This window comes from Bacillus sp. Root920, assembly GCF_001429445.1.
GTDB lineage: Bacteria > Bacillota > Bacilli > Bacillales > Bacillaceae > Bacillus > Bacillus safensis.
On record NZ_LMJV01000001.1, the window covers coordinates 1,137,501 to 1,195,171 of the forward strand.

Here is a 57,671-nt window from a genome sequence, read left to right on the forward strand (position 1 = left end):
GCCACAATTTACATAATAAAGGGCCCGTTGGTCAAGCGGTTAAGACACCGCCCTTTCACGGCGGTAACACGGGTTCGAATCCCGTACGGGTCACCATTTTTATAGAATATACACCAGCATTTTTTATTCGGAGGATTAGCTCAGCTGGGAGAGCATCTGCCTTACAAGCAGAGGGTCGGCGGTTCGAGCCCGTCATCCTCCACCATATCTTTTATATCGTCGCGGGGTGGAGCAGTTCGGTAGCTCGTCGGGCTCATAACCCGAAGGTCGCAGGTTCAAATCCTGCCCCCGCAACCAAAATGGTCCGGTAGTTCAGTTCGGTAGCTCAGTTGGTAGAGCAACGGACTGAAAATCCGTGTGTCGGCGGTTCGATTCCGTCCCGAGCCACCACTATTTGCCGGTGTAGCTCAATTGGTAGAGCAACTGACTTGTAATCAGTAGGTTGGGGGTTCAAGTCCTCTTGCCGGCACTGTTTTTCAAAAGTGGAGGGGTAGCGAAGTGGCTAAACGCGGCGGACTGTAAATCCGCTCCCTCCGGGTTCGGCGGTTCGAATCCGCCCCCCTCCACCATTTTTTGTTTTCATAGGGGCATAGTTTAACGGTAGAACAGAGGTCTCCAAAACCTCCGGTGTGGGTTCGATTCCTACTGCCCCTGCCAATTATATTTTATCATTCATTACATCTATGGCGGTTGTGGCGAAGTGGTTAACGCACCAGATTGTGGCTCTGGCACTCGTGGGTTCGATTCCCATCAATCGCCCCATTTTATTATTGGGCTATAGCCAAGCGGTAAGGCAACGGACTTTGACTCCGTCATGCGTTGGTTCGAATCCAGCTAGCCCAGTTGATGTGCGGAAGTAGTTCAGTGGTAGAACACCACCTTGCCAAGGTGGGGGTCGCGGGTTCGAATCCCGTCTTCCGCTCCAATAATGGCGGCATAGCCAAGTGGTAAGGCAGAGGTCTGCAAAACCTTTATCCCCGGTTCAAATCCGGGTGTCGCCTTTTTTGAAAAGACTGCCGGGGTGGTGGAATTGGCAGACACACAGGACTTAAAATCCTGCGGTAGGTGACTACCGTGCCGGTTCAAGTCCGGCCCTCGGCACCATTGTTTTTTAATATAAGATGCGCTCTTTTATAATCATGCCGGTGTGGCGGAATTGGCAGACGCGCACGACTCAAAATCGTGTTCCTCACGGAGTGCCGGTTCGACCCCGGCCACCGGTATCTAGTTTTAGATATTCTTTATTATCGTCAATCACAGAAGAATTAAAGAATATCAACGTTTAAAACGTCTTTCTACAAATTGTGGGAGGGCGTTTTTTATTTGTTTTTTAGCTGATTTTTCACACGATAAAATTACTTCAAATCGTTTCACTGCTGAAAGGGGACCTAGCTAAATGGCAAGACGTAAAAATATTTTAGACCAAGGTGAATTGGCAATTTTAGAAAAGGAAACTAAGTCTTATGAGGAACATATTAAGGAGATTACTTTTACTTTATTGATGGTTACCTTATGATTAAACTAAAGAGGCAGGATAATTGAAGAAGGATTGGATATAAATTGTACATAAGAGGTGTTGTAATGATTACGGTTAAAAATGCTGAAAGTTATCTTAAAGATAGCATTGGTGAAGATACCGATGATATAAAAAAGGTTTGGGAAACATTTAAGGCTTTTTCAAAGGAGACAGTTGAGGGCGAAGAAGATAAAGAAATTTTATTTCAGTGTGGTGTCTATGATTTTACAGGAGAGGAAGTATTTCATTTTGACTTTGTACGTCAGTTTACAGTTTATGAAGAAGATGATTATTCTCACATGGAACAACTACACTGTGAATTTTTATTTAAACCAACAAGCGAGTTAAAAAAGTTAAAGGTGGTAGAAGAATGGTCAATGGATTATGACGATATCGATCATTTTTTTAATCATATTGAAAGTATTCATGAGTTTAAAATACCTTTGAGTTTAAAGCCGATAAAATCAGAAATATATCAGGAAGAGCTTTAATTCTTCATTCATTAACGGGTGCTTTACTATAAGAGGGTATACCTTGCCTTTTTGGAATAATTTATCATCTGGTTCGACCCCGGCCACCGGTATCTATTAAAAATTTCATGATTGGTTTTTCCATGAACCTAACGTTTCACCCTCGTGGTAAAACGTTTTTTTGTGGTTTAATGAGTTATTTAGATAAAAAATAGGAGCCTATTAGAAAATAATGAGTATGTACTTCTTTTAGCAGAATAATCTTTAGATGATTTGCAACATTTGATAAGATACATTTAACCATGTAAGGAAACAAAATGGAGCAGCACATTCACATAAAGCTGTTGTACTACCTTTGAGTAACTAAATGAATATTTGTGGGTACATACACATCTTTAACTGACATCAACATGGTGACCCAGTTTGAGGGGAGAATTGATGAAAAAACAAAATGCTCATGAAGAGTTATTGACAGGTGGAAATGTCTCGAACGTATATCGTTCGGGAGATACGGTTCGTCGAGAAGTAAAGTCAGACAATATCAATATACGAAAGCTGCTAAAGCATTTAGAAAAAAAGAATTTCTCCTATGCTCCAAAGTTTTTAGGGGTTGATGAACAAGGTAGAGAGATATTGTCCTTCATTGAAGGCGTAGCCGGTCATGAGCCTTTAAAAGAATATATGTGCTCTCACCATGCCTTAAAAGAAATAGCGAGAATGCTTAGACTGTATCATGATGCTGTTCATGATTTTCCCATTTCAGACGATTGGGAACGAATGGACAATACGCCTGTCGAAATAGAGGTTGTGTGTCATAATGATTTTGCAATGTACAACATCATTTTCAATAATGAAAAACCAGTAGGTATCATTGATTTTGATGTAGCTGCTCCTGGTCCAAGACTTTGGGATATCGCATATACTCTGTATACATGTGTACCTATCAGTAGGTTTTTTCGCACCAAAACAGGAGACATCGTGAACTATCATTCATCAGACCATGCAGACCAGATAAAGCATAGAGTGAAACTGTTTTTTGAAGCTTATGGTGAGGAAATAGCAGAAGATTATTTGGATATGGTGCTGCTGCGTTTAGAAGAATTATGTCAGTATATGAAACGAAAAGCGAGTGAGGGGGATATCGCTTTTCAAAACATGATTCAAGAAGGACATCTTGAACATTATCAAAAAGACATTCAATTTATTCATGAACATGGAAAAGAATGGATGTAAAGAGGCGGCGTTGTGATTATGCAAACGAAGACGATATTACAGGCTATCATTCAAGACGAGGGAGTAAATGATTATCCTCTTTTTAGACAGTACTGTGTGAGAAAAGAACAGGGCCTGCGTAAAGATGCGCTAAACGTTCTTCAGGCCTTTATTGAAGAGATGAAAGAGAACGATTTTGAAGTACAGCGGGAATTTGCTGCTTGGCTGTTTGAGTGGATTGAACGGTTTGAGGATGGTCATCATCTGCTTGTGTATCCGCTGGTAAATGGGGTAATCCAGCCTGTTTTTCAAACGTGGGAGAATGTTGATCCATTGGATGTGAGACCGTATCGCTGGCAAGGTTTGTTTGTGCATCAGGGAGAAGGGCTGCCTCATTTATTGAAGGCACTAGAGCTTGGGGGCAGCAAGGAACAGCGTGTGATTGTTCAAATTTGCGAAACCTATTTATCGGCCTTGTGGTATTCGTTTCATCATATACATGAAGATCTTTATTTAAGCACCTATGAGAAGGATCAAGAGAGAATTCAAGGGATTGAACGTGTTATGATGCTGATTCAAGATAAAAGAATTCGAACCAATGTTCAAAAACAAGCCGTCTATTATGGCCAACTTTTAACGGACTGGATGACGTTTCAGCAGACGGAGACAAGAGGCTTTATGAAATGGTGTGCGGAGCGTAAGAAACCGTATGAGTGGGTAGAGTCCTTTTATTATCAGCAATAGATGAGAAAACGGCAGAATGAACTCTGCCGTTTTTTATTGCCATATTCGCTTTGCTTCTATATGATCTGGACTAAAATATTTCAGGATATAGACATCTGGATTGCTTAGTTTCTTCCACTCTTCGAATCCAATCGTTGAATCGGCGTGTTTAAGAAGCAGGCTCATGATATTGCCATGTGTGACCAATAGGGTATGATCTTTTTCTAATTTAATTTGTTCGTGGAGTGCTTCTACAATACGATTCATGGCTTCTTGGCTCGATTCTCCGCCTTCACAGGTCATATGTAAGTCTGTAAAACTGAGCTTTAGTTTCTCATACCAATCGTCTATTGGTTTGCTGCTTAATACACGTTCAGAGAGGCGCTGATCGATTTTTATCTCGAGCTGTTTTGCATGAGCAAGAGGCTCAGTAGTTTGGATCGCTCGTTTATAAGGACTTGAGATAATTTGATTGAGATGAATGCTGGAAAAAAACTGTGCCAGTTCATGAGATTGAGTGATGCCTTGTGGTGTTAAAGCTGCATCTTTAGATTGTCCATCTGCTTGGCAGTGTCTGACGATATAAAATGTTTTCATTGGATACACCTTTCATTGAGTATAAAAAAATCATCCAGTATTGGATGAGGATTTACGAAGGTCTAGGTAAGCTTATTCGTATCTGTTTCTTTATAGGGATCTGTGAGCTTGGAGGTCAGGTCTAGATTGAACAAAAAATCATCGACGGTGTCTGTGCCAAAGGGAAGTGTGGAGAAATTGATTGGGATGCTGTCTTCTTGCTTTTCTGAAGTGATTTGCTGTACAGGCTGCTTTTTTCTCCAGTTCTTAAACAAGCGCATGTGAGGCCCCCTTTTCTTTGAAAAAGATGGATTTATACATAATATACGGGGAGAGTTGTCCAGGCGTCAAATGTTTTCTTTAAAAAGAACGATTCAATTGATAAACAAGAGCCACAGGAAAGTGCGGCTCTTGTTGTCAGTTTACATTGCACATTGTAATGCTTGCAGTAATTTACGTTTGCATCTTAAGTTGTAGCGCTTCTTATGGAGTTTCTCCGTTTTAAACCTGCCTATGACACGTCGAACATCGGGATCATAAATGATGAGCTCTCTGCAAGTTTGATCATGTAATAGTGTTTGAAATCAGTAATATTTTTTGAGATGTGCTGCGTTCCTCGAGATATCCTCTTCATCCACTTGTAGAAAAGGGATATACACAGCAAGTGAAAAGATGTCTAAAATGAATCCCATTTTGCTTCCTCCTTTCATATTATTCATTACGCTTAGGAGAAGGTGAGGTTTCATTCAATAAACGTTAAAAACAATCCCAGTGCATAAACCATTCTTTTGATTCTTTGTCATAATAGAAATACATCGTGCCGTTATCACCAATCATGAAACGAGGTTTTTCTTCTGAGGCGATTTGCAGCATGAATTCGCCTTGTTGTTGATGGGGCGGGGATTGAATATACGCCCCATACCCACCGATTTTTGTGAACGAATAATTTGTGTATTGATTAAAGAAGTGGTTTGTCGCTTCTTCACTTTCGTTGACTTCTGATAAATCGACGTAAGACCATGCTTCTTCCCAGCAAGGGAAGTCCCTTTGCTCACTTTCGTTCCATTGGATTTGAAAGGCTTTGAGCCCTCTCACTTCTTCAGGAGTTTCAGATACTTCTAAACCTTCGATTGATGAATATTCAATGAGCTTCCAGCCTTCACCGTTTTTGGTGATATCAATCGGAAGTGTTTTCTGATTAAGAAAAATTTGAATCAGCTTACATTCATTGAAGCCGTTCATTCCTCCTGGCACTTCTGGTAAATAAATTTGTAAAATCGGAATCATGGCTCCATCTTGATCTGTCGGCCAGCCTTGATGAGGATCGATGAAAAAATGACCTGCAAACCAGCTGTGTACAGCTGGATCAGGACGGAAGCCGCCAATTTTGGCGATGGCTGGCGTTTTCCCGATTAGATTTAATTCTTGAAAAGCTTTGATTTCCATGGGTTATTCCTCCAGCCTTTAGCCTGCAATGTGTGCATCATGAAATGTGGCATTTATATTTCCTGTGACAATAATGACATGACCCCAAAATAAATCACCGTCATGATAGTAGACTTCAAACTCTCCCTCAGGGTAAACATGCAAGCTTTCAAGTGAAATGCGGCTCATAAATTGATTAAGTGTGAGTTCTTCTTGCTTTTCAGCTGATTCGTCTTGTTCCTGCCAATCCTTTGCTAGATCTATCAGCTGATTCGCGGCAAATGATTTAATAGAAGAATCCCATTTGGCTTGCTCTTGCATAAGTTGGTTTGCTGTTCGAAGAGAGTCCTTTATTTTTTCATCTTCTTCGAGGTTGAAGTAGAGAAGGCACTCTTCATTGCTCCATTGGATCGTCTTTTCAAATAAGTCTAGTCCTTTTACTAACTCAAAGGTGCCAAGTATGTCATCATGATAATACACAGGCTTTTGGGCTTCTTCTAAAATTTCTTGAAGCGCTTGATCCTGTGTATCTGTATTGATCAAAGATACAAGCATGAATTCACCTTCGCCTTTTCGAACCTGAAGTGTAACGATTGATTCTTTATGTAATTGTGCCTGTTTTTCCCTTAATCCCTCGTCATCTGTTAACCAGCAAAGTCTTACATTTTCGGTTATGATATGACCGTTTTCTTTCCAAGCAATTAGTGGAATAGAAGCGGTCCAAAGAGGTTCCTGTCCTGCTTTTCCTGCCCCTACGCCAGAAGGTCCTGTAACAGCAATGATAGTGACTACATCTTCTGAAAATCTCTCTTCAAAAGTGTTGATTTGTTTGTTAATCTTCATGTGATGTCCTCCAGCCTGATTTTTTTGTCATGAACATATAAGTGTTGTGATCAAGTTCTACCTCTTTATCACACCGCACATCAGTAGGGGAAATCAAGCTTTTTTTGTTTAAAACTGTTTTTTAGGGAGGTACATGGATTAATGGAGGTTGAGTCACAATAAAAGAAGCAAGGATCGAATTTTGTATAAATTTGGGTAAATGAGTCGAAAAGCCTAGGTGATTCTTCATTTTCTTTATAATTACTTTGACACGAATTGATGAAAAAAGTAAAGTAATACTGAGTGATTTACAAAACCTTCTTCATCCACTAAAACATGAAGTGTGCGTAAATTTAATGTAAATGGATATTTTTCCTTTTATTTACTCGTATTTTTTTTGAAACTTATGATGCCTCTCATTCGTTATATTAAAGGAGCGCATGTATCCGGCGGAGACAGAGCATCGGCATGCTTGGCGAAGAAGATTTACATTTGCAAAATGAATGTAAATTTTTTATGATTTCATTTATATCAGAACGATGATAAGAAAGAAGAGGTTTTATGAAAAAAATATTTGCAAACAAATATAGCTTTTTTGTTTTGGCTGTCCTTTTATTCTGGGCTAAATCGTACACAGCCTACAAAATGGACTTTAATTTAGGAGTAAAAGGTTCTTTTCAAGAGGGGCTTCTCTTATTGAATCCATTTAGTTCAGCCATCGTGTTTTTTGGACTTGCTCTCTTTTTGAAGGGGCGTAAATCTGCCATTGTTTTAATTGTTATTGATTTTATTATGACCGCACTTTTATATGCAAATGTAGCGTATTACCGTTTCTTTGATGACTTTTTGACTTTCTCAACAATGAAGCAGGCAGGAAATCTTGGGGGAGGCATGACTGGCGGTGTGCTAGCAAGCATTAAGCCGCATGACCTTTTATACTTCCTTGATATTATCATTTTGATTGCGATTGTCATTTGGAGACCAGAAGTGAAGAAGTTCCAAATGAAAAAGACGTTTGCACTGCTGATTGTAGCTGCAGGTATTGGACTGTTCTTTGTAAACCTTCACTTGGCTGAAAAGGATCGTCCAGAATTATTAACGAGAACCTTTGATCATAAGTATGTTGTCAAATACTTAGGTGTTTATAACTATACGATTTATGATGGGGTACAAGCAGCACAAAACGCAACACAGGTAGCCAATGCAAGCAGTGAAGATTTAACGGATGTTGTGAACTATACGTCCTCTCACTATGCGAAGCCAAATGCAGAGTATTTTGGTAAAGCAAAAGGAAAAAACATTATTAAAATTCATTTAGAAAGCTTCCAGTCTTTCTTAATTGACTACAAATTAAATGGAGAAGAAGTGACTCCATTCTTAAACAAACTGGCTCATGGGAAAGACGACTTTACGTATTTCGATAACTTCTTCCATCAGACTGGTCAAGGGAAGACATCAGATGCTGAGCTGATGATGGATAATAGTATGTTTGGCTTGCCAGAGGGAGCAGCATTTGTGACAAAGGGTGAAAATACCTTCCAATCACTACCTGCCATCCTAGATCAAAAAGCAGGCTATACGAGTGCAGTACTTCATGGGGACTATAAATCTTTCTGGAACCGTGACACGATTTATAAACATATGGGAATTGATCAATTCTTTGATGCTTCCTATTACAACATGGATGAAGAAAACCTTGTGAATATGGGTCTGAAGGATAAACCGTTCTTCAAAGAATCAATTCCAATGCTAGAATCAATGAAAAAGCCATTTTATGCACATTTAATGACACTGACAAATCACTATCCATTTAATTTAGATGAAAAAGATGCGACAATCGCTAAGGCAACAACTGGCGATAAAACAGTCGATAACTATTTCCAAACAGCAAGATATTTAGATGAGTCATTAGAGCAATTCTTCAAAGACTTGAAAAAATCAGGTATGTATAAAGACTCAGTCATTTTATTATATGGTGACCATAACGGTATTTCTGAGAACCATAACCGTGCAATGAGTGAAATTCAAGGGAAAGAAATCACTCCTTATCAAAATGCACAAAACCAGCGTGTTCCGCTCATGATTCGTATTCCTGGTAAGAAGGGCGGCGTGAACCATACGTATGGTGGTGAAGTCGACGTTATGCCAACACTTCTTCACTTACAAGGTATTGATTCAAATGAATTCGTGAATTTTGGAACAGACCTATTCTCTAAAAAGCATGATGAGACTGTTGCCTTCCGTAATGGAAACTATGTGACACCGAAATACACACTTGTTGATAATACCGTTTATGATACGAAAACGGGTAAAGTGGTGAAACAAAATAAAAAGACAGAGGCGATTAAAGCCCGTGTTGATAATCAGTTAAGTCTTTCAGATAAAGTGCTCTATAGGGATCTTCTTCGATTCCATAAGTTATCTGATTTCAAACCAGTGAATCCATCGGATTATTTCTATGGTAAAGCAAACAAAGAAAAAGAAGCGGATTCTTCTGCTAACTAACTGAGTTTTGGGCAAGCACAGAAAGGTGCTTGCCTTTTTCTCTCTCTTCGCTTGATTTGTTGGCAAAATATGTTTATATTTAGGGAGAAACAAGCGTGACGCCGGCTGGCAGCTGGTGACACACATTTCGTCCTTGGGGAATTCAGGAGGAGCTTATGACAACAAATACAAAAACACAAAAAAAGAAATCAGAATTATGGGGCTGGATCAAAGCCATCTTAATCGCATTTATTGCTGTTTTTATCATTCGGAACTTTTTATTCGCGCCATACATTGTCAAAGGATCTTCCATGTATCCGACATTGCATGATACAGAGCGGGTGTTTGTGAATAAAACGGTTGATTATTTCGGTGATTATAAACGGGGACAGATCATTGTTCTTGATGGGGAAGACCGCAGCACGCATTATGTCAAACGCTTGATTGGTTTACCTGGTGATAAAATTGAAATGAAAAATGATCAGCTATATGTTAATGGAAAAAAAGTGGCGGAGCCTTACTTAGCATCAAACAAAAAGAAAGCAGCGGCAGATGGCACTTTGCTGACACCTGATTTTGGCCCTCTGACTGTTCCAAAAGGAAAGTACTTTGTCATGGGGGACAATCGCCAAAATTCAATGGACAGCCGCAACGGCTTAGGTCTTTTTACAAAGCGTGATATTCAAGGAACTACCTCATTTGTATTTTATCCTTTCCAAGACATTCGATTACTCAATCATTAATAAACAATAAAAAAGCACACAGCCGTGTGCTTTTTTCTATGTCATTCAGACTGACTTTTTGTAATCGCCTGTTCAAGATCTGCAAGAATATCTTCAATCGCTTCTGTTCCAACAGATAAACGAATGAGCTCTGGTGTGACACCTGTCGCTTTTTGTTCTGCTTCGCTTAATTGCTGATGCGTTGTGCTGGCAGGGTGAATAATGAGGGATTTTGAATCACCCACGTTTGCGAGATGGGAGAAAAGCTGCACAGAATCAATGAGCCTTTTACCTGCTTCGCGTCCACCTTTAATACCGAATGTGAGGATTGCGCCTTGTCCTTTTGGTAAATAGGTTTGAGCAAGCTCATATGATTCGTGACTTTCAAGACCCGGATAGCTTACCCAATCGACAAGAGGGTGATCCTGTAAGAATTGTGCTGTTTTCAAGGCATTTTCACTATGCCGCTCAAGACGAAGATGTAATGTTTCTAAGCCCTGCAGAAGTAAAAATGAGTTGAATGGCGACAGAGCTGCCCCTAAATCACGTAATAGCTGTACTCGTGCTTTTGTGATATAAGCCGCTTCTCCAATCGCTTCTGTATATGTCAGACCGTGATAGCTTGGATCTGGTTCAGTCAGTCCTTTGAACTTCTCGCTGTCCACCCAAGGGAATCGGCCGCTATCAACGATGACACCGCCAATTGATGTACCATGACCGCCAATAAATTTCGTCGCTGAGTGGACGACAATGTCTGCCCCAAACTCGATAGGTCTTAATAAATAAGGGCTGGCGAGTGTATTGTCCACAATAAGCGGGATATGATGCTTGTGTGCAATGGCTGAGATGGCTTCAATATGTAAAATGTCGCCTTTTGGATTCCCAATGCTCTCTGCATACACTGCCTTTGTTTTGTCTGTAATCGCTGCTTCGAGTTCTTCAAGGTTGGATGAATCGACGAATTTTACTGTAATTCCAAGTTTTTTGAGTGTATGAGCAAATAAATTGTAGGTGCCGCCATAAAGGCTGCTTGAGGAAACGATTTCATCTCCGGCTCCTGCAATGTTTAAAATAGAATAAGTCGTCGCTGCTTGTCCAGAAGAAACAGCAAGTGCACCAATTCCACCTTCAAGCTCAGCGATACGCTTTTCAAATACGTCATTTGTAGGATTCATAATACGTGAATAAATATTTCCCGGTTCCTGAAGACCGAATAAATTCGCTGCATGCTCACTATCTCTAAAACCAAAGGAGCTTGTTTGGTAAATAGGCACGGCTCTTGAATAGGTCGCTGAATCAAGTTCCTGACCTGCGTGAATGGCTTTTGTTTCTAAACGAAATGGACGTTCTTCTGACATGTGTATATCCTCCTTTTGTTAGATAAAACCAACTGTTTTGATAAGAAATATTTAATAAGACTATAAATCTTGTTCCTTGCTTGGTCAATCATTTTTTAGATAAATCTGAAAAAACAATAAATATAGTTGACAGGTAGGAATAGTGTGTATTAACATGAGCATACTGAAAACACAAACAAGAATGGCTGATCGGTCAACCGAAGGCTCTATCACTCAAATATGAGTGAAGAGCCTTTTTTTTATTTGAATTGAGAAAGGATGATGAAGATGGAAAAAAAGAAAAAACGAAAAAAATACAGAAAACACATGGATCTCACACTAGACATCTTGATTGAGCGGAACAAATATGAGATTTACAGCAGCAAGGAACGAATAGAAGCGATTTACGATCGGATCGATGAAAAACATACAAGGACAAAATAACCATTTTATAAATTTGAGTTGATTTATAGGATTGATATGATTTAGGATGGTGCTAACAAATCAATATGATTAGCTGATCGGACAACACGAAGGCTCTTATCTCTTTTTTGGGGATAAGGGCCTTTCTGTGTATTTTTCTGATCGCAAGAGGAGTGGAGGTTTCAATGACGATTTCAATTGATATTGTGGATAAATCCTTTTGGAAAGACAAACAGACCATTCGGGTACTTGAAGACTTAAGATTGAACATCATTCCCGGGGAATTTGTAACAGTGATAGGTCCAAGTGGATGCGGGAAAAGTACGTTGCTAAAAATCATAGGCGGGCTCGACACAGCGTATGATGGGCAAATTTTGATAGGAGACAGACAGGTCAAAGAACCAGGAATGAAACAGGGCTTTATCTTTCAGGAACACCGCCTGTTTCCATGGCTGACGGTCGAAGAAAACATAGCGGCCAATTTCAATTTAAAACAACAGGATGTACGCCGCAAAGTGGATGAATTGATTGAAATTGTTCGATTAAAAGGATTTGAACATGCTTATCCACATGAGCTTTCAGGAGGAATGTCACAACGGGTTGCCATTGCGAGAGCACTCCTTCGTGATCCGGAGATCTTATTGCTTGATGAACCATTTGGTGCGCTGGATGCATTCACACGAAAACACTTGCAGGATGTGCTGCTGGACATTTGGCAGGAGAAAAAAACAACAATGATGCTCGTTACTCATGATATTGATGAATCGATTTATTTAGGAAATGAAATTGTGCTAATGCAAGCGAGACCTGGCCGAATCCATAAGATTCTTCCTGTAAATCTACCGTTTCCGCGTGATAGAACGTCAACCGCTTTTCAACATTTAAGACAAAAGGTGCTTTCAGAATTTGAGAAAACAGATGAATTGTTACTAACCGATGGATCAGGGATTTAGGGAGGGGAAATTGCATGAAAAAGAACCAAATGATCGTTATCTTTTTGAGTCTTCTACTTGTTTTAGCAGGGTGTGATCAAGCAGCAGACGGATCGGAAAACAAGGTGAAAGAAATTCGGATTGGGATTCAGCAAAGTTTGAGTCCGCTGCTTTTAGCAAAGGAAAAAGGTTGGTTTGAACAATCATTTGAAAAAGAAGGAGTGAAGGTAAAGTGGGTGGAGTTTCAAAGTGGTCCTCCCCAATTTGAAGGACTTGCTGCAAATCAATTAGATTTCTCGCAAGTTGGAAACTCACCTGTCATAGCAGGTCAGGCAGCCGGTATTGATTTTAAGGAAATTGGTTTATCTCAGGATGGGCTGAAAGCGAACGGTATTTTAGTGAATAAGAACAGTGAGATTCAAAAAGTAGAAGACTTAAAAGGGAAAAAAATCGCTGTCGCTAAAGGGAGCAGTGGCTTTGACTTTTTATACAAAGTATTAGATCAGGCAGGTTTATCTGCGAAGGATGTTCAGATTATTCAGCTTCAGCCAGATGAAGCGATATCAGCATTTGAAAATGGGTCCGTTGATGCTTGGTCGATCTGGGAGCCGTTCTTATCACTTGAAACGATAAAGAAAGGAGCAAAGCTGCTGGTGAATGGGGAAGCGACCGATTTATATTCTCCAGGTTTCACACTTGTTCGAACTCAGTTTGCTGATCAGCATCCTGAACTAGTAGTGAAATTCTTAAAGGTTTTTGACCATGCGGTGAAGTGGCAGAAAGCACATCCAGAAGAGGCTGTTACTCTATATGCGCGTTTAAAAAATTTAGATAAGAAGGTCGTTACACAAGTATTAAACAATACGGAACCACTCAATAAGCCCATTTCGAAGAAGATCATCAATGCTCAGCAGCATACCGCTGATTTTCAATATCAAACAAAAGCGATCCAGCGGAAAATTGATGTCAATCAGGTTGTAGATAATTCGTTTATTGAAAAAATGCTAAAAGAGGAGATGAATAAATGAAAGCTATTTCGAACCCGGCTTTAGCATCTAAAATTGAGCGGTCAAAGAAAAAAAGGAGAAAAGCTTCTTCTTTATATAAGTTAAAGGGACTGGTATTACCTGTTCTACTTATTGCGGTTTGGCAGATCATAGCTGGTTCTCAAATCGTTTCTTCCACTGTACTTCCTGCGCCTGTCTTGATTGCAGAATCTTTTCGAGATTTATTTCGTTCTGGTGAACTGTTTGGTCATCTTTACATCAGTCTTTATCGAGCGATATGTGGATTTTTACTTGGGGGAGGTTTAGGTCTTTTGCTGGGCGTATGCGTAGGGTTTTCTAAAAAAACAGAGCAGTATGTAGATCCGACGTTGCAAATGCTGAGAACCGTTCCACATTTAGCGGTCACTCCTTTATTTATCCTCTGGTTTGGCTTTGATGAAACGGCGAAAATTTTATTGATTGCACTTGGGGCTTTTTTTCCGATTTATATTAATACTTTTCTAGGTATTCGCAGTGTAGATAATAAGCTGTTTGATGTGGCTCGCGCTTTAGAGTTTAATGTGTATCAAAGCATCACAAAGCTGATTTTACCGGCTGCTCTTCCTCATATTCTTCTGGGCGTGAGGCTGTCATTAGGAATTGCTTGGCTTGGTTTAGTGGTAGCTGAGTTGATGGGTTCAAGCAGCGGGGTAGGCTATATGATTATGGATGCAAGGCAATTCTCTCAAACGGATAAAGTGTTTGTAGGAATTATCATCTTTGCAGTAGTTGGTAAGCTGACAGATTCATTTGTACGTCTGTTAGAAAAGCGTCTGCTCAAGTGGCGCACTAGTTATCAAGGTGAATAATAACAGGGGGCGATGTGATGAATATTTTATGGTTTATTCCAACGCATGGAGACGGCCGTTATTTAGGATCAGCAAAAGGGGCAAGACAGGCAGACTATCCATATTTTAAACAAATTGCTCAAGCAGCTGATCAGCTTGGTTATACAGGGGTCTTACTGCCTACTGGGAGATCATGTGAAGATCCATGGCTGACGGCAGCTGCTTTAGCTGCAGAAACCACTCATTTAAAGTTCCTCGTGGCTCTTAGACCAGGGCTGATGCAGCCGTCTGTTGCTGCTAGAATGACTTCTACATTAGATCGTCTTTCAGGCGGGAGACTGCTGATTAATGTGGTAGCAGGGGGAAGTAAAGAGGAGCTTGAAGGGGATGGGCTGTTCATTTCTCATGATGAACGCTATGAGGCAACAGAAGAATTTTTGACAATTTGGAAGCGGTTATTGAAAGGAGAAAATGTACAATTTCATGGCAAACATCTACAAGCGGAGAATGGCCGTCTGTTATTCCCACCAGCTCAAACACCCCATCCACCAGTCTTTTTTGGCGGATCATCAGCAGCAGGAATTCAAGCAGCCGCTAAGCATACAGATGTCTATTTAACTTGGGGCGAACCGCCTGCACAAGTAAAAGAGAAAATTGCACAAGTGAAGAAACAGGCTGAAAAGGAAGGAAGAACGGTGAAGTTTGGCATTCGTCTTCATGTGATTGTGAGAGATACCGAAGATGAGGCATGGCAGGCAGCGGAACATCTGATTCGTCATTTGGATCAAAAAACAATTGATGAGGCGCAAAAAGTGTTACAGAGGATGGACTCAGTAGGTCAAAGACGAATGGTGGAATTGCACCAAGGGAGGAAAGACCAACTTGAAATCAGCCCAAATCTTTGGGCTGGCATTGGTTTAGTGCGCGGCGGTGCAGGAACAGCACTCGTCGGAGACCCGCAAACAGTAGCAGAACGTATCCTAGAATATGAGTCTCTAGGCATTGATACATTTATATTTTCTGGCTACCCGCATCTAGAAGAAGCTTATTATTTAGCAGAGCTTGTTTTCCCACTCCTTCCATTCAAGAGATCAGGGGCTACAGGACTCTCTGTGCCAGCTGGTGAAATCATTGGGAACAATCATTTCCCAGATGCAGCCTCTGCTGCTAGTTCCTCTTAAATATGAAAAAGCAAAGCAGTCTGCGATGGCTGCTTTGCTTTTTTTCATAGAAAGGGAGCGAGTCATATGTTGTGTGTAGCTGAAAAAGGTAAGGGCTTTTTTCCCAATCGATTTTCTTGTATATACATATTTTTAGAGTGAAGAGAAGAAGGAAAATATGCTCACTCTTTTATCAGAATGATCAGTAAATATTTCATAATTGGCATTATTACGACATAAAATTAGGACTTTTTTATCTGATATATCGGGGGAATTCTTTCTATCTCACAAAAAAGAAAGAATAAATATGATAGATGATAAATATGGACTATTTGAAAAAAAGAAGAAAAAAGATGGTGCAAATGACATTAAATGGGTTTTGTGGTTCTTATGGGGTGTCAAAATCTAGTAAATAAGAGAGGGTTTAAACAGATGAAAGGGAATAATTGAATAAAAAGTCACATTTTAATCAAATGTATGTTCGGTCAAAAATGGGATGTTCTGTAGATGTTTGGAGTGTGACGCCTATGATACGATCATCATAAGCTGGGAGGTGAAAAGTATGACTTATGCAGCGCCGCAAGTTGACTATTCCACTATGGAACCTGCTATTATGGACCAAGCTTGGTTCTTAGTATTTGTTGCTGTCCTTCTTGGATTGGGAGCAACAGTTGTTCTAGGAGCAGCAGTTTGGTGTATCGCAAACGGCAAGGGTAGCTTTACAGGAGCCGTTCAGTGGGAAAGTGGCTTAAAAGTCCAAATTGAATGTAAGTAGCTATACTTAGGATTCATCTTTTTACTTCTTAGATAAGACACCAGGGCTAAACCGTCTGTGGCGGGCGGTTTAGCCTGATCTGTTTTTAAAGAATATGCAGACACTTGGAGGTTATATGTTTACGATCGAGAATTTAACCAAGACGTATAAAAATAACGTGACTGCTGTCAATGATTTTCATTTAAAGATCGACCCTCATCAAATCGTTGCTGTTGCTGGACCGAATGGTTCGGGTAAAACAACGATGATTAACTGTATACTCGGCATTATTAAGCATACAGAAGGAAGGATTCATTTGCAGGACGTCACTAATGATGAACCATCCTTTAAAAAACAAGTAGCCTATGTTCCAGATGACCTGCTGCTCCCTGAAGCATTGACTGGTGCTGAATATTTAGAGTTTGTTTCTTCTATGTATGAATGTAAAACAATTCACAGAAGAAATCAACTAATTGAACTGTTTGATATGGACACGGCTTTATCAAGACCGATTGAAACCTATTCACATGGGATGAAAAAAAAGACACAGCTGATTGCTGCCTTTATGCTTGATAGTCAATTGGTGATCATGGATGAGCCCTTTAGAGGACTTGATATTGAAGCGGTTATAAACACAAAGAAACTGATGAAGCGGTATGCCGAGCACCATGGTGCGATCTTGCTTTCAACGCATGATATGCTTTCAGCGGAAGAGCTGTGCCACAAAATCGCCATTATTTCTAAAGGAAATAAAATGGATGAAGGGACGGTCTCAGCCTTAAAGGAGAAGTATCAATCAAGCACACTGGAACAGGTGTTTCTGAAAGCTTCAATGTTAAGTGATAGGGGTGCACATTTTGATGAAATCATTAATCATTTCTAAAATGATGCTTAAAATGTGGCAGCAGGAGATGTATAAGCTCTTTGATACTCAAACGAAGCGGATCATTGTGGTCTTATTCTTTTTGTTTGCCGTCACAATGGGAGCCATTATCGGATACAGCTTTACAGGTGTCTTTATGAAGGCTTTCTTAAATGGTGATGAACGTTCACTTGGATTACTTGTCGTGTCAATGGCGATCAATGCCTCTATTTTTACAAGCTTGTTATTCGTTTTGATCAAGGTCAGAACACCTGAACAAGACCGGTTTTCTATGCAGCTCAGCTGGTTCCCGCTCTCTACCTTTCAGAAAAGTTTTGGATACTTCATTCCGATGGTGACAGTGGTGGCAGGGCTTGTTTTATTTTTTATCGGCATCCTGCTTTTACCTAATTTTATTGCCCAGGGAATAGGTATTTCCTTTATCTTCACTTTCTTTTTGATGGTGCTTTTGCAGTCGCTTTTTGTCTTAATGCTGCTGCAGTTTATTTACAATATCACTTATTTGCTCGTTTTGAAATTAAGATTACCGTTGCAAAAATTTGCAGCGATATTTGTTTTATTGGCACTGGTTGTCACGTATGGATTGACGCACTTTGATATTAGCCAAATTCAGCAATCATATATTCAGTTTGATTATCATTTGATGTATTTGACAGCTCCGTTTTTCCTAGCGGCACAAGGAATGCCTCCTGAAGAGGTGAATTATGCCATCTTGATTCTGATCATCCTCTTATCGGCAGGCGGCGCATTTGTTTCTCTGGCGATGATGCCGATTATGGCAGAGAAAAAAGCGTTAACCTTTTTACACAAGCTGCCATTCTCTTCTTCAAAAAAGTGGTCACTTATTGTGAAGGAAATGAAATCACAGGTACGGAATGAAGAAAACATTTTAAACTTTCTTATTCTTCTTATTGTGATCTTATTCGTTCGTTATCAATTTGGATTCCGCTTTGAAGAAGAAGCATTTTTTGTACTATGCGCTCTTGCTGGATTAACAGCCTTCAATTCGTTTGGTAATGATAAACGAATGCTGGGCATGTATAAAACATTTGGTCTGAGATCGTGGGAAGTGGCTTTGTATAAGTTTATCGGCCTTCTGCTCGTAGGTGTACTGCAAATTGTTTTATTCATGCTGACAACGCTGACGCTTCCTGATCAGATTTGGCACGCATTGATTGGTGCCGCTGTGTTATGCAATGCGACTGCGCTCTTTTATATGGTAGGTATTTTACTTCCTCTTGATCGAAACAATCCCTATACAGGCATTTTTTCATTTGGAGCGCTTATTTTACTCATGATTCCGATTGTTTTTATTGGAAACTATGTCGTAGGGGCGTCGAGTCAAACGCTTCAATGGCTGCTTGTGGCTGTATTTGAGGGTCTGCTCATCTTTGCCATATACAAAGGTTTTTCATGGAGGTATTCACATGATTCAACTTCTTAACAATAAGCTAAAGATTGAGCGGGTACCGGCACTAGCGCCGTATGTGACCTTACAAAAAAGGCATCTCACGGATACGCAGTATGGAAGCACACTCCCGATCAATGAAAGTGCCTATCATATGTTAACGAAAGTGGACGGTAAAAGAACTGAAGCGAGTATTACCGCAGAGCTCGCCGATTTGTTTCAGGTCGATGAGTCGGTGATTGCTCGTGATTTTTATCAGCTGATGATGGGATTGAATCAGCATCACTTGCTGTCTATTCATTATCATTCACCATATCGGATTGTGACAGCGTGCTGCCAATTTTTCAAGCAGTATCAAGTCAAAATGAAGGAACGATTTGATTGTACTGGTCACTCGTTCCTTCACATTTTTGGGACGGCTTTGCTCATGGTGACACGTAAAATCATCTTTTTCTGGATGCTTTTCATGGTCATGGCAGGGATCGCTTTTTTATTCATTCCTGATCCGTCGATTGCAGCCATTGCGATTTATTTTACGATTATTTACTTCGGGTTAATTACTGGAACCGCCTTACATGAGGCGGCACATGGCTATGCGCATCGAAAATTTGCAGGACGGGATGGTCCTCAAGGCTTTTTTGCGAGTGACATGATGTCAGTGAAGTTTGTAAGGCCCGTATTAGATCCATTTCAGAAAAAGCAGGTATGGATTACGCTGCTTGGACCGCTTGTTCCCGGTGTGATTGGCGCAGCAGGCATTATTGTCACCATTTTATTTCTAAAAGAAAACCCGGTTTCGACAGCTTTTTTCATCTTTTCAATCACGTATTTTATTCAATTACTCTATCTTCTTCCGTTTATGGGGGATGGTAAGTCCATTATGAAGCAGCTATTGCTTGGGGGAATGGGAGGACAACGATCATGAACGTACAGGCGATAAAACAAGGCGCGATAGTTGGTAGTTTTCTAGGATTCTTAGGCTTTCCGATGCTGACAATCGGTGTACTGTTCTATCATTTATTTCAATCAAAAACGAATGATGCTTTATTATTTAACAGTCTCGCTTTTGAGATGGAAGGCTCTTCCGCATTTACTTTTCAGATCAAGCCAAACTTTTTTATTTATATGATGGTGATTTTTGCTGTGAGTTTTCTCATTGTGGCATTCCTATCAGCCATGAAACAGAAAAAAGCAAAAGGTTAGGAGGATTCTCCTAACCTTTTTTTTGTGTTACGACCAAATTTTAGTATAATAAGAAATAAAAAACATCAAAGGGGATCACAATGGTTAAAAAATGGAGCATTCTTTTATTCACAGTTTTTCTATTAGCAGGATGCGGCGAGAAGGCCGAAGAAACCACGACAACCGAAAAGACGGTTTCGACAATAAAAACAGAGCCTGCCACTAAAAACCAGGTAACCATCGAACAAATGAAACTCTCAAAAAAAGAAAAAAACTTACTAGAAGCATCAACAACTAATGAAAAGGTGGCTCTGACACTGAAAGGATTAACGAAGAAGAATAAGAGTATTACGTTTATGGGGAGTTATTACAAAAATGGACGATTAGTGAATAAGGAAGCATCATCTGCTACCTTTACTTTACACCAGGATGGAACTGACCAAACGGTGAATGTACTTCTTCAATTACATCATGAGAAAGATACATATGAATCACAATTTAGTATTTGGTCAAATAAAAAGAATGATGGAATGACGAAAGCGACATCAAGCTTTCCGTTCAAAGTAAGTGACTACGTATTTTCTGCACAATCTGAAACTGTCAAAGTTGCTTCTGGAGGAAAGGCACTGATTGCGTATACAGCGGCAATGGGGAAGGATGGAAATTCACCAATGCTTGAGGAAATTCAGAAGAATCCAAAGCAAGCGCTGAAAAATAAGTCACAGGCATACTTATTTTATATCCAGCTAGATAAATAACTATCGTAATATATACGGAGAATATGAAGTTTTTTGACGAAAAATCTTCATATTCTCTTGACGAATTGTTAAGAAAGTTGTAACATAATAAAAGTCAACGCGATGACGTTGCTTTTAAAAGATTGATGCGGGTGTAGTTTAGTGGTAAAACCTCAGCCTTCCAAGCTGATGTCGTGAGTTCGATTCTCATCACCCGCTCCAATACATAATTTTGTTTATAACGCAGTATTTCGTTTCTTAGATAAACGAAGTGTTGCGTTTTTTATTATGTCAGTATAATGTGAAAAAGCACTGTCAAGCTACAGTGCTTTTTCAATGAGTTCATATTTGCTTTCTCCGCCATGTATTTGTACAAACATCTTCGTCAAGGATTGAATAAGAGCTTCACTCTTTTCCCGGGAAATAGATGGCGGGAAAAGGATGATTTGAAGAATGTTCTTTGTGTCTTGAGAAATTTGTGCTTTACTTGCTTGAGAAAATAATCCATTCAGTCCTGCGCTGTCCTGCCATTCGATGTGACCAGCCTCATGTTTTGCCAGTGAAAGCGGTCCTTTGATGCGATCGGCATCTAAAGTCAGGATAGGTAAGAAATATTTTAGTGAGAAAAATATCGACAAATCCTGTACGGAATTGGTCGAGTCAATAAATTGTTCCTTTTGGATGTTGGAAAGAAGTGGAAGGAAAGGAACGTCTTTTAAAATATCCGTCCATTCTTTGATGGCTGTTACTTCTTCTAAAACTTTATCTTCGTATTCAAAAAATAAAGATTCTTGAAACAGGCGTAATCGGCCTTTTAACATTTGAGGTGATGTACCCACTTCAATATGCGAATATTCAATCTGTCCAACATGGATAGACGGGTTTTGAGGATGAGAAATTTCCATATGTATCTTCACAGTGACTCACTCCAATCGGTCATGATACACTCGTATTATACTGAAAACAACAGAAGAAACAAAGAAAGGAGGTTTGCAAGGTGATTCATGTTGGAGAATTAAAAGAAGAATTGATTCAATATGCGAAAGAAATTGGTGTCGATAAAATTCGATTTGCAAGTGCCGACACATTTGATTCATTAAAGGACCGCCTCATCTTACATGAATCGTTAGGGTATTTGTCAGGCTTTGAAGAGCCTGATATTGAAAAAAGGACAAACCCTTCTTTGCTGCTTCCGAAGGCCAAATCAATTGTTGCGATAGCGCTCGCGTATCCTTCCAAAATGAAAGATGCTCCTCGAAGTACAAAGGATGCGAGACGGGGGATTTTTTGCCGGGCTTCATGGGGAACGGATTATCATGTTGTGCTGAAAAAAAAGCTTGATATGCTCGAAGAATTTTTGCGAAGCAAACATGTTGATATACGGACAAAATCAATGGTGGATACAGGAGAATTGTCTGATCGTGCTGTAGCGGAACGTGCTGGCATTGGTTTTAGTGCAAAAAACTGTATGATTATCACGCCAGAGTTTGGATCTTATGTGTATTTGGCTGAAATGATCACAAATGTCCCATTTGAACCGGATGAGAAAATTGAAGACCAGTGCGGAACTTGCAATAAATGTGTGGATTCGTGTCCAACGGGTGCGCTGGTGAATCCAGGACAGCTGAATTCTCAGCGGTGTATTTCATTTTTAACGCAGACAAAAGGCTTTTTACCTGATGAGTTTCGTTCGAAAATAGGGAATCGATTGTACGGGTGTGATACATGTCAAACTGTCTGCCCGATCAATAAAGGAAAAGACTTTCATCTGCATCCTGAAATGGAGCCAGACCCTGAAATTGCGAAGCCGCTGTTAAAGCCGCTTCTGACGATCAGCAATCGTGAGTTTAAGGAAAAATACGGTCATGTTTCAGGTTCATGGCGGGGGAAAAAGCCCATTCAGCGGAATGCAATTTTGGCACTCGCTCATTTTAAAGATACATCTGCCTTACCAGTATTAATTGAGCTGATGCACAAGGATCCAAGACCGGTCATTCGAGGAACGGCTGCATGGGCAATTGGCAAAATTGGCGATGATCAGCAGCTCCCAGAGCTGGAAAAGGCCCTTGAGCGGGAAAGTGATGAAGAAGCGAAAGAGGAGATTGTGAAAGGGATTGAGCTTTTACAGACACCTTTAAATACTAAATAACATCCCTGTGAACATAGAATGAACCAAACAAAGATTTTAAAAAATGTTTGGTGGTGTCTGTGTGAAACAATTATTAGAGAAAACTTTAGAAGACAGGCTGGCGTATTTAATCAATGACCGTGCAATCAAACAGCCGCAGCTTATGTCTGATGTGGAAGCAGTAGAGCGGAAAAAAGAGCTTTTTGCTAGAAGACAGGTTGAGATTGTGAAGGCGAAAGCAAAAACAAAACTTCTCGATTCAGCCCTTCAAGATGATGGGGCTCAGCATGTGCAGTACCTTGCTCATCTCACATATGTATGCAAGGATGTAGACGATTCTTTTTATTTAGAGGAACAGGTGGAAAAAAGAGAAGCATTTCTTTATAACAACATGCTTGTTAAAGATCGGATGATGTTAGAAGAAAGGCAAAGGGAAGAGCATTTGGATGAGCGATTTCAGACCGAAGAACAATTTGGGAGAGCCTTTCATTATGACCGGCGGGCTGCCGTGAAGTATGCGGAGACATATTGGAATAAACGGAATCCAGCCTATAAAAACTTTGAAGATAACTGTACAAATTTTATTTCACAATGTTTGAAAGCAGGGAATGCGCCAACGAGAGGGTATCCGAACCGCGGGTCTGGCTGGTGGGTGCGTCCGCATACGTGGAGCTATAGCTGGACGGTGGCTCATTCGATGAAAAATTATTTAGCGAATTCAAAAGCGGGTTTGAGAGCAAAGAAACTCAAAGAAGCGCACGAGCTTCAAATTGGTGATGTCATTTGCTACGATTTTGAAGGTGATGGAAGGTATAATCATACAACCATTGTCGTTGATCATGACAAAGGTGGAATGCCTCTTGTGAATGCACAGACGTATGACTCCCGCATGCGTTATTGGTCATACGAGGATTCGACTGCCTATACACCTGCTATTCGATATATGTTTTTTCACATTTTGGACGATGCCGCGAAGGATAGTTAGTGGTATAATGTTGAGCGGAAAAGAAAATTAGAGGTGAACTTTTTTGGGACTTCATGTCGTTTTATATCAACCAGAGATTCCAGCTAATACTGGAAATATTGCGCGTACATGTGCAGCAACAAATACAACCCTTCATCTGATTCGTCCGCTTGGTTTTTCGACAGATGACAAAATGCTGAAGCGTGCAGGACTCGATTATTGGAAATATGCCAATGTGGTCTATCATGATTCACTTGATGAATTGTTTGAGGCACATCCGAAGGGGCAATTTTTCTATATCACTAAATTTGGCCAAAAGCCGCATACAACATTTGATTACTCTCAGCTGGATGAAGACTATTTCTTTGTGTTTGGAAGAGAGACAAGTGGATTGCCAAAAGATTTGATTGAACAAAATATGGACCGTTGTCTTCGTTTACCGATGACAGAGCATGTTCGTTCTCTGAATCTGTCGAATACGGCAGCCATTCTTGTATATGAGGCACTTCGCCAGCAGCAATATCGCGATCTCATATAAGATCATGATAAAAGCCGAGATACTGATCTCGGCTTTTTTATGTGAAATAACTTTTTTTGACATGTTGAAAATGAAAAGGATGTTCCGCAAATGGAACATCCTTTTTTTCATTTACCAGGCTTGCCTTCGTAACCAGCAGTGAAAATGGATACTAAAAACGTAATGATGACGCCCATCATAATGACCGTTCTCATATAAGCTCCCCCTTATCCCTTTGTTCCGTTCGCTGCCTGTTTCATATGATGTGAAGTTCACCTTGAAAAGCAGGAGAAGAAAATCATTTTTCTCCTATTTTTCCTTTATTATGAAGGGTCTTGCGGATGGTTGTCAATTCAGTTTGCCAATTCGTCATTTTGAAGAACAAAAGCATGTAATAGGACGCCTCCGCATAGATTGTAAAACAGTATCTGATTTCTAGCTTCAATCTTGAAAGAGGAGGTTCATATGGATATTTTAAAGAAAATCGAACAGCACAGAGAAGAAGAGCAGCGTCTCAAATGGGAAGGCACATTCAGCGATTATTTAGACATTATTAAGGAAAATCCACTTGTCGCTCAATCTGCTCATTCTCGCGTTTATCATATGATTAAAGACAGCGGGATTGAAGAGGAGAATGGGGTCAGAACCTACAAATTTTTTGATCAGGAGCTGTTTGGGTTAGAGGAATCACTCGAAAGATTAGTGGAGGAATATTTTCACCCTGCTGCCAAGCGGCTAGATGTCAGGAAGCGTATTTTATTACTGATGGGACCAGTAAGCGGGGGGAAATCGACGCTTGTCACTAGATTGAAAAGAGGACTTGAAGAATATTCATTGACAGATCATGGCGCAGTTTATGCGATCAAAGGCTGCCCTATGCATGAAGATCCGCTTCATCTCATTCCGCAAAATCTGCGGGAGGATTTCTATAGAGAATATGGGATTCGTGTGCAGGGGAATTTGTCGCCTCTGAACATGATGAGACTGGAAGAGGAATATGGCGGCAGAATTGAAGATGTAAGGGTCGAGCGGATCTTTTTCTCTGAAGATAAACGGACCGGTATTGGTACTTTTAGTCCGTCTGATCCGAAATCTCAGGACATTGCCGATTTAACAGGAAGCATCGATTTTTCAACCATTGCTGAATTTGGATCAGAGTCAGATCCCCGCGCCTACCGCTTTGATGGAGAACTCAATAAAGCAAACCGAGGGATGATGGAGTTTCAGGAGATGTTAAAGTGTGATGAGAAATTTCTCTGGCACCTCCTGTCATTAACGCAGGAAGGAAATTTTAAGGCAGGAAGATTCGCCTTAATTAGTGCAGATGAATTGATCGTCGCCCATACGAATGAAACCGAGTACCGGTCGTTTATTTCAAATAAAAAGAACGAGGCGCTCCATTCAAGAATTATTGTGATGCCAATTCCTTATAACTTAAAGGTCACAGAAGAAGAACGCATTTATCATAAAATGATTTCAGAGAGTGATGTCTCAGATGTGCATATTGCCCCGCATACGCTGAAGGTAGCAGCAATGTTCTCCATTTTGACGAGATTGAAAGAGCCGAAGCGTTCTGATATTGATTTGGTGAAAAAAATGCGTTTGTATGACGGAGAAAGTGTCGAAGGCTTCCAATCAGTCGACATTGATGAGATGAAAAAGGAATTTCATGACGAAGGGATGAGCGGAATTGATCCGCGGTATGTGATTAACCGAATTTCATCTACCATCATTCGAAAGAATATGGAATCGATCAATGCACTGGATGTCCTTCGCTCCTTAAAAGAAGGGCTCGATCAGCATCCGTCTATCTCCAGCGAGGACCGGGAGCGTTATTTGAATTTCATTTCAGTCGCGCGAAAAGAGTATGATGATATTGCGAAGAAGGAAGTGCAAAAGGCATTTGTGTATTCCTATGAGGAGTCTGCGAAAACGCTGATGGATAATTACTTAGATAATGTCGAGGCATACTGCAATAAAAACAAGCTGCGTGATCCGTTAACGGGTGAAGAAATGAATCCTGATGAAAAGCTCATGCGTTCAATTGAAGAGCAGATCGGTATTTCTGAAAACGCCAAAAAGGCATTTAGAGAAGAAATTCTAATTCGTATTTCGGCTTATGCGAGAAAGGGAAAACGCTTTGATTATAATTCGCATGAGAGATTGCGGGAGGCCATTCAGAAGAAGCTGTTTGCTGATCTAAAAGATGTGGTGAAAATCACGACATCGACGAAGACACCGGATGAACAGCAGCTGAAGAAGGTCAATGAAGTAGTGGCTAGATTAATTGATGAGCATGGCTATAATTCAACAAGTGCAAATGAACTTTTAAAATATGTAGGCAGTCTTCTGAATCGTTAATATATGAAGGAGGCATTATTGGCGCATCAGCACCGGTAATGTCTTTTTTAGAAATGATCGTCAACTTGGATGACGAGCAGCATAGGATAAAGGAATCGATGGTTAGAAGAATTGTGCAAATAGGTGAGGAGGGGGATGGATGTCCCGGCAAGAAAAAAGTCAGTTTATTGTGTCTCAGGAAGACTGGTCCCTCCATCGAAAAGGCTATGACGACCAGCAGCGTCATCAGAAAAAAGTCAAAGAGGCGATTAAAAACAATTTGCCGGATCTTGTCACAGAAGAAAGCATCATCATGTCGAATGGAAAAGATGTTGTGAAAATTCCGATCCGTTCATTAGATGAATATAAAATTCGGTATAACTACGACAAAAATAAACATGTGGGTCAAGGCGATGGAGACAGCGAGGTTGGCGATGTTGTTGCGCGTGACGGCTCAGACAGCAAGCAGGGTCAAGGAAAGGGGCAGGGTGCTGGAGATCAAGCTGGTGAGGATTATTACGAAGCAGAAGTCTCATTAATGGATCTCGAGGAAGCACTGTTTCGTGAACTAGAGCTGCCAAACCTCAAGCAAAAGGAGCTTGACGACATCATTGTTGAACAAATTGAGTTTAACGATATTCGCAAAACCGGGTTAACAGGAAATATCCACAAAAAACGAACGATGCTGTCGGCATTTAAACGAAATGCGATGACAGGCAGTCCTTCCTTTTATCCAATCTACCCAGAGGATATCAAGTATAAAACGTGGAATGAAGTGACCAAACCAGAGTCGAAAGCCGTCGTTTTGGCGATGATGGATACGAGCGGAAGTATGGGGCTTTGGGAAAAATATATGGCGAGAAGTTTTTTCTTTTGGATGACACGTTTCTTACGGACAAAGTATGAGACGGTCGATATTGAATTTATTGCCCACCATACAGAGGCGAAGGTGGTAGACGAAGAACATTTCTTCTCACGGGGTGAGAGCGGGGGGACCATTTGCTCGTCTGTCTATCGAAAGGCACTAGAGCTCATAGATGAACGATACCCGCCGTCGAGATATAATATTTATCCTTTTCACTTTTCTGATGGTGACAATTTGACCTCAGACAACGCCCGGTGTGTGAAACTTGTTTCTGAAATCATGAAAAAAGCCAATTTATTCTGTTACGGTGAGGTCAATCAATACAACCGGCATTCTACGTTAATGTCAGCATATAAGCACATTCAGGATGAGAAATTTAAGCATTATATTTTGAAGCAAAAATCAGACGTTTTTCTCGCACTAAAAAAATTTTTTCAGCAGGAAGAAGTTCATTCATAACGAGCACATTTGAAAAAACCTTTCAGCATAAGGGCTGAAAGGTTTTTTGTGTGGAGAAGGAAAGGATCGCCAAAAAAAAAGTAAAACTTTCTCTTTGACATTTCAATTTTCATTTATTAATATTTAATCTTGTTAAATATAAGTTTTTCAAAAAAGATGCCGATCGTCTTTTCTTCTTTTTCTGCTCTTTGCTCATAAGTGAACAATAAGTATAAATGGGCTGCACACCATGATAGGGGCGGGAGTAGATGAAGGGAAAAGGACAGATTGTTGAGCTTGTTTCATATTCTGTCAGATGATGGGCATTCTAAGTTTGCTAAAGCAGATGACACTATATTTTTATACATGAAAGGAGAAACAAAACATGAACAGAGGGCGTTTATTGCTAACGAACATTATTGGCCTTATTGTGATTCTTGCCATTATTGCCGGAGGTGCTTATTACTACTACGAAAGCACAAACTTTGTCAAAACAGATGAGGCAAAAGTGACAGGTGACATGTATCAAATTACAGCACCAGCAGCTGGACAAATCAAAGGCTGGGATATCAACGAAGGTGACGAAGTGGAAAAAGACAGCACAGTTGCAAAAGTTGAAGGACAAACAAAAACAAACATTAAAGCAGTGGCTGATGGCACATTAGTCAAAAAAGAAGTACAAAACAATCAACAAGTGCAGCCTGGTACAGTTCTTGGTGAAACAATTGATTTAAGCAAGCTTTACATCACAGCAAATATTAAAGAAACAGATATTAAAAACATTGAAAAAGGCGACAAAGTCGACATCGTTGTAGATGGAGATCCTGATACAACATTTGAAGGAACTGTTGAACAAATTGGTTATGCGACAAACTCAACATTCAATATGCTGCCAGCAACGAATTCAAGTGGTAACTATACAAAAGTAACGCAAAAAGTAGCAGTGAAAATTTCAATTAAAAATCCATCAGACAAAGTGCTTCCAGGTATGAATGCTTCTGTCAAAATTTCATCTTAATGATGATTGATATCAAAATATGAAAGGAGGTTGTCTGAGATGGCAAATCAACCTGCAGCGACAAAACAGGGAACAGGCTCCTTGTCTTTACTGATCATTTTAATGGCCGGTTTGTTCGTAGCGATTTTAAACCAAACGCTTTTGAACGTAGCCATGCCCCATTTAATGACAGAATTTAATGTGAGTGCAACGACGATTCAGTGGCTGACAACAGGCTACATGCTTGTCAACGGTGTGCTGATTCCGTTGTCTGCGTTTTTAATCACACGTTTTGGACAGCGCAGCTTATTCCTAGTGGCTATGATCTCTTTTACACTAGGTACATTTATTTGCGGTATTGCGCCAAACTTTTCAACGATGCTTATCGGCCGTTTGATTCAGGCTGTCGGCGGCGGTATCTTACAGCCGCTCGTCATGACAACAATCCTTTTTATTTTCCCTCCGGAAAACAGAGGGAAAGGAATGGGGATTTTTGGTCTTGCGATGATGTTTGCTCCTGCAGTAGGACCAACATTATCTGGTTACATTATTGAACATTATTCTTGGCGTATTATGTTTTATGGACTTGTGCCAATCGGTGCGATTGTCATTATCGCGGCTTTCTTTATGTTTAAAAATATTGTAGAGCCTAAAAAAATCAAGCTGGACAGTCTTGGTGCAATTCTTTCAATCGTCGGTTTTGCTTCACTTCTATACGGAGTGAGTGAAGCAGGAAGTGATGGTTGGACAGATCCGATCGTCTTATCTACGATTATTATTGGTGCGATTGCGATCATTCTCTTTATTTTCCAACAGTTGAAAGTTGATAATCCGATGCTTGATTTCCGCGTATTTAAATACAGCATTTTCTCATTATCAAGTGTCATTAACATCATTATTACGGTTGCCTTATATACGGGGATGTTCTTACTTCCGATTTATCTGCAAAACCTCGTTGGGTTTACGGCATTGCAATCTGGGCTATTAATGCTTCCAGGGGCACTTGCGATGCTCATTATGTCCCCGATTTCAGGAATCTTGTTTGATAAATTTGGACCTCGTCCGCTTGCCATAGTGGGGATGCTCATTACCGTTGTCACGACATATGAGTTTACAAAGCTGACCATTGATACTTCCTATAGTCACATAGTGCTCATGTATGCAGTACGTGCATTTGGTATGTCACTCTTGATGATGCCAGTTATGACAGCAGGGATGAACCAATTACCGCAGCACTTAAACAGCCATGGTACAGCGATGTCTAATACATTAAGACAAATTAGCGGTTCCATCGGTACGAGTTTGATCACAACGATTTATACGAATCGGACGACATTCCATTATTCCAATATGGCGGATCAAACAAATACAGCGGACCCGTTCTTTATGAATTCATTCCAGGCGGCGGTATCGAATGTGATGCATCATATGGGTATGACAGCAGAAGCTGCTCAAAAATATGTATCAACCCAGCTCTTTACGAAAGCACAGATCGATTCAAACGTGATGGGTATCAATGATGCTTATATGTGGGTGACATTATTCTGTGCGGCTGGTGTCATTCTCAGCTTGTTCCTGCGAGATGTTCGTAAGGATAAAAAGCGAAAAGAACAGCAGCATAAGAAACAAGAAATATCACTGCTTCCAGCACCTAAGGAAGCAAACCAAGATGCAAGATAAGTGTGGAGGGACCGTACATGAAAATTTATGTTGTATACGATAGTGAAGGTGACCATACAAAAGCACTTGCAGAAGCGATTGCAGCAGGCGCGGGTGAAACAGAGCAAGCTGAAGTATTCATTGATCACGTGAAAGATGCGGATATTCGCAAGCTTGATCAAATGGATGCGATCATTTGGGGCTGCCCTGGTCACTTTGGTACCATTAGTTCTGGGTTAAAGACATGGATTGACCGTCTCGGCTACTTATGGGCAGAAGGAAAACTAATCGATAAAGTCGGTGCTGTTTTCTGTACAACTGCTACAACACACGGCGGTTTAGAAATGACCATGCATAATTTGATCACACCAATGTTCCACCAAGGAATGCTTGTTGTCGGCCTTCCTGGAAATGTTCCAGAGAATGCTTTATACGGCTCTTACTATGGAGCTGGTGTGACATGTCCGATCGATTCAGATGAATTGATTTCGACTGAAGGCATTGAACTTGGAAAAGCACTAGGAAGACGTGTAGCATCAGTCACTGCATCATTTAAGCGATAAGGAGAGGGTTCTTTTGGCGACGATTATTGTAGCGTTAGTAGCTGCTGTTCTAGTCATTATTGGATTAGTAGCGTTCAATGTCAGACACGCATCAGCCGATAAGGAAGAGATCAAAGAAGATGTCTCCAAACAGCCTGACGTGCCGCATAGCGAGCCAGAAGCTGTGGCGAGACATGTAGAGCCTGAAGTTGAAAAAAAAGCGTCAGAGCCTTCTCAAACGGATGATGCTGCGTCTGGCGACGATTTCTACAGACAGGCGCTTCAAAAGTTTAAGCAGCCAGAACCACCTGTCAAAGAAGAAGAACCAGAGACAAAAATGAATGATGATATGTATCGTTCTGCTTTGCAGAAGCTAAAACAGAAGGACAAATAAAAAAGAGAACCTCTCATCAGGTTCTCTTTTTTTTATGGCACAAAAAAACCGCCGGCAGAAGCCGGGCGGTTTTCCTTCACTCTATAAAGTGCTAAAAGAGCAGATGCTCTTAAATTACGCTTTGTTAACGTTAGCAGCTTGTGGTCCACGGTTACCTTCAACGATTTCGAAAGAAACTGATTGACCTTCTTCTAAAGTTTTGAAGCCTTCGCCTTGGATAGCAGAGAAGTGAACGAATACATCGTCTTGACCTTCTACTTCGATGAATCCGAAACCTTTTTCAGAGTTGAACCATTTTACTTTACCTTCTAACATGAAATTTCCTCCTAAAGCGATCTTAACGCTTAAATTCACTATTCTTGCTCTTACACAAACTTCAAAGACGAAAACTCTTTCAAAACTTTCTTCTTAAAGATGATACGAACAAAAATAATTACCTTTACTTTACCAGTGTTTGCGGGAAAAAACAACTGTTATACGAAAACTTTTTTAAAAATAATTAGTGCTAACAAATTGAGGAAAATGCCTATGTCAAAAGGTCTTTTTTTCTCTCTGAAAAGCTCACTTGATTTCGGCCGGACTCCTTCGCTTTATAGAGCTCCTGATCAGCTATAATCGGTAATTGCTTGATGTCTGCACCAGTTCCATGAGAATAAGCACATCCAATTGATACCGTAGTGTGAATGGACAGACCGTTTTTTAAATAAATCGGCTGATCGGCTATTTTTTTTCGCAAGCGTTCTGCAATCTGCCATGTTTTTTCAATTGTACAATTTGGTAGAAGGACAGCGAATTCTTCACCGCCAATCCGACCAATATAATCAGAGCTTCTTGTGTTTTTAATCAGTCTTGTACCGATTTCTTTTAAAACAATATCTCCCTCATGATGCCCATATTGATCATTGATGGTTTTGAAGTAATCGATGTCTAGGTAAATAAGGGACATTTGATGGATAGGCTGCTTCAACTTCTTAGTAAAAGCATCACTTAATACCTCATCGAACTTCCGTTTATTTAAAACACCTGTTAAAAAGTCATAATGAGCTTGGAATTTATACAAATTTAACAGCTGATATGCTTTTGTTTGATGCTCAATGACATAAAAGTTAAACAATCCAGCAATATATGAGAAAATCCAATAAGTAGAATGCAGCTGAAATGATGTCTCATGCACGATCAAGATGAACAGGCTTGTGGCAACAACATTACCAATCGTAATGGATAACAGCATTTTCACAACATGATTCATATGACGCTCTGCAATCAAAAAAGAAGCGGCTGCGATAAACATCATGGAAAAAATATTGATGGAAGAAGCGATATTGGCTTCGATTAATAATCGGCCAATGATCACAACAAAAGCTGCAATCATTGTTTGGGCGATGCCTCCATAAAAGGCCGTTAAAATAAGGGGAATATGTCTTAAATCGATGATCGCTGGTCCTGTTTTAATAGAGAAGAACATTAAAAGGACACCGAGTAACCCAGAAAGCATGCCTTTGCATATTTGTCTGAGCAAGGTATCTTCTTTCTTTAGAAAATTCTCTTTAAACACAAGTATAAATAAGTAATGGAAAGTAACAAGAATTGTTAAATTAATAAAGAGGTCTCTTAGCAAATAGAATCACCTTTTTAAAATTACTAAAATTTGTTGCAAAAGAAAAGGGGAAAAAAGATAATTAATAAAAATTTTAATGATGAGGAATTGAAGAAAATGCGAGGAAAACGCTTTCCAGATCAAACAGACTGGCTTTCTTTTTTTGAAAAAATGCCAGATGCCGGATTTGAAAAAGAAATGCCGGTTGAATATCAAGATTTGACTTTTCGGTTCGAGAATCAAGAGGAGCGATTTGTTGTGAACATGTCGCTTGCTATGAAGGAGTTTAGCTTAAACGTCGTTCGAAAAAAGACCGAATCCGTTTTAGGAATATATGATTTTAAAACAGTGCAGCATGTAGAGATTAAAAAAGATCGGAAGGAAGAAAAGGAGCTTTTGCTGATATTAGAGCATCATGACGACTTCATCACAACAATCGAAATCACATTTCTACCTTCCTTTTGTCTTATGGTCAAAGAACATTTTTCAGGAGAATAAACAGGAGCCTCTTTTTATGAAGGCTCCTGTTTTATTATTTGTGCTCGATGTCATTGATGACTTGCTGGATCGATTCATCATCCATCACATTCATCACACTTTCATCAATGTGAAGAGATTGCGCATAAGACTCTCTTGGCTGATGAGTTCTTGATGGTGATTGGTGCTGGTTCGTTTGATTTGGCTGGACAGCTGTGAATGCCTGCTTGATCAATTGGCCAACTTCACCTGTTCCTTTTGATTCCTTATGTGAGCGGGACTCATGACGAGGTGAATCTTGGTGCTGATGGTTTGCGCCTTTCATCATTGAAGACATATTCATTTGTGTCATGCTTTTCAGTCTTCTTCGTAAAACCGGGGAGAATAATGCAATGATAGCTGTTGATACTGCGATCATTGCGCCAGTGCTCATACCTTTTCTTTTTTTAAACAAACGAATCCCTCCATTTGATCGTGATGATCTTTCATCAAGTTTAGGATGACCAATCACAGCTGAATTATGAATTCATTTTGCGGAAAGAGAGGATATGTGCATAAAAAGGCGGCTGGATGAAAAACCTATGAGCAAAAGGAGGGAATAATTGATGAATAAGAAATGGATGCTATCTTTACTGCTCGTGCCAACATTAATCACCGCTGGGTGTGGAATGAACAACCAAGGCGATGAGCGTAGAGGAACAATGAAACGGCAGTATGAAAATGTCACATATAAGAATGACAACATGAGGCAGGATCAGCCAGATGTTCAAACACCTCAGAAGGTCAAAGTGTCAGATAAGGCGTCAGAGCTCGTAGCCAATATGTCTGAAGTGAAAACAGCGAACGTACTTGTCACAGGAAAAAATGCATTTGTTGCCGTTGTACTTGAAGGCAATAAAAGCGGTGATGTGACGGACGATCTGAAAAAGAAAATTTCAGACAAAGTCAAATCAACGGATCAACAAATCGACAACGTGTATGTATCTGCTAATCCAGACTTTGTCGATCGTATGCAAGGTTATGGAAAACGTATTAAAAGCGGAGAGCCGATTTCAGGATTTTTCGATGAATTTACTGAAACGGTTAGACGTGTCTTCCCTGAATCAAAATAGCTACGACAAAAGCCGTATGTCATATGCGGCTTTTTTGTTTGGAACCGCACCTCGCGCACCTGACTGCATAAAGTAAAAAATATATCACCTCTTGTTGATCTTTGTTTCTTCATAGAGAGAGAAAGAGGGTGCAGGATGAATTCAGGTGGGGAGCAAATGAAAGCAAGGCCGTCATTGATTCATAAAAAACTTGTAAGCGGGATGATTGCAGCAGGTCTGATTTTTTATGCTTTCACCGCGTACTTGATTTATGTTGCGTTTCAGCTGACAGGACAATATTTGGAGCAGTCTTCTTCTAAAACGGTTATCACGGATGGACTCAATAAGCAAGTCTATGAACATATTCGAATCTACTATGCAGAGGAAGAGGATGCTTTTGTTGATCTGACCATAGAGGCCATGAAACAGGCAGAGAAGAGAACATCGTCAGTGTTTCAGTTTGAAGCTGACAGACCTTTAGACGTTATTTATTTTGATGATAAAGAGACGATCGAACAAATGGCTGGGATTAAGCATATAACCGGATTTTACTCTGATCATGATCAAATGATTGGGCTATATCCAGATAAACGGGAAGCATTATTGAAGAAAGAGACTCTGCCTTTATACTTTTTCAATACGCTTTTTATTCATGAGTATGCTCATTTTGTATTCTATGAAAAGGTCCATTCATATGACGTATCTCCAGGCATTTTTCCGCTTTGGTTCCACGAAGGAACAGCAGAGTGGACGGCCTATGACGTGTTAAATGCTACGTCTGAACGCTTCGATGTAATTCCATTTCAATCTCTTCATTCTGATCAAGACTGGCAGAACTCCCGGGTAACGTATGAGACAGATGTCTATTTACAAAGCTATTATATGATCTATGAGCTGGTGCAGCTTTACGGACGAGATGTCATACATGAGATCATGGAGGAAACTGCGAAAACGGGCCAATTTGCTAGCGGCTTTGAACAGGCGACGGGGGAGAGGCTCACAGATTTTGAAAAACAGTTTAAAGTGATGTATCAAAGAAAAAACGGCTGACCAGAGAAGGGGTCAGCCGTTTTTTTAATGAAGAGGTTTTTGTTGATCAACCTTGCTAGGAGGCATTTGAACCTGCCCCTGAAGCGGTGCAAAAGCTGATGTCATGGCTGTCATGTCTTGTTTGGAAAGCTGAGGAACTTGATAGTAGCCATGCTTGTTTTGATACAAGAAAATTTCATAGGCCATTTCGATAAAGTTCGGGATCTGCGCAGCAAGCACACGTCTGACGACAGGGTTTGTAACTTCTAATGCGGACATGGAAAGTAACCCAGCGTGTGATTTGACTAGGCTGAGCATATGTCCTGTGATGCCTAAGTCTTTTACATCCTGTAATGACTGATTCGGCTTCTTCGGCTGAGTAGGTTTAATTCCGTATGTCACTTGTGTGTGTTCTTTCATCATATAAGTAGCTGTTTCTTCACTAGGCTTTTGGCCTGTAGAAAAACAATCTACAGTGACATTGTACTGGGATAAAACGAATTGATATTGTCGATCCAAGATGTCGGATAATGCAGGATCTTGAATAAATTGCCGCAGGATCATATATTGATCCAAAATATTAATCGTGCCGGCTAAAATTTCATGTAAATCGAATAACTCATGCCCGCCATGGTTGAGTTCAGGCTGCTGAGCGTTTCCTTGAAACATTGGCTGCTGATCGTTTTGCATTGAGATTCCTCCTTTTGTTTATACAATCTGTTTTAATGTGAGGATGTTTTCTCGTTTTCATGCAAAAAACATTATTTACAATTAGAGGGTTTTCTTTCTTTTTGTCGAAAAAAAGTATCAGACGAATGAACATGGGGGTACCAGATGCAGGACAAAATCATTAATCGTTTGATAGAAGACGAACATGTGCAGGCACCAGTGATCGGCATCGGTGTTTCGCCGTTTGAACAGCATCATCTTGAGGCTTTTTTTCAATCGTTGCCACCTGAATTAAATGCCTCTTTTATTGTTGTGCAAAATCATGTGACAGGCGATTGTATAACAGATTTAGAAGCACTTGTTTTACCGATTGGCTACCGGGCAAAAACGATTAAACATGGTGAGAAAGTCATGAAGAAGACCATCTATTTTTGTCCGCAGCATGCGGCTGTGACGTTAACAGAAGATCATCGGCTTCATGTATCAGAGCAGCTGCCAACAAACAAGGCATGTTCTGTCGACTCGCTTTTTAAGTCACTTGCCAGTGTTCAAAAGGAAGAGGCGTTTGCGATCTTTTTTCAAAAAGGTCATTGCGTGGGGAGTGGATTGCTTCGGTTGGTTGAGCAAGGCGGTACAGCCTTATCATGCAGTGAAGTAGAGAGTGTTTTTGACAGCATGTATCATCACACATTCAAAAATCCATCCACCCTTGCAGCTTATATGGCCAATATCATCAATGTCCCGTATGTGGATGAGACGGATCCAGCTTTACTAAGAATCATTGAACGTCTCGAAAGGTATAAAGGGATTGCCTTTTCCACCTATGAAAAGAAAAGGCTGCTTTCTGTTATTCAAAAACGCATGCGCACTGCAAATGAACCGATGTCATTATTAACAGAGTACGATCGTTTATTAGAAAGAGAACCAGATGAGCTTGATCGCCTGCATGCCCAGCTCCTAAGCGGCACGACTGCTTTCTTTAGAGATATGGAGGCTTTTCGAGTATGTGAACAGAAGGTGATCCCGTCAATCATTGACCATTCGATGAACAACGGGAAATCTCGATGCCGAATTTGGATTGCGGGATGTTCGACAGGGGAAGAAGCTTATTCTTTTACGATTTTATTTTTAGAAGAAATGAAGCGAAGAGATGTGTCCATTGAACTTCAAGTCTTTGCGACAGATATCAACCGAAAAGCCATTCAAATAGCTAGTAAAGGTCTTTATTCGATAGAGTCTATGGCAAGCATACCGGAAAAATGGCGGGCGCGATATTTCGAAAAAAAAGGTGACGCTTTTATTGTGAAGCAGTCGCTTAGAAAACATATTGTTTTTGCTCCTCACAATTTATTGATTGATTCACCTTTTATCCACCTCGATTTTATCAGTTGCCGAAATGTTCTGATGTACTTTGAGCCAGAAGTACAAAAACGAGTATTATCCCGATTCCAATATGCTTTAAAAGATCAAGGGGTGTTAATCTTAGGGCCAAATGAAACTGTTCCCAATATTCCTCGATTGTTTCAATTATTCAATGAGAAGTGGAACATTTACACCTATTCAAATGTTCCTGCATCTAGTGTCCCTTGGGTATGTGACGCTCGTGATGCCGAGTTAAAAAAGCGAGCTGCTCAATATATGGAAGAAGTGAGCGAAGAATATGACGCATGCATGGTGATCAATGATTGTGACAAAATTCTGGCGATGTCAAATGGGGCCTATTCCTTCTTAGACCGTACAGAAGTGTCAGATCAATCATGTGAATATGTCACACCTGATTATTTGAAAGAGATGTTGAGTCAAACCTTTCAAAAGGTATGGACGGACGAGACAGAGGTTGTGTTTCAGCATGTTCTCATTTCGGAAAAAGGAAAAAAGCAGTATGCGGATTTTATTGTAAAGAGTTTTGATCACCGTTTTAAAGGGGTATACGTCATTCTCATTCGAATGAATGAGAGAGGGAAAATTCAAGAGAACAGCAGGGAAAAAGGGATGCCAGATCAGAATTCAGTTTATCAACAGCGTATTGTCGATTTAGAAAATGAACTCAATGAAATTAAACAAAAAGAGCAGGAGGCAAGGGCTCAATTAAAAGTGAAAAACACGCAAATAGCGGAGCTTGAGAAAAAACATGAACATTTTATTAATATCATAAACAACTTAAGGGTAACAAGGGAAGAACTGTATAGACCTTCTGTTAAGCCTCAGCTTGCGACGTTGTTTGTGGACCGGGACATGAATATTCGCTATTACACTCCTACAGCCGCCTCTTTATTTACTTCAGCTCAAATAAGGCAACAGCAATCCTTTCAGGCGATGGCTAAGAAGCTTACGCAGGAAACGCTCTATCATGACATACAATCGGTTATCTCGGACAGGCGCGTCATCGAACGAGAAATTGAAACGAATGAAGGAGAACAATTCACTGTTCACATCACACCTATCTTTGATCAAGATCATGAGGGAGCGGTGATGACGTGGATTAAAATGACGGAAATGACAAAAATCAAACAGTCACTCCATCTAGCGGTAACAGCACTGGATAATAGCCATATCCATATTGTTGTTGCAACTGAGGAAGGGGTCATCCAATGCGTGAATCAGCGCTTTTGCCAGTTTGTACAGCAGCATGAATATGACCTGATCGGCAAAGATATTTTTTCTGTCTATCATTCGCTGTGTCAATGTGATGATTTAGAAAAGCAATGGGACGTTTGTTTAAAAGAAGGCAGCTGGACTGGTGAGCTTTACTTTCAGGATTTATCAGGCCGTGAACGATGGGAGAGGGTCTCTTTACACCGAATTGATGATCCTGACAAAATGCAGTCAACCGTGATGCGGATTTCAGAGGACATTACCAATCAAAAGCAGTCAGAGAAGATGCTGATGAAGTCAGAGATGCTGTCCGCAGTTGGTCAGCTTGCAGCCGGCATCGCCCATGAGATACGGAACCCGCTGACGTCGTTAAAGGGATTTTTACAGCTGATGATTCAAAGTAAGAAATATCAGAAGGATTATGCAGATGTCATGATGTCTGAATTTAATCGGCTTGAAGCGATTATTAATGAATTCCTTGTGCTCTCTAGAAGCAAATCGGTGAAATTTGAGCCGGTACATGTCAATCTTCTGCTCGAAGAAGTGATCATGGTCGTTGAATCACAGGCGGTTTTAAAAGGCGTGTCTATTCAGAAGAATTTATCTCCGTCGCTGCCAAACATTCAAGGTATACCAAATGAGCTGAAACAAGTTTTCTTAAACATTCTTAAAAACGGTATTGAAGCGATGGATGGTGTGACAGGTGTCATTCAAGTCACATCCGTATTGGAACATAATCAGATGATGCTGATTTTTGAAGACCAGGGAAAGGGCATACCAGAAGACGAAATAGGGAAACTGGGTGAACCTTTTTATACAACGAAAGAAAAAGGGACTGGCCTTGGTTTAATGATGACGATTAAAATCATTGAAAGCCATGGCGGCAGCATTCGTTTTGAAAGCAAAAGCTTTGAGGGGACACGAGTGATTATTACGTTTCCAATGAGCTGACAGACATAAGATTTACAAGAAATCCATCTACCATCAATATTTACTTAGTACACTATGAGAGATAAAGCTCGGAAGGGGAGGGTCTAATGAAACGTGTTCGATCCATTCGAATGATCTGCTGTCTGGTTTTAGTGATCTTTAGTCTGCAATCCTTACTGCCTGGCATGATCACAGCAGAACAAGCCATTGCGTCTGAAAAGAAGGAAACGGTTTGGAACCAAAAGAAGCCAATGAAAATCAAGAAAGCCCGTCAGCTGATCGGAGAGACGGTGACGGTGAGTGGAATTGTGACAGCAGACCAATCGGCTATAGGCAATGGGAAACTGTCAACGTACATTCAAGACAAATCAGCTGGAATCAATATTTATTCAGCACAGCAAAGCAATTTCCCAGAACTAAAAGCAGGCATGAAGGTGACAGTAACGGGGAAGATCACGTCTTATAAAGGACTGATTGAAATTGTGCCGGATCGAGACCGTCTGAAGATCGATGGTGTGAATCAAACTTTGCCAAAGCCGAAGCGAGTCTCCGTGAAACAACTAGAAACGGATCAGGCACGTAAACATGAAGGAAAACTTGTGAAGGTCAAAGGCTATGTTGAATCAAAACCAGAGCAGCCGGCTGGCGGTGGATACAATGTAGTGATCATTGATAAAAAATATCACAGCACCATCCTTAGAGTGATGGTGGATACTAGTGCCATTGATGAAGTAAAGACAGGGAAATGGTATGAGTTTACAGGAGTGCTAAGCAGATATGATACGCTGCAGGTGCTTCCAAGACACAAAGGTGATGTCAGTCTGCTGAAACGCCAGCCGAAGCCGCCAAAAATGAAGAAAGAATACGAGGCAACGGTTGACCGGGTGGTAGATGGAGATACGATTCATTTAAAGAAGCCTGTGCTTGGTACAACAAAGGTGCGCTTTGTGAATATGGACACGCCGGAAACGTACCATAAGCCAAAAAATGAATTAGATCAAAACCAGCTGCGTTTTGGACAAAAGGCGGCGGACTATTTAAATACGCTTCTTTCAAGCGGAGATAAAGTGACATTAAAGATTGGTCCTGAAGCGAAGGACGCCTATGGACGTCTTTTAGCTCAAGTGAAAACTAAAAAAGGGGTCAATACGAATTTAGAGCTTGTGAAAAAAGGATATGCCCCTACGTATTTCATCTGGCCGGTTGGAGATGAAAAGGACTATCAGACGTTCCAAAAAGCGGTCAAAGAGGCAAAAGAAAAAGGGCTGGGTATTTGGAATGAAGCGGATCCGCTGCTGGAACAGCCGTTTGAATTTAGAGCACGTGAACAGAAAAAAGGACTGACACGCTACGTCGGTGATTCATCAGCGAAAACGTACGTATCGCCTGACAGCTGGAAAGAAATCGCTGTAGATAAACGCATCTTTTTTGCTTCAAAAGAAGAAGCAGAACAGGCTGGCTATCAGCCGGCAGAGGAAGCTGGGGAAGTCCCGTTAACCATTTTAAGCATGAATGATTTACACGGAAAAATTGATCAACAATACGAGCTGGATCTAAAAGGTGATGGCAATAAAGGAACGTACGGACGGATGGATTATGTGGCGGCTTATATGAAACAGAAACAAGCAGCAAACAAAAATACGATCACAGTCCATGCTGGAGATATGATAGGCGGCAGCTCTCCAATATCGTCTCTTCTGCAAGATGAACCAACAGTTGAACTCATGGAGAACATTGGCTTTGATGTTGGCACGGTCGGCAACCATGAATTTGATGAAGGGGTGGACGAGCTATTACGTATCATAAATGGCGGAGATCATCCTAAAGGCACAAAGGGATATGACGGGCAGAATTTTCCGCTCGTTTGTGCAAACTGTGAATACAAGGATACAGGCAAACCACTTTTACCTGCTTATGAAATCATGGATGTCGAAGGAATTCCTGTAGCATTTATCGGTGTTGTGACAAAGTCAGCCGCAGGAATGGTCATGCCAGAAGGGATTAAAGACATTCAGTTTACAGATGAAGTCAAAGCCGTAAATGAAGCCGCTAAGGAACTAAAACAAAAAGGGATCAAGGCCATAGCGGTTTTAGCTCATATGACAGCCTCACAAAATGGAGACACCATCACTGGAGAAAGTGCGAAGCTTGCCAAAGAAGGCGATGATGAAATTGATGTCATCTTTGCAGGGCATAATCACGAAGTCGTAAACGGAGAGGTCAATGGGAAATTAATTGTTCAAGCCTTTGAATATGGGAAGGCCATTGGCGAAGTTAATATAACACTTGACCGGAAAACGAAGGATATTGTCAAAAAGAGTGCAAATATCCAGTACGTAGACCAGTCTGGTATTGAAAAGGACAAGGAAGCAGCCGGCATCCTAGCTCATTACGGGAAAGAAGTTGAGCCGATTATTAGTGAGGTAGTTGGAGAAGCTGGTATCAAAATGGAAGGCGGCTATTCAAATGATGGAGACACGCCGCTCGGTAATTTGATTGCTGATGGCATGAGGTATTCTATGAAAAGTGATTTTGCTATGATGAATGGCGGCGGCATCAGACAAAACCTTGAAAAAGGGCCGATTACGTGGGGAGATCTGTTTAATATTCAGCCTTTCGGCAACGTATTAGTTAAACTTGAGATTAAGGGAAAAGACTTGGCTGAGATCATTGAAGCGCAAATTTCTCCTCAATTTGGACCAGATTATAGCATTTCGGGCTTTTCATATTCCTATGATCCGGTAACATATAAAGTAGTCGACTTAAAGCTGCCAGATGGATCAGCCGTTGCGCTTGATCAAACATATACACTCACGGTGAATAACTTTATGGCAACTGCAACTGGCAGTAAGTATGCACCGATAGGAAGGCTGGGGAAAAATCCTGAAACAGGCCCAGAGGATTTAGAAGCCACTGTCGCTTTTGTGAAGAGCTTTGAAGGAGCTTCCATTGTGTATCAAAAAGAGGGACGCATTCAAAAAGCAAAACAAGAAGAAAAAGCAGCAAGCTAAAGAGCGTATCATCTAAGAGAAATGTAACAGGTAAAGGAGTTTAAGCATGAAAAAGTGGCTTGCACTTACTGTGATGACAGCAGGAATTGTCTTGCTCGGCTGGGGAATTTGGCAAATCGCCTCTACGCACCTTCAAACAGCACAATCATTAGAAGACGCGAAGAAAGCGGTAGCGGACGATCAGGGGATGTCAAAGAAGCAGTTTTCTCCTGATGTGGGGAAAGCCTCTGGCATCCTGACGATTCCGAAATTAAAAGCAGACCTACCCATTGTCGAAGGGACAGATGCGGATGATCTTGCCAAAGGAGTCGGGCATTACAAAGGCAGTTATTACCCTGATCAAAAGGGACAAATCGTCCTATCTGGCCATCGTGACACGGTATTTCGCCGAACAGGTGAATTGAATATTGGCGATCAGCTGAAAATCACTGTGCCGTATGGTGAGTTTGTTTATGAAATCACACATACGAAAATCGTGGATCAGCATGATACATCCATTATTACTTTGCAGAATAAAAAGGAAGAGCTCGTGTTAACGACATGCTATCCATTTCATTTCGTCGGCAATGCACCAGAGCGGTACATTATTTATGCAAAAAGAGCATCTGTCTAATGAAGAAAGAGCCTGCTTATTAAAAGCAGGCTCTTTTTTAATGAATGATCTCGTCCATGAGCTGGGACATATCTAGTGGAAGCGGTGCTTCTATGCTCAGTTGCTCACCTGTAAAAGGATGTGTCATGTCTACTTGTTTGGCGTGGAGAGCGCATCTGTTGATATGATGGCGAGCTCCGCCATAAAGTGTATCTCCGGCTAAAGGGTGCCCAAGACTGCTAAGATGGACTCGAATTTGATGTGTTCTTCCCGTCTCAAGTTGCAGCTTGACGGCTGTCATTTGCAGGCGTTTATTGATGTCCATGACCTGAAAGTGAGTGACAGCATTTTGACCAGTAGGAGAGATTCTTCGTCTGACGGCATGATGCTTGTCACGGCCGATCGCTGCCTCGATAGTGCCTTTCTTTTTCTTGAAAAGTCCTTCTGCGATAGCGATGTAGGTTCGGCTGATCGTTTTTTTAGAAAGCATTTGATCAAGCACAGCATGAGCTAATCTGTGTTTGGCAAAAATGACCGTGCCGCTTGTGTCTTGATCTAGTCTGTGAATATGTCTCACTCGCTTTTCCTCGCCATTTGCTTGAAAATGAAAGGCCACAAGGTTTGCCAGTGTGCCCGTTTGTCCCTTTTCATTCGGGTGCGTTGGTCGTCCAGCGGGCTTTTGCACAATCAATAAGTGCTCGTCCTCAAAGAGCACCTCTAATTCACCATATTCTGGCGTCACATCACTTTCTTCCGTTTCAAATAAATCGATCAGGATGTGATCGCCTGTACTGACTTTTGCCGCGTGATGGGCAGGCTTTTGATTTAAACGTATTTTTTGATGCTCCATCCAAAAATGGATAATCGGTTTTGAGGCCGACACGGCTGTTTTTAAAAACTGACTCAGTGAAGTGTCATGATCCTGCTCACCTGCTTTTAGCGAGAGCATGTGTCCGTTAATGTTCATGATATTCGTTCCTCTCTTTGGGTATATATAGGAAACACTTACCTTGGCGAACGCCTTTTTTTCTGTGCTATTCTGAATGGAGAAATAACGACAGAGAGGTAGATGCCACGTGAGAATAATGAAAGCTGCTACAGACCTGCAAGAGCAGGCAATTGAAGAAATATCAAAGGATGTTGAAGATCTTCTATCCCATGCTGTCGGTGAAAACCCAGCTGCGCGTCAACAAGAACGCCCGCTGACCTTTGTTGAAGGGGTTTATAACGGAACGATGAACGATGCTTTTCGTATTTTATCGGGACTTCAGCTATTACATACCATTATTGTAAAACCTAAACGCCATATTACAAAGCGTGATCGTGAGCTATTCGAGCGAAACCGTGAGCAGGTCAATGCATGCGGCTTTTCTTTTCCATTTGATTTAGACGATTTTGCCAGCCGCCGTCTTCAAAATGCGTAAAAGTTGGTGTGAACTTCCTTGTTAACTTACAAGGCTGCCGCACATACTATTTTTAAGGGAACGGAGAAACCTTTAGATCTGTAATACCAAACCCGCTCTTTTTCAACATTGCCTATTTCTCCACGAATCGGAGCGCTTGGATCTCTTGCAGAATAAACCGAACACGGGTAGGAGCCTGACAAAATTGGTACAGGCTCCTTTTATACATAATTATTTTAGCAGACATTCATCTTTGAAAGTCAATTTTATTCACGATATGATAGCATTGAGTATCATATTAAAGACTTTCGTAAAAAAAAGGAGTGGCCTCGTTGGTAAAGGCGATTATATTTGATTTTGACGGATTAATTTTAGATACAGAAACACATGAATATGAAGTTTTACAAGAAATGTTTGCAGAGCATGAGTCGGAGCTGCCTCTTTCTGTATGGGGCAACGTTATTGGGACGCAGGCAGGCTTTAAGCCTTTTGAATACTTAGAAAAGCAGCTAGGAAAGACGCTCGATCATGAGGCACTCACAGCGGACCGGCGTTCTCGTTTTCAAAAGAGAATGAAGGATGAATCAGCACGACCCGGTGTAGAAGCTTATTTACAGGCAGCGAAGGAGCTTGGAATTAAGATTGGACTTGCTTCCAGCTCAGACTATAAATGGGTGTCTGATCACCTGAAGCAAATTGGTCTTTTCGATTACTTTGAATGTATTCGCACGTCAGATGATGTGGAAGAAGTCAAACCAAATCCAGAGCTTTATTTGCAAACCGCAAGCTGCTTAGGTGTAGAGCCAAAGGATTGTGTGGCATTTGAGGATTCAGTGAATGGATCAATTGCTGCCAAACGCGCAGGCATGAAATGCGTCATCGTCCCAAATAAAGTGACGAGTACGCTGCAGTTTGAAGAATATGATGTCAGATTAGAATCCATGGCTGAAATCGAATTGCTCCAGCTATTCCATCAGCTTGAAAAAGAGGATCAGTAAGGGGGCAAAAACATCATGGCAGAAAAACTCGATTTAACGCGGTTTGAAAAAAGAATGGTGATCCGTAATATCCGGGAAGAAGATATTGACCGAATCATCGCGTTGCAGGAGGTATGCTTTCCGGGCATGGACCCTTGGAAACGAGAGCACCTTGAAAGCCATCTTGAGCATTTCCCAGAAGGTCAGTTTTGTGCTGAATTTGAGGGGGAAATCATTGGCTCTTGTTCAAGTTTATTAATTAACTTTGATGAATACGATGACCGTCATACTTGGCAGGACATCACAGATGATGGGTACATCACTAACCATAATCCAGATGGGATGAATATGTATGGGATTGAAGTGATGGTTAGTCCTGAATACCGCCGCATGAAAATTGGCCATCGTTTATATGAAGCAAGAAAAGACTTAGCGAGAAGATTAAATTTAAAAAGCATCATCATTGGCGGACGCATCCCGAATTATCATAAATACCAAGAGGAAATGACGCCTCGTCAATATGTGGAGCAGGTCATGCTTCACCAAATTTATGATCCTGTTTTATCTTTTCAGCTGTTAAATGAATTCAGCCTCATGCGGATCAATCCGAATTACTTGCCGGATGATAAGGCATCGAGCACATATGCGACGTTAATGGAATGGAACAACGTCGATTATCGTCCGCAATCGAAGAGATATTATAAATCGGCATTCCCAGTTCGTATTTGCGTCATTCAATATGCGATGAAACAAATTCATTCCTTCGAGGAATTCATGAATCAGGTGGAGTATTATGTTGATGTCGCATCAGATGCGTCAGCTGACTTTGCCGTATTCCCAGAAATCTTTACAACGCAGCTCATGTCTTACTTAGAGGAGCGCTCCCCAAGTCTTGCAGTGCAAAGGATCACAGAATATACCGAGGACTACATTAATTTGTTCACAGACCTTTCTGTGAAGTACAACATTAATATCATTGGTGGATCCCATTTCGTTGAAGAGGAAGGGAAAATCTACAATATCGCGTATTTATTTAGACGTGATGGAACGATTGAAAAGCAATATAAGCTCCATATCACACCGAATGAAAGAAAATGGTGGGGGATTTCAGCAGGTGATCAGGTTCGGGTATTTGATACGGACTGTGGTAAAATTGCGATCCAAATTTGCTACGATATTGAATTTCCTGAGCTTGCTCGGATTGCAGCTGATAAAGGAGCGAAAATTATTTTTACGCCGTTCTGTACAGAAGACCGCCAAGGCTATTTAAGAGTGCGTTACTGTGCTCAGGCTAGAGCGGTTGAAAACCAGATTTATACCGTAATCTCAGGAACTGTCGGAAACCTTCCGCAAACCGAAAATATGGATGTCCAATATGCACAGTCAGCAATTTTTGCCCCATCTGACTTTGAATTTGCAAGAGATGGGATTGTAGGAGAATGTAATCCGAATATAGAAATGGTTGTCGTTGGTGATGTCGATTTAGAAATTTTAAGAAGACAGCGGCAAGATGGAACGGTACGTCAGCTCAAAGACCGAAGAAGAGACGTGTACCATATTGAATATAAGAAATAATGAAAGGAAGCGCCTATCACAAGGCGCTTTTTTTTGATTAAGAGACATAGTAGCAGCACGAGCGCTGCTACCTGTTCAAGATTCATCGTCATTTTTTGCTTAAATAAGATGGAGAGCTTATTTTTTCATGCGATAAAGGGATGCCGGAGCAAAATCTGAATATACTGAAACGAGATCATGTGTTCAAAAAGGAGAGGAACATGGGACGACAAGCTAAACATTTGTATATCAATTTACCGGTAAAGCATGTCAAGGAATCAAAGGCTTTTTTTGAGCAGCTGGGTTTTGACTTTCAAGAGCAGCTGACGAATGATCAGGCAGCTTGTTTGGTCATTGGTGACACCATTACGGTTATGCTATTAACCCATAAGCATTTTCAAACCATCTCAGAAAAACAATTGGTGGATGCAAGGCAGGGATCAGAGGTCATTGTCTCTATGCGGGTTGATTCACGAAAAGAGGTCGATGAGCTGGTGGAGCAGGCGATGGCAGCAGGCGGATCACCGTTTAAGGAAAAGCAGGATCATGGGTTCATGTACGGTTGGAGCTTTCAGGATCTTGATGGTCATTTGTGGGAAGTGTTCTATTTGGATGAGGAGAGAAGCGGCCTTTCATAGGGTGCTTCTTTTTTATTGTTTAACAGTGGTATGATTATGAGGAAGAATAGGAATTCATCTAGAGAAAAGTAGGTGCAGCATGGAGTTTTTACTTGTCTTACTGCCAGTGTTCGGTATTTTCCTTATCGGGTATATTGGGCAGAAGGCTATTGGTTTTGACATACATACGCTCTCATCAATGTCTTTATATTTAATGTCACCATTTCTTGCGTTTGAAACCTTTTATCAAAACAAAGTGTCGATGGACTATGTGTACCTATCTATTTTTGTCGTCGGACTTTGTCTTTCACTTGTTTTATGTGTCTTTATTTTATCTCGTATTTATGGTTATTCGAAGGAAATGTATTGTGCCATGATTCTGTCGTCAGCATTTATGAACAATGGGAATTACGGCACGCCTGTTGTCCTGCTTGTCTTCGGAGCAGCAGGTTTAGATATTGCCATCGTCTTAATGGTGCTGCAGCAGCTTGTCATGAGTACGATCGGTATGTATTATGCAGCAAAGGGCGGAGAGGATGCAGGGGATGGGAAGGTCGTGCTGAAAAAAGTGCTGCGTATGCCGGTTGCATATGGAGCACTCCTCGGTCTATTATTTCAGCTGATGGATCTTACACTACCTAAAGAGGTAATGACGGGTGTCCAGCTTGTGGGAGATGCCGCCATACCGACGATTATGCTTATTTTAGGCATGCAGCTCGCCGTCATTTCTTTTAAGCAAGTGGATTATCGCAATATTTCTTATGCTGTATTGCTGAAGCTGTTTATCTCACCACTCATCGCATTTGGCTTTACACTCATTTTACCGGTAGATGATCTAGTGAAACAAATTATGATCTTAGTTGCAGCCATGCCGACAGCAGCAAATACCACGCTCATGGCTGTACAATTTCGAACGAAGCCTGAGTTTGTCTCAAGCACGACATTTCTCAGTACCGTTTTAAGCATTGTGACATTACCAGTTTTATTATGGATTTTATCTATGCACCCTCTGGGATAGGGGATAGGCGGCAAACAAAGGGGGACATATCAATGAATGCAGATGTTCATTTTCAAGTGAGTGATGTGTTGAAAACAAAGTATTTTGCCCATGCAAAAGTGTTAGCAGGAGAAAAGGGATTGTTTCGGCAGGTCAAATGGGTCCATGTGCTAGAAGTGCCTGCTGTAGAAGATTTGTTAAATGGGGGAGAGCTCATATTAACCACAGCCGCAGGCTTTCATGATCAATTGGATGTGTTTCAAGCATTTTTAAAACAGCTGATCGATTCTGGTGCGGCAGGCTTATGTATTGAATTTGTTCCGCTCAGATTCGATGTGCCGGAAGAACTGATTGCGTATGCAGAAGAAAGAGATTTTCCGCTGATTTTGTTTACAAAAGAAGTGAAATTCGTCAACATCACACAGCATCTCCATACGATGATGATTGAACGCCAGTATCAAATGATGGCTGATCTAGAAGCACTATCATCAAAGCTGAATGAGCTTTTGCTGACTCCCCATCCGCAGATGGATATTTTGGACCAAGTGTATCAGCACGTAAGGGGCATTCTTTTACTCATTCCTGTTCAGGGGGAGCCGATTATTTTATGTGATTCCTCTAAACAAACCGAAGAGATGGTCATGAATTATTTACAGTTTGCTTCCTTGCCAAAAGGATACGAAGTGACCAAAAAAGAAGTGCTTGCACTCAAGCAAACATTTGCAGACCTTGTGCTCATTCATCAAACAAACACACTCTCAGAATTCGAATTGCTCGTAATGGATAAAGGAGCAAATGCTCTGGCCCAGCAAACGCTAAGAGAGCTTTATACAGAAGAATTGAAGAAGACAAAAGAGAACGAATGGCTGCAAAAATGGTTCCAAGAAGAGCATACAGAAAGAGATATTTTAGAGCATCTTGAAGAAACAGAAGGATTGAAAAAGCCAACCGGCTGTGTGGTGATGCTCTTTCAAAAGCATCATCAAATCGAAGAAATCGCAGGAAATCTATATTTTCTCGTATCGTGCCGCTCTATCTTTCAGCGAGCAGGTTTCCATTTGATTCCGTATGAGCATCAAGGACAAACCTTGTTTATTTTATTGAACACGAGAAAGAAGGAGGATTGGAAAGAGCGTGCAGAGAGGGCTGCGAGTGACATCAAACAATTGTATGAGCGCGAGCAGCCCCGCGGAACTGTGATCAATTTTGGCATCGGTCCATATTGTGAACAGTTTCAGCATATGAGAAAAAGTTTTCAAGCAGCCAAAGAAGTGCTGCATTTAAAGAAAGTGATGCCCCAGCGTGTGGAAAGCCCATTTTATCAAGATTTGCATATGCTCCGTCTTATGCCTGTCATGAAGGAAAGCGGACTGCTTGAATGTATGGTGAAAGAGTATTTGGAGCCTGTCATTTTATATGATAAGCAAAATAGCGGAAGACTTTATCAAACGCTGAATATCTTTTTACAGACAAACGGTTCTAAAAAGGAAACTGCAAGCCAGCTCTATATTGTCAGGCAGACGCTTTATCATAGACTAGATAAACTGCAAGCATTGCTTGGCGAGGATATGATGCAGGCACCGAAACGACAGGCGCTTGAATTTGCGATTCTTGCATATGAATTCCTGCAAGGAAATGACCGTTAACGAGGTATGTTAGATTTGCTAAGCATCCGAGTAGAGTGTCTTACCGTTCTTTTCAATCAGTTGACGATCTGTCTAATGTAATGGGCCCGGCCCCTTTTTTATAATGAAAGTAATGGTTGGTTCTCTCTTACGGGCGGCCTAGTTTCAGTTTCATATGCCTCCCTTTTCAGCCATATAATGAATAGAGGGGCAATGTGCTGCTGAACCGGTTTAAGCTTCTTTAATGATGAAAACGGATACATGGGGGTCGGGAAGATGAAAATACATGAGCAGGCTCAAAATCTTCAGGCGAAAGATGATCAGTTGATCTGGCATCATATGAAAGGGACAAACAAGGAAAATGAAAGCATGGTCATTCACGAGGCAGAAGGCGCATGGGTGACTGATATTCACGGGAATCGCTATTTAGACGGGATGTCAGGTCTTTGGTGTGTAAATGCCGGTTATGGCAGAAAAGAGCTTGCAGAAGCGGCATATGAGCAGCTAAATACAATGCCTTACTATCCGCTGACGCAAAGCCATGTGCCAGCGATTCAGTTGGCTGAAAAGCTAAATGAATGGCTTGGCGGGGACTATGTCATCTTCTTTTCTAACAGCGGTTCTGAAGCCAATGAAGCCGCATTTAAGATCGCCAAACAATATCATGCGCAAAAAGGAGAGAGCACAAGAACAAAGTTCATCTCCAGGTATCGGTCGTATCACGGTAATACCGCAGCAGCTCTTGCTGCAACGGGGCAGGCGCAGCGTAAATATAAATATGAACCATTAGGTCAAGGCTTTATCCATGTCGCACCGCCTGATATGTATCGTCATCCTGAGGATCAAGAGACATTGGCAAGTGCAGCGGCAATCGATCAAGCCATGACGTGGGAACTAAGTGAGACCATTGCTGGGGTCATTATGGAACCGATTATTACAGGCGGCGGTATCTTAATGCCACCAAAAGGGTATTTGAAGAAGGTCAAAGACATCTGTGAGGCTCATGGAGCGCTTCTCATTGTGGATGAAGTCATCTGCGGCTTTGGCCGGACAGGGAAGCGGTTTGGTTTTATGCATGAAGATGTAAAGCCGGACATCATCACAATGGCAAAAGGGATCACAAGCGGCTATTTACCTCTTTCTGCAACGTGCGTGAAACGAGAAATCTATGAAGCCTACGCAGGAGAAGATACGTATGACAGGCTGCGCCATGTAAATACATTTGGCGGTCACCCTGCTTCTTGTGCGGTTGCCCTTGCCAACCTAGAGATCATGGAAAACGAGAAATTAGTAGAACGGTCTGACACACTTGGGCAAGACATGCTTGAACGTTTACAAGAGTTAAAAGAGCATCCATTTGTCGGTGATGTCAGAGGGAAAGGCCTGCTGTTTGGTATTGAACTTGTTCAGGATCAACAGTCTAAAAAACCGGCTGCTCCACAGGTTGTCGGTCAATTGATTGCAGAATGTAAAAAACGCGGACTGATCATCGGGAAAAATGGTGATACGGTTGCCGGCTATAATAACGTTGCCCAGCTTGCACCGCCGCTAAATATAACAGCCGAAGACGCTTCATTTATTATCAACACGCTAAAAGAAAGCATGGCACAGTTATAGCAGAGAGATTTCTCTGCTTTTTTCTATGGGAAGAGCACATACATTAAGATCTGCTAGGTGCAATCGGCATTGGATACACTAGGTGTATTGAAAAATAGAAGAGATTCTATTACTGTTAGGAGAAGACTGAACCAATACACTATAGAAGGAGACGGCATATGAGTTTTCATGATCAACCCATTCTACCTGCTGTTCGCAATATGAAGCAATTTGAGGAATTTTTAAAAAGTCCATTTACATATGGGGTCTTACTTGATGTGCATTTAGGCCGGCTAAAGGGCATTATGAATGAGGCAAATGCCCATCATAAAAAAATGTTTGTCCATGTCGATCTCATTCATGGGATCAAACATGATGAGTATGGAACGGAATTTATTTGTCAGGAAATGAAGCCGGCAGGAATTATTTCTACTAGGTCTTCTGTCATAGTAAAAGCCAAGCAAAAAAAGGTATATGCCATTCAGCGAATGTTTTTACTTGATACAAGTGCGATGGAAAAAAGCATGGAGTTCGTAGGAAAACACCGCCCAGATTTTATTGAAGTATTGCCAGGGGTCGTACCGGATTTAATTACAGAAGTGCGCGAGCGAGCTGGGATTCCAATATTTGCAGGCGGGTTTATCCGTACAAAAGAAGATGTAGAAAGAGCGCTTGAAGCGGGAGCTACAGCTGTGACAACATCGAATACAGCCCTTTGGAAAGCGTTCCAAAAGTGAAAAAGATAAAATGTGAAAATTGATTGACAACGTTTTCATCCTCTGATACTATAGCACTAAGTTAATATCATGTGATGGAGAAACGGAGATCCACAACAGCGCTTTACTAGGTGACAAATGACCCTGATGTAAAGTATGTTTGTTGTGGATCTTTTTTCTTTATCTTTTTTTACACATTCATAGGGGATGGCAACTGAACCAGAGGAGGAATTTTCATGACACCATTTTGGGGTGAAGTCGTAGGTACAATGCTTCTCATTATTTTTGGAGGCGGTGTATGTGCGGCAGTCAATTTAAAGAAATCGCTCGCATATCAGTCCGGCTGGATTGTAATCGCTTTCGGATGGGGATTTGCAGTAGCCATAGCAGCTTATGCAACAGGTGGAATCAGCGGAGCACATTTGAATCCAGCACTAACAATTGGGCTTGCACTAGAAGGAAGTTTTCCTTGGGCTGATGTACCAATGTATATTGCCGGTCAAATGCTTGGCGCATTAATAGGAGCTATTATTGTCTTTTTACATTACTTACCGCACTGGAAAGCAACAGACGATCCCGGTGCAAAGCTGGGTGTATTCTCAACTGGTCCTGCGATTCCGCATACTTTTGCAAACGTACTTAGTGAAGTCATCGGTACATTTGTATTGGTTCTAGGAATCTTAGCGATTGGTGCAAATAAATTCGCAGACGGAATCAATCCGCTGATTGTTGGATTCTTAATTGTCGCAATTGGTCTTTCTTTAGGTGGAACAACTGGTTATGCAATCAATCCTGCACGTGATTTAGGTCCGAGAATTGCACATGCGATTCTGCCGATTCCAGGTAAAGGTCCATCGAATTGGAAGTATGCTTGGGTGCCAGTCGTTGGTCCAATTTTAGGCGGCGCATTTGGCGGTGTTTTCTACAATGCAGCTTTTAAAGCGAACATCACACCAGCCTTTTGGATTGTAAGCGTTATTTTAGTTGTGGTATTGTTAGGACTCTATGTCTCTACGAAAAATCAAACAAATGCTGTAAATGAAAGTATGTAAGGGGAGGAAAACACCATGGCAAAAGAAAAATATATTCTCGCTTTAGATCAAGGGACAACAAGCTCAAGAGCGATCTTATTTGATCAAGAAGGCAAAATTGCACATACAGCTCAGAAGGAATTTAATCAATATTTTCCGAACCCAGGCTGGGTAGAACATAATGCAAATGAAATTTGGAGTTCTGTTCTATCCGTCATTTCAACTGCTTTAATTGAATCAGGCATTGAAGCAGATCAAATCGCCGGTATCGGAATTACGAACCAGCGTGAGACAGCTGTTGTTTGGGATAAACATACAGGCGCACCCGTTTATAATGCAATTGTTTGGCAGTCTAGACAAACGTCAGGCATTTGTGAAGAGTTAAAAGCGCAAGGACACAATGAAACGTTTAGAAATAAAACAGGTCTTCTCATTGATGCTTATTTCTCAGGGACAAAAGTAAAATGGATTTTAGACAATGTAGAAGGTGCTCGTGAGAAAGCAGAAAATGGCGACTTGCTGTTTGGCACAATTGATACATGGCTCATTTGGAAGATGACAGGCGGTCAATCACACGTCACAGATTACTCCAACGCGTCAAGAACGTTAATGTTCAACATTTACGATCTGAAATGGGATGAAGAATTACTTGAGATCCTTGGCGTACCTGCTTCTATGCTTCCAGAGGTGAAACCATCTTCACACATCTATGGTGAAACAACAGACTATCACTTCTTCGGCAGAAATATCCCGATTGCAGGAGCGGCGGGAGACCAGCAGTCTGCACTATTCGGTCAGGCTTGCTTTGAAGAAGGAATGGCGAAGAACACGTATGGCACAGGATGTTTCATGTTGATGAATACAGGGGAAAAAGCAATTAAGTCGGATCATGGTTTATTAACGACAATTGCATGGGGCATTGACGGTAAAGTTGAATATGCTTTAGAAGGAAGTATTTTCGTAGCTGGTTCAGCGATTCAGTGGCTGCGCGACGGACTGAGAATGTTTAAAGACTCAAAAGACAGCGAAGCCTATGCGGAGCGCGTTGAGTCAACAGACGGCGTATATGTCGTTCCAGCATTTGTTGGTCTAGGCACACCATACTGGGACAGTGATGTCAGAGGCGCTGTATTCGGATTAACACGCGGTACTTCTAAAGAGCACTTTGTCCGTGCAACGTTAGAATCACTTGCTTATCAAACAAAAGATGTTTTAGATGCGATGGAAAAGGATTCAAACATCTCATTAAAAACTTTGCGTGTGGATGGCGGAGCTGTAAAGAATGATTTCTTAATGGGCTTCCAAAGTGATTTGCTGGATGTACCAGTAGAGCGTCCAGAAATTAATGAAACGACGGCACTCGGTGCGGCCTATCTTGCGGGAATAGCAGTTGGCTTCTGGAACGACCGTTCAGACATTGCAAAACAATGGAACCTTGACAAGCGCTTTGACCCTAAAATGGAAGAGGACAGCCGTGACTCGTTATACAGCGGGTGGAAAAAGGCTGTAAAAGCAGCTCAAGCTTTCAAATAAACCAAAAGTATGGTATACTTCAAGTAAGTTAATAGAACGGTTGGAGAACTGGAGAGACCGCAGGCACCGAAGTGTAGAAATACGCTTTGGGTGTTTGCGGTCTCTTTTTCTTTACCGTACAACATGGGAGGAACAAGAGATGACTTTTTCTAGCTTAGAAAGAGAACAAATGCTTCAGGAAATGACAAAAAAACCATATGATGTGTTTATCATTGGTGGGGGTATAACAGGCGCTGGTACAGCACTTGACGCGGCTTCACGCGGAATGCGTGTCGGTCTTGCAGAAATGCAGGATTTCGCAGCAGGTACGTCCAGCCGCTCAACGAAACTAGTGCACGGCGGACTTCGTTATTTAAAACAATTTGAAGTGAAAATGGTCGCAGAGGTCGGTAAAGAGCGTGCCATTGTATACGAAAATGGTCCTCATGTGACAACGCCAGAATGGATGCTTCTTCCGATGCATAAAGGCGGGACATTTGGTAAGTTTTCAACCTCTATTGGACTTAGAGTGTATGACTTTTTAGCTGGCGTAAAGCATAGCGAACGCAGAAGCATGCTAAGTGCGAAAGAAACACTTGAAAAAGAACCGCTTGTCAAAAAGGACGGCTTAAAAGGCGGCGGCTACTATGTTGAATACCGTACAGATGATGCACGCCTCACAATTGAAGTCATGAAAGAGGCTGTGAAATTCGGAGCGGAAGCGGTCAACTATGCGAAAGTAAAAGAATTTATTTATGATAAAGGCAAAGTGGTTGGTGTTGTCATTGAAGATGTCATGACGCAGAAAACATACGATGTGTATGCGAAGAAGATCGTCAACGCGACAGGTCCATGGGTAGATCAGCTGAGAGACAAGGACCACTCAAAAGAAGGAAAACACTTACAGCATACAAAAGGAATTCACTTAGTATTTGACCAATCGGTCTTCCCATTAAAACAAGCGATTTACTTTGACACGCCTGATAAACGTATGGTCTTTGCCATTCCAAGAGAAGGCAAAACGTACGTTGGAACAACAGATACAGTATACAAAAAACAGCTGGAGCACCCGCGTATGACAAAAGCCGATCGTGACTATGTCATCCAAGCGATTCAGTACATGTTCCCTGACCTCAATATTACAGAAAAAGATGTAGAATCCAACTGGGCCGGTCTTCGTCCGCTCATTCATGAAGAGGGCAAAGACCCTTCAGAAATTTCTCGTAAAGATGAAGTGTGGACATCATCTTCAGGCTTAATCACCATTGCTGGCGGTAAATTAACAGGCTACCGTAAAATGGCTGAGCATATTGTCGATCTAGTACGTGATGGATTGAAACAGGAAACGGGCAAAGATTACGGACCATGTAAAACAAAGCATATGCCAATCTCAGGCGGCCATGTAGGCGGATCTAAAAACATGGCAGCCTTTGTTCAAGCGAAAACAGCAGAAGGCGCATCTGTTGGTTTAACAGAACCGATTGCACAAAAACTAGCTGAAAAATATGGTTCAAACGTCAGCAGTGTCTACAAACGAGTAGAGCAGCTTCAAGGGGAAGCAGACAAACGAAACATTCCAGCATATGTGCTGGCAGAGCTTGTCTATGCGATCGAAGAAGAACTAGCTGTAACACCTGTCGATTTCTTCTTAAGAAGAACAGGAAGCCTATTATTTAATATCAATTGGGCAAAAAAATACGCACAGCCTGTTGTTGACTACATGGCAGAGCGTTTTGGCTGGGATGAAGCAGCAAAACAGAAACATCAAACAGAATTAGATCAACTATTCCATGAAGCAGTCGTACCGCTTGATGCTGAATAAAAAGAAGACAAAGGGTTAAAGCAAGATCATTTTAGCCCTTTGTCAACAATCTCAAAGCCGATCATGTATCGGCTTTTTTTATTTGTGCAACATTTTTTCCAACTGCTAATGATATAGCATGACATAAAGGATGATTCCATATAAAATAACAGTAGATGTTATTTTATTGATGATAAGAGCTGGGGAGGACGACCATGAGTTGGAAGACGAATTATGAGCGATGGATCAATGAGAAGCACCTGGATACTGAATTAAAGGAATGGCTGGAGACGCATCAAGATGACCACCAGGCACTTGAAGACTGTTTCTACAAAAACCTTGAGTTCGGCACTGGAGGAATGCGCGGTGAGATTGGTGCAGGCACGAACCGAATGAATGTGTACACT

General features: G+C 41.1%; 54 protein-coding genes and 14 tRNA genes (2 of these 68 cut by a window edge). 57 read left to right on the forward strand and 11 right to left on the reverse strand.

What is annotated here, in order from left to right; genetic code table 11:
* The 16 genes from ASE42_RS05405 to ASE42_RS05485 all read left to right on the forward strand — a co-directional run.
* Positions 1 to 4, forward strand: a tRNA-Ser gene (locus ASE42_RS05405) (it extends 87 nt beyond the left edge of the window).
* Positions 5 to 21: 17 nt separating this feature from the next.
* Positions 22 to 96: transfer RNA gene (locus ASE42_RS05410), tRNA-Glu, on the forward strand.
* Positions 97 to 129: 33 nt separating this feature from the next.
* Positions 130 to 205 (forward strand) — tRNA-Val (locus ASE42_RS05415).
* A 15-nt stretch (positions 206 to 220) separates the two neighbouring features.
* A tRNA-Met gene (locus tag ASE42_RS05420) sits at positions 221 to 297 on the forward strand.
* A 99-nt stretch (positions 298 to 396) separates the two neighbouring features.
* Positions 397 to 469 (forward strand) — tRNA-Thr (locus tag ASE42_RS05430).
* Positions 470 to 484: 15 nt separating this feature from the next.
* Positions 485 to 569 (forward strand) — tRNA-Tyr (locus ASE42_RS05435).
* A 14-nt stretch (positions 570 to 583) separates the two neighbouring features.
* Positions 584 to 657, forward strand: a tRNA-Trp gene (locus ASE42_RS05440).
* A gap of 29 nt (positions 658 to 686) precedes the next feature.
* A tRNA-His gene (locus ASE42_RS05445) sits at positions 687 to 762 on the forward strand.
* Between the two features lie 9 nt (positions 763 to 771).
* Positions 772 to 843: transfer RNA gene (locus ASE42_RS05450), tRNA-Gln, on the forward strand.
* A gap of 7 nt (positions 844 to 850) precedes the next feature.
* A tRNA-Gly gene (locus tag ASE42_RS05455) sits at positions 851 to 925 on the forward strand.
* 5 nt (positions 926 to 930) lie between these two features.
* A tRNA-Cys gene (locus ASE42_RS05460) sits at positions 931 to 1,001 on the forward strand.
* Between the two features lie 14 nt (positions 1,002 to 1,015).
* Positions 1,016 to 1,104 (forward strand) — tRNA-Leu (locus tag ASE42_RS05465).
* A gap of 37 nt (positions 1,105 to 1,141) precedes the next feature.
* Positions 1,142 to 1,223, forward strand: a tRNA-Leu gene (locus tag ASE42_RS05470).
* Between the two features lie 358 nt (positions 1,224 to 1,581).
* Positions 1,582 to 2,007 (forward strand): hypothetical protein, encoded by a 426-nt coding sequence (locus tag ASE42_RS05475; protein WP_056765984.1) that lies wholly within the window; start codon positions 1,582 to 1,584, stop codon positions 2,005 to 2,007.
* 417 nt (positions 2,008 to 2,424) lie between these two features.
* Positions 2,425 to 3,219 (forward strand): phosphotransferase, encoded by a 795-nt coding sequence (locus tag ASE42_RS05480; RefSeq protein WP_056765986.1) that lies wholly within the window; start codon positions 2,425 to 2,427, stop codon positions 3,217 to 3,219.
* A gap of 18 nt (positions 3,220 to 3,237) precedes the next feature.
* Positions 3,238 to 3,942 carry a hypothetical protein gene (locus tag ASE42_RS05485; RefSeq protein WP_024425350.1) on the forward strand — a complete coding sequence of 235 codons (705 nt, stop codon included), beginning with the start codon at positions 3,238 to 3,240 and terminating at the stop codon, positions 3,940 to 3,942.
* 33 nt (positions 3,943 to 3,975) lie between these two features.
* Here the strand turns inward: ASE42_RS05485 and ASE42_RS05490 are convergent, their stop codons facing one another.
* The 4 genes from ASE42_RS05490 to ASE42_RS05505 all read right to left on the reverse strand — a co-directional run bounded on the left by ASE42_RS05490 (position 3,976) and on the right by ASE42_RS05505 (position 6,765).
* Positions 3,976 to 4,518: a histidine phosphatase family protein gene (locus tag ASE42_RS05490; RefSeq protein WP_034624049.1), complete on the reverse strand. Its 543-nt coding sequence runs from the start codon at positions 4,516 to 4,518 to the stop codon at positions 3,976 to 3,978.
* 62 nt (positions 4,519 to 4,580) lie between these two features.
* Positions 4,581 to 4,778, reverse strand: coding sequence for a hypothetical protein (locus ASE42_RS05495; RefSeq protein ID WP_056765989.1), 198 nt, complete (start codon positions 4,776 to 4,778; stop codon positions 4,581 to 4,583).
* 475 nt (positions 4,779 to 5,253) lie between these two features.
* On the reverse strand, positions 5,254 to 5,943 hold the full coding sequence (locus ASE42_RS05500) for a DUF1963 domain-containing protein (RefSeq protein WP_056765991.1): 690 nt from the start codon (positions 5,941 to 5,943) through the stop codon (positions 5,254 to 5,256).
* A gap of 18 nt (positions 5,944 to 5,961) precedes the next feature.
* Complete coding sequence (locus ASE42_RS05505; RefSeq protein ID WP_056765993.1) at positions 5,962 to 6,765, reverse strand: DUF2262 domain-containing protein; 804 nt, start codon at positions 6,763 to 6,765, stop codon at positions 5,962 to 5,964.
* 540 nt (positions 6,766 to 7,305) lie between these two features.
* Between ASE42_RS05505 and ASE42_RS05510 the strand changes: the two genes are divergently transcribed.
* Entirely contained in the window at positions 7,306 to 9,249 is a 1,944-nt protein-coding gene (locus ASE42_RS05510) for an LTA synthase family protein (protein ID WP_024427404.1), read from the forward strand.
* A 155-nt stretch (positions 9,250 to 9,404) separates the two neighbouring features.
* Positions 9,405 to 9,971 (forward strand): signal peptidase I, encoded by a 567-nt coding sequence (gene lepB, locus ASE42_RS05515; protein ID WP_024425343.1) that lies wholly within the window; start codon positions 9,405 to 9,407, stop codon positions 9,969 to 9,971.
* Between the two features lie 41 nt (positions 9,972 to 10,012).
* Here lepB and ASE42_RS05520 read toward each other — a convergent pair whose 3' ends face one another.
* Complete coding sequence (locus tag ASE42_RS05520; protein ID WP_056765995.1) at positions 10,013 to 11,308, reverse strand: homocysteine synthase; 1,296 nt, start codon at positions 11,306 to 11,308, stop codon at positions 10,013 to 10,015.
* A 267-nt stretch (positions 11,309 to 11,575) separates the two neighbouring features.
* Between ASE42_RS05520 and ASE42_RS05525 the strand changes: the two genes are divergently transcribed.
* The 12 genes from ASE42_RS05525 (at position 11,576) to ASE42_RS05580 (ending at position 20,822) form a co-directional block, all read left to right on the forward strand.
* Positions 11,576 to 11,731, forward strand: coding sequence for an FbpB family small basic protein (locus tag ASE42_RS05525; protein ID WP_029706872.1), 156 nt, complete (start codon positions 11,576 to 11,578; stop codon positions 11,729 to 11,731).
* Positions 11,732 to 11,895: 164 nt separating this feature from the next.
* Positions 11,896 to 12,663 (forward strand): ABC transporter ATP-binding protein, encoded by a 768-nt coding sequence (locus ASE42_RS05530; protein WP_056765997.1) that lies wholly within the window; start codon positions 11,896 to 11,898, stop codon positions 12,661 to 12,663.
* 29 nt (positions 12,664 to 12,692) lie between these two features.
* Complete coding sequence (locus tag ASE42_RS05535; RefSeq protein WP_370880875.1) at positions 12,693 to 13,670, forward strand: aliphatic sulfonate ABC transporter substrate-binding protein; 978 nt, start codon at positions 12,693 to 12,695, stop codon at positions 13,668 to 13,670.
* Positions 13,667 to 14,497, forward strand: coding sequence for an ABC transporter permease (locus tag ASE42_RS05540; protein ID WP_056766001.1), 831 nt, complete (start codon positions 13,667 to 13,669; stop codon positions 14,495 to 14,497). Before ASE42_RS05535 ends, ASE42_RS05540 begins: the two co-directional genes overlap by 4 nt.
* A 17-nt stretch (positions 14,498 to 14,514) precedes the next feature.
* Entirely contained in the window at positions 14,515 to 15,657 is a 1,143-nt protein-coding gene (ssuD, locus tag ASE42_RS05545; RefSeq protein WP_056766003.1) for an FMNH2-dependent alkanesulfonate monooxygenase, read from the forward strand.
* Between the two features lie 541 nt (positions 15,658 to 16,198).
* Positions 16,199 to 16,411, forward strand: a complete 213-nt coding sequence (locus ASE42_RS05550; RefSeq protein ID WP_012009371.1) for a hypothetical protein — start codon at positions 16,199 to 16,201, stop codon at positions 16,409 to 16,411.
* A 115-nt stretch (positions 16,412 to 16,526) separates the two neighbouring features.
* Positions 16,527 to 17,273 (forward strand): ABC transporter ATP-binding protein, encoded by a 747-nt coding sequence (locus ASE42_RS05555; protein ID WP_056766006.1) that lies wholly within the window; start codon positions 16,527 to 16,529, stop codon positions 17,271 to 17,273.
* Positions 17,251 to 18,717, forward strand: a complete 1,467-nt coding sequence (locus ASE42_RS05560; protein ID WP_056766008.1) for a hypothetical protein — start codon at positions 17,251 to 17,253, stop codon at positions 18,715 to 18,717. The genes ASE42_RS05555 and ASE42_RS05560 overlap by 23 nt, the downstream gene beginning before the upstream one ends.
* Positions 18,701 to 19,606, forward strand: a complete 906-nt coding sequence (locus ASE42_RS05565; RefSeq protein ID WP_025093297.1) for a PqqD family protein — start codon at positions 18,701 to 18,703, stop codon at positions 19,604 to 19,606. The genes ASE42_RS05560 and ASE42_RS05565 overlap by 17 nt, the downstream gene beginning before the upstream one ends.
* Positions 19,603 to 19,884, forward strand: a complete 282-nt coding sequence (locus tag ASE42_RS05570) for a hypothetical protein (RefSeq protein WP_044333670.1) — start codon at positions 19,603 to 19,605, stop codon at positions 19,882 to 19,884. Before ASE42_RS05565 ends, ASE42_RS05570 begins: the two co-directional genes overlap by 4 nt.
* An 80-nt stretch (positions 19,885 to 19,964) precedes the next feature.
* Positions 19,965 to 20,621, forward strand: coding sequence for a hypothetical protein (locus ASE42_RS05575; protein WP_056766011.1), 657 nt, complete (start codon positions 19,965 to 19,967; stop codon positions 20,619 to 20,621).
* A 127-nt stretch (positions 20,622 to 20,748) separates the two neighbouring features.
* A tRNA-Gly gene (locus ASE42_RS05580) sits at positions 20,749 to 20,822 on the forward strand.
* Positions 20,823 to 20,920: 98 nt separating this feature from the next.
* Here ASE42_RS05580 and ASE42_RS05585 read toward each other — a convergent pair.
* Positions 20,921 to 21,517 (reverse strand): hypothetical protein, encoded by a 597-nt coding sequence (locus ASE42_RS05585; protein ID WP_226340843.1) that lies wholly within the window; start codon positions 21,515 to 21,517, stop codon positions 20,921 to 20,923.
* 83 nt (positions 21,518 to 21,600) lie between these two features.
* On the opposite strand from ASE42_RS05585, the gene queG reads away from it, so the two are divergent.
* The 9 genes from queG to ASE42_RS05630 all read left to right on the forward strand — a co-directional run bounded on the left by queG (position 21,601) and on the right by ASE42_RS05630 (position 31,444).
* Positions 21,601 to 22,749, forward strand: coding sequence for a tRNA epoxyqueuosine(34) reductase QueG (gene queG / locus ASE42_RS05590; protein ID WP_024427417.1), 1,149 nt, complete (start codon positions 21,601 to 21,603; stop codon positions 22,747 to 22,749).
* A 61-nt stretch (positions 22,750 to 22,810) separates the two neighbouring features.
* Entirely contained in the window at positions 22,811 to 23,713 is a 903-nt protein-coding gene (locus ASE42_RS05595; RefSeq protein ID WP_056766013.1) for an amidase domain-containing protein, read from the forward strand.
* Positions 23,714 to 23,756: 43 nt separating this feature from the next.
* Positions 23,757 to 24,230, forward strand: coding sequence for a tRNA (uridine(34)/cytosine(34)/5-carboxymethylaminomethyluridine(34)-2'-O)-methyltransferase TrmL (gene trmL, locus ASE42_RS05600; protein WP_034282301.1), 474 nt, complete (start codon positions 23,757 to 23,759; stop codon positions 24,228 to 24,230).
* A 444-nt stretch (positions 24,231 to 24,674) separates the two neighbouring features.
* Positions 24,675 to 26,570, forward strand: a complete 1,896-nt coding sequence (locus ASE42_RS05605; protein WP_024425326.1) for a PrkA family serine protein kinase — start codon at positions 24,675 to 24,677, stop codon at positions 26,568 to 26,570.
* Between the two features lie 139 nt (positions 26,571 to 26,709).
* Positions 26,710 to 27,873 carry a sporulation protein YhbH gene (gene yhbH, locus ASE42_RS05610; RefSeq protein ID WP_034282299.1) on the forward strand — a complete coding sequence of 388 codons (1,164 nt, stop codon included), beginning with the start codon at positions 26,710 to 26,712 and terminating at the stop codon, positions 27,871 to 27,873.
* Between the two features lie 364 nt (positions 27,874 to 28,237).
* A complete protein-coding gene (locus ASE42_RS05615; RefSeq protein ID WP_024425324.1) occupies positions 28,238 to 28,870 on the forward strand; it encodes an HlyD family efflux transporter periplasmic adaptor subunit in 633 nt (210 codons plus the stop codon).
* Positions 28,871 to 28,909: 39 nt separating this feature from the next.
* Positions 28,910 to 30,529 carry a DHA2 family efflux MFS transporter permease subunit gene (locus tag ASE42_RS05620; RefSeq protein WP_024426617.1) on the forward strand — a complete coding sequence of 540 codons (1,620 nt, stop codon included), beginning with the start codon at positions 28,910 to 28,912 and terminating at the stop codon, positions 30,527 to 30,529.
* A gap of 17 nt (positions 30,530 to 30,546) precedes the next feature.
* Positions 30,547 to 31,071 (forward strand): NAD(P)H-dependent oxidoreductase, encoded by a 525-nt coding sequence (locus ASE42_RS05625; protein WP_024425322.1) that lies wholly within the window; start codon positions 30,547 to 30,549, stop codon positions 31,069 to 31,071.
* 13 nt (positions 31,072 to 31,084) lie between these two features.
* A complete protein-coding gene (locus tag ASE42_RS05630; RefSeq protein WP_025093303.1) occupies positions 31,085 to 31,444 on the forward strand; it encodes a hypothetical protein in 360 nt (119 codons plus the stop codon).
* Positions 31,445 to 31,558: 114 nt separating this feature from the next.
* Here the strand turns inward: ASE42_RS05630 and cspB are convergent, their stop codons facing one another.
* On the reverse strand, positions 31,559 to 31,759 hold the full coding sequence (gene cspB / locus ASE42_RS05635) for a cold shock-like protein CspB (RefSeq protein WP_008349061.1): 201 nt from the start codon (positions 31,757 to 31,759) through the stop codon (positions 31,559 to 31,561).
* Between the two features lie 211 nt (positions 31,760 to 31,970).
* Positions 31,971 to 33,062 (reverse strand): GGDEF domain-containing protein, encoded by a 1,092-nt coding sequence (locus ASE42_RS05640; protein WP_024425320.1) that lies wholly within the window; start codon positions 33,060 to 33,062, stop codon positions 31,971 to 31,973.
* 96 nt (positions 33,063 to 33,158) lie between these two features.
* Here ASE42_RS05640 and ASE42_RS05645 point away from each other — a divergent pair, with 96 nt between their 5' ends.
* Positions 33,159 to 33,539, forward strand: a complete 381-nt coding sequence (locus ASE42_RS05645; RefSeq protein WP_024426614.1) for a hypothetical protein — start codon at positions 33,159 to 33,161, stop codon at positions 33,537 to 33,539.
* Positions 33,540 to 33,573: 34 nt separating this feature from the next.
* On the opposite strand, the gene ASE42_RS05650 is transcribed toward ASE42_RS05645, so the two are convergent.
* On the reverse strand, positions 33,574 to 33,972 hold the full coding sequence (locus ASE42_RS05650; RefSeq protein ID WP_056766015.1) for a hypothetical protein: 399 nt from the start codon (positions 33,970 to 33,972) through the stop codon (positions 33,574 to 33,576).
* Between the two features lie 151 nt (positions 33,973 to 34,123).
* On the opposite strand from ASE42_RS05650, the gene ASE42_RS05655 reads away from it, so the two are divergent.
* The gene (locus tag ASE42_RS05655) at positions 34,124 to 34,630 is read left to right on the forward strand and encodes a YhcN/YlaJ family sporulation lipoprotein (RefSeq protein ID WP_034623898.1); all 507 of its coding nucleotides are present in this window, start codon (positions 34,124 to 34,126) and stop codon (positions 34,628 to 34,630) included.
* Between the two features lie 156 nt (positions 34,631 to 34,786).
* A complete protein-coding gene (locus ASE42_RS05660; RefSeq protein ID WP_056766859.1) occupies positions 34,787 to 35,659 on the forward strand; it encodes a hypothetical protein in 873 nt (290 codons plus the stop codon).
* A gap of 24 nt (positions 35,660 to 35,683) precedes the next feature.
* Here the strand turns inward: ASE42_RS05660 and ASE42_RS05665 are convergent, their stop codons facing one another.
* A complete protein-coding gene (locus ASE42_RS05665) occupies positions 35,684 to 36,328 on the reverse strand; it encodes a spore coat protein (RefSeq protein ID WP_056766017.1) in 645 nt (214 codons plus the stop codon).
* A 144-nt stretch (positions 36,329 to 36,472) separates the two neighbouring features.
* Here ASE42_RS05665 and ASE42_RS05670 point away from each other — a divergent pair, with 144 nt between their 5' ends.
* From ASE42_RS05670 to ASE42_RS05680, 3 genes are all read left to right on the forward strand, one after another.
* Entirely contained in the window at positions 36,473 to 39,853 is a 3,381-nt protein-coding gene (locus tag ASE42_RS05670; protein ID WP_056766019.1) for a CheR family methyltransferase, read from the forward strand.
* Between the two features lie 86 nt (positions 39,854 to 39,939).
* Entirely contained in the window at positions 39,940 to 42,843 is a 2,904-nt protein-coding gene (locus ASE42_RS05675) for a 5'-nucleotidase C-terminal domain-containing protein (RefSeq protein ID WP_056766021.1), read from the forward strand.
* A gap of 46 nt (positions 42,844 to 42,889) precedes the next feature.
* Positions 42,890 to 43,456 (forward strand): class D sortase, encoded by a 567-nt coding sequence (locus ASE42_RS05680; RefSeq protein WP_041089565.1) that lies wholly within the window; start codon positions 42,890 to 42,892, stop codon positions 43,454 to 43,456.
* 37 nt (positions 43,457 to 43,493) lie between these two features.
* Here the strand turns inward: ASE42_RS05680 and ASE42_RS05685 are convergent, their stop codons facing one another.
* Positions 43,494 to 44,402 (reverse strand): RluA family pseudouridine synthase, encoded by a 909-nt coding sequence (locus ASE42_RS05685; RefSeq protein WP_056766022.1) that lies wholly within the window; start codon positions 44,400 to 44,402, stop codon positions 43,494 to 43,496.
* 109 nt (positions 44,403 to 44,511) lie between these two features.
* Here ASE42_RS05685 and ASE42_RS05690 point away from each other — a divergent pair, with 109 nt between their 5' ends.
* From ASE42_RS05690 to ASE42_RS05745, 12 genes are all read left to right on the forward strand, one after another.
* Entirely contained in the window at positions 44,512 to 44,859 is a 348-nt protein-coding gene (locus ASE42_RS05690; RefSeq protein WP_056766024.1) for a DUF5365 family protein, read from the forward strand.
* A 311-nt stretch (positions 44,860 to 45,170) separates the two neighbouring features.
* On the forward strand, positions 45,171 to 45,836 hold the full coding sequence (locus ASE42_RS05695) for an HAD family hydrolase (protein WP_024425309.1): 666 nt from the start codon (positions 45,171 to 45,173) through the stop codon (positions 45,834 to 45,836).
* A gap of 15 nt (positions 45,837 to 45,851) precedes the next feature.
* Positions 45,852 to 47,390, forward strand: a complete 1,539-nt coding sequence (locus ASE42_RS05700; RefSeq protein ID WP_012009394.1) for a bifunctional GNAT family N-acetyltransferase/carbon-nitrogen hydrolase family protein — start codon at positions 45,852 to 45,854, stop codon at positions 47,388 to 47,390.
* A 200-nt stretch (positions 47,391 to 47,590) separates the two neighbouring features.
* Positions 47,591 to 48,007 (forward strand): VOC family protein, encoded by a 417-nt coding sequence (locus ASE42_RS05705; protein WP_024425308.1) that lies wholly within the window; start codon positions 47,591 to 47,593, stop codon positions 48,005 to 48,007.
* A 79-nt stretch (positions 48,008 to 48,086) separates the two neighbouring features.
* A complete protein-coding gene (locus tag ASE42_RS05710) occupies positions 48,087 to 49,004 on the forward strand; it encodes an AEC family transporter (protein ID WP_024425307.1) in 918 nt (305 codons plus the stop codon).
* 32 nt (positions 49,005 to 49,036) lie between these two features.
* Positions 49,037 to 50,629 carry a PucR family transcriptional regulator gene (locus ASE42_RS05715; RefSeq protein WP_024425306.1) on the forward strand — a complete coding sequence of 531 codons (1,593 nt, stop codon included), beginning with the start codon at positions 49,037 to 49,039 and terminating at the stop codon, positions 50,627 to 50,629.
* 255 nt (positions 50,630 to 50,884) lie between these two features.
* The gene (locus tag ASE42_RS05720) at positions 50,885 to 52,225 is read left to right on the forward strand and encodes an aspartate aminotransferase family protein (protein ID WP_056766027.1); all 1,341 of its coding nucleotides are present in this window, start codon (positions 50,885 to 50,887) and stop codon (positions 52,223 to 52,225) included.
* A 158-nt stretch (positions 52,226 to 52,383) separates the two neighbouring features.
* Complete coding sequence (locus ASE42_RS05725) at positions 52,384 to 52,941, forward strand: glycerol-3-phosphate responsive antiterminator (RefSeq protein WP_024425304.1); 558 nt, start codon at positions 52,384 to 52,386, stop codon at positions 52,939 to 52,941.
* A gap of 215 nt (positions 52,942 to 53,156) precedes the next feature.
* Positions 53,157 to 53,972 carry an MIP/aquaporin family protein gene (locus ASE42_RS05730; RefSeq protein WP_024425303.1) on the forward strand — a complete coding sequence of 272 codons (816 nt, stop codon included), beginning with the start codon at positions 53,157 to 53,159 and terminating at the stop codon, positions 53,970 to 53,972.
* Positions 53,973 to 53,987: 15 nt separating this feature from the next.
* Positions 53,988 to 55,484 carry a glycerol kinase GlpK gene (glpK, locus tag ASE42_RS05735; RefSeq protein WP_024425302.1) on the forward strand — a complete coding sequence of 499 codons (1,497 nt, stop codon included), beginning with the start codon at positions 53,988 to 53,990 and terminating at the stop codon, positions 55,482 to 55,484.
* A 139-nt stretch (positions 55,485 to 55,623) separates the two neighbouring features.
* Positions 55,624 to 57,285, forward strand: a complete 1,662-nt coding sequence (gene glpD, locus ASE42_RS05740; protein WP_024426602.1) for a glycerol-3-phosphate dehydrogenase — start codon at positions 55,624 to 55,626, stop codon at positions 57,283 to 57,285.
* A gap of 194 nt (positions 57,286 to 57,479) precedes the next feature.
* A protein-coding gene (locus ASE42_RS05745; protein WP_056766029.1) for a phospho-sugar mutase crosses the window boundary here: on the forward strand, positions 57,480 to 57,671 show its beginning. The gene runs 1,554 nt beyond the window's last position; only the first 192 of its 1,746 coding nucleotides appear in the window; the start codon lies at positions 57,480 to 57,482; its stop codon lies beyond the right edge, outside the window.

Excerpts from the sequence above, each read along its gene's own strand:
- ASE42_RS05525 (WP_029706872.1), top strand. The coding sequence starts at position 11,576 with ATGGAAAAAAAGAAAAAACGAAAAAAATACAGAAAACACATGGATCTC.
- ASE42_RS05605 (WP_024425326.1), top strand. The coding sequence starts at position 24,675 with ATGGATATTTTAAAGAAAATCGAACAGCACAGAGAAGAAGAGCAGCGT.
- ASE42_RS05680 (WP_041089565.1), top strand. The coding sequence starts at position 42,890 with ATGAAAAAGTGGCTTGCACTTACTGTGATGACAGCAGGAATTGTCTTG.
- ASE42_RS05710 (WP_024425307.1), top strand. The coding sequence starts at position 48,087 with ATGGAGTTTTTACTTGTCTTACTGCCAGTGTTCGGTATTTTCCTTATC.
- ASE42_RS05665 (WP_056766017.1), bottom strand. The coding sequence starts at position 36,328 with ATGCAAAACGATCAGCAGCCAATGTTTCAAGGAAACGCTCAGCAGCCT.
- ASE42_RS05575 (WP_056766011.1), top strand. The coding sequence starts at position 19,965 with ATGGTTAAAAAATGGAGCATTCTTTTATTCACAGTTTTTCTATTAGCA.
- cspB (WP_008349061.1), bottom strand. The coding sequence starts at position 31,759 with ATGTTAGAAGGTAAAGTAAAATGGTTCAACTCTGAAAAAGGTTTCGGA.
- ASE42_RS05495 (WP_056765989.1), bottom strand. The coding sequence starts at position 4,778 with ATGCGCTTGTTTAAGAACTGGAGAAAAAAGCAGCCTGTACAGCAAATC.
- ASE42_RS05715 (WP_024425306.1), top strand. The coding sequence starts at position 49,037 with ATGAATGCAGATGTTCATTTTCAAGTGAGTGATGTGTTGAAAACAAAG.
- ASE42_RS05725 (WP_024425304.1), top strand. The coding sequence starts at position 52,384 with ATGAGTTTTCATGATCAACCCATTCTACCTGCTGTTCGCAATATGAAG.
- ssuD (WP_056766003.1), top strand. The coding sequence starts at position 14,515 with ATGAATATTTTATGGTTTATTCCAACGCATGGAGACGGCCGTTATTTA.
- ASE42_RS05475 (WP_056765984.1), top strand. The coding sequence starts at position 1,582 with ATGATTACGGTTAAAAATGCTGAAAGTTATCTTAAAGATAGCATTGGT.
- ASE42_RS05645 (WP_024426614.1), top strand. The coding sequence starts at position 33,159 with ATGCGAGGAAAACGCTTTCCAGATCAAACAGACTGGCTTTCTTTTTTT.
- ASE42_RS05720 (WP_056766027.1), top strand. The coding sequence starts at position 50,885 with ATGAAAATACATGAGCAGGCTCAAAATCTTCAGGCGAAAGATGATCAG.
- ASE42_RS05700 (WP_012009394.1), top strand. The coding sequence starts at position 45,852 with ATGGCAGAAAAACTCGATTTAACGCGGTTTGAAAAAAGAATGGTGATC.
- ASE42_RS05675 (WP_056766021.1), top strand. The coding sequence starts at position 39,940 with ATGAAACGTGTTCGATCCATTCGAATGATCTGCTGTCTGGTTTTAGTG.
- ASE42_RS05500 (WP_056765991.1), bottom strand. The coding sequence starts at position 5,943 with ATGGAAATCAAAGCTTTTCAAGAATTAAATCTAATCGGGAAAACGCCA.
- ASE42_RS05560 (WP_056766008.1), top strand. The coding sequence starts at position 17,251 with ATGAAATCATTAATCATTTCTAAAATGATGCTTAAAATGTGGCAGCAG.
- ASE42_RS05485 (WP_024425350.1), top strand. The coding sequence starts at position 3,238 with ATGCAAACGAAGACGATATTACAGGCTATCATTCAAGACGAGGGAGTA.
- ASE42_RS05520 (WP_056765995.1), bottom strand. The coding sequence starts at position 11,308 with ATGTCAGAAGAACGTCCATTTCGTTTAGAAACAAAAGCCATTCACGCA.
- ASE42_RS05655 (WP_034623898.1), top strand. The coding sequence starts at position 34,124 with ATGAATAAGAAATGGATGCTATCTTTACTGCTCGTGCCAACATTAATC.
- glpK (WP_024425302.1), top strand. The coding sequence starts at position 53,988 with ATGGCAAAAGAAAAATATATTCTCGCTTTAGATCAAGGGACAACAAGC.
- ASE42_RS05535 (WP_370880875.1), top strand. The coding sequence starts at position 12,693 with ATGATCGTTATCTTTTTGAGTCTTCTACTTGTTTTAGCAGGGTGTGAT.
- ASE42_RS05510 (WP_024427404.1), top strand. The coding sequence starts at position 7,306 with ATGAAAAAAATATTTGCAAACAAATATAGCTTTTTTGTTTTGGCTGTC.
- lepB (WP_024425343.1), top strand. The coding sequence starts at position 9,405 with ATGACAACAAATACAAAAACACAAAAAAAGAAATCAGAATTATGGGGC.
- ASE42_RS05505 (WP_056765993.1), bottom strand. The coding sequence starts at position 6,765 with ATGAAGATTAACAAACAAATCAACACTTTTGAAGAGAGATTTTCAGAA.
- glpD (WP_024426602.1), top strand. The coding sequence starts at position 55,624 with ATGACTTTTTCTAGCTTAGAAAGAGAACAAATGCTTCAGGAAATGACA.
- ASE42_RS05625 (WP_024425322.1), top strand. The coding sequence starts at position 30,547 with ATGAAAATTTATGTTGTATACGATAGTGAAGGTGACCATACAAAAGCA.
- ASE42_RS05530 (WP_056765997.1), top strand. The coding sequence starts at position 11,896 with ATGACGATTTCAATTGATATTGTGGATAAATCCTTTTGGAAAGACAAA.
- ASE42_RS05615 (WP_024425324.1), top strand. The coding sequence starts at position 28,238 with ATGAACAGAGGGCGTTTATTGCTAACGAACATTATTGGCCTTATTGTG.
- ASE42_RS05705 (WP_024425308.1), top strand. The coding sequence starts at position 47,591 with ATGGGACGACAAGCTAAACATTTGTATATCAATTTACCGGTAAAGCAT.
- ASE42_RS05550 (WP_012009371.1), top strand. The coding sequence starts at position 16,199 with ATGACTTATGCAGCGCCGCAAGTTGACTATTCCACTATGGAACCTGCT.
- ASE42_RS05555 (WP_056766006.1), top strand. The coding sequence starts at position 16,527 with ATGTTTACGATCGAGAATTTAACCAAGACGTATAAAAATAACGTGACT.
- ASE42_RS05685 (WP_056766022.1), bottom strand. The coding sequence starts at position 44,402 with ATGAACATTAACGGACACATGCTCTCGCTAAAAGCAGGTGAGCAGGAT.
- ASE42_RS05620 (WP_024426617.1), top strand. The coding sequence starts at position 28,910 with ATGGCAAATCAACCTGCAGCGACAAAACAGGGAACAGGCTCCTTGTCT.
- ASE42_RS05730 (WP_024425303.1), top strand. The coding sequence starts at position 53,157 with ATGACACCATTTTGGGGTGAAGTCGTAGGTACAATGCTTCTCATTATT.
- ASE42_RS05490 (WP_034624049.1), bottom strand. The coding sequence starts at position 4,518 with ATGAAAACATTTTATATCGTCAGACACTGCCAAGCAGATGGACAATCT.
- ASE42_RS05565 (WP_025093297.1), top strand. The coding sequence starts at position 18,701 with ATGATTCAACTTCTTAACAATAAGCTAAAGATTGAGCGGGTACCGGCA.
- ASE42_RS05670 (WP_056766019.1), top strand. The coding sequence starts at position 36,473 with ATGCAGGACAAAATCATTAATCGTTTGATAGAAGACGAACATGTGCAG.
- ASE42_RS05570 (WP_044333670.1), top strand. The coding sequence starts at position 19,603 with ATGAACGTACAGGCGATAAAACAAGGCGCGATAGTTGGTAGTTTTCTA.
- yhbH (WP_034282299.1), top strand. The coding sequence starts at position 26,710 with ATGTCCCGGCAAGAAAAAAGTCAGTTTATTGTGTCTCAGGAAGACTGG.
- ASE42_RS05540 (WP_056766001.1), top strand. The coding sequence starts at position 13,667 with ATGAAAGCTATTTCGAACCCGGCTTTAGCATCTAAAATTGAGCGGTCA.
- ASE42_RS05660 (WP_056766859.1), top strand. The coding sequence starts at position 34,787 with ATGAAAGCAAGGCCGTCATTGATTCATAAAAAACTTGTAAGCGGGATG.
- ASE42_RS05480 (WP_056765986.1), top strand. The coding sequence starts at position 2,425 with ATGAAAAAACAAAATGCTCATGAAGAGTTATTGACAGGTGGAAATGTC.